This is a genomic window from Salinibacterium sp. ZJ450 (assembly GCF_011751885.2).
Lineage (GTDB): Bacteria > Actinomycetota > Actinomycetes > Actinomycetales > Microbacteriaceae > Ruicaihuangia.
This window is the reverse complement of sequence record NZ_CP061771.1, coordinates 3413855-3471525: the sequence shown is the minus strand read 5'-3', so window position 1 is coordinate 3471525 and position 57671 is coordinate 3413855. Positions and strand designations below refer to the sequence as shown.

At 68.1% G+C, this 57671-nt stretch carries 45 protein-coding genes (2 of these 45 running past the window's edge); 29 read left to right on the top strand and 16 right to left on the bottom strand.

Going from position 1 to position 57671, the window contains the following annotated elements:
• Nucleotides 1–35: the end of a polysaccharide pyruvyl transferase family protein gene (locus HCT51_RS16825; RefSeq protein ID WP_166880216.1), read on the top strand. The gene continues 970 nt to the left of window position 1, outside the view; 35 of the gene's 1005 nt are visible here — the last part of the coding sequence; its start codon lies off the left edge, out of view; it ends in the stop codon at nt 33–35.
• 278 nt (nt 36–313) lie between these two features.
• Here the strand turns inward: HCT51_RS16825 and HCT51_RS16820 are convergent, their stop codons facing one another.
• From HCT51_RS16820 to HCT51_RS16805, 4 genes are all read right to left on the bottom strand, one after another.
• The gene (locus tag HCT51_RS16820) at nt 314–1708 is read right to left on the bottom strand and encodes a sugar transferase (RefSeq protein ID WP_224760557.1); all 1395 of its coding nucleotides are present in this window, start codon (nt 1706–1708) and stop codon (nt 314–316) included.
• Nucleotides 1709–1922: 214 nt separating this feature from the next.
• Nucleotides 1923–2069, bottom strand: coding sequence for a hypothetical protein (locus HCT51_RS16815; RefSeq protein ID WP_166880214.1), 147 nt, complete (start codon nt 2067–2069; stop codon nt 1923–1925).
• A 162-nt stretch (nt 2070–2231) separates the two neighbouring features.
• Nucleotides 2232–3416, bottom strand: a complete 1185-nt coding sequence (locus tag HCT51_RS16810; RefSeq protein ID WP_224760494.1) for an IS30 family transposase — start codon at nt 3414–3416, stop codon at nt 2232–2234.
• A 79-nt stretch (nt 3417–3495) separates the two neighbouring features.
• A complete protein-coding gene (locus tag HCT51_RS16805) occupies nt 3496–4149 on the bottom strand; it encodes a CPBP family intramembrane glutamic endopeptidase (protein WP_166874672.1) in 654 nt (217 codons plus the stop codon).
• An 88-nt stretch (nt 4150–4237) separates the two neighbouring features.
• Between HCT51_RS16805 and HCT51_RS16800 the strand changes: the two genes are divergently transcribed.
• From HCT51_RS16800 to HCT51_RS16780, 5 genes are all read left to right on the top strand, one after another.
• On the top strand, nt 4238–5677 hold the full coding sequence (locus tag HCT51_RS16800; protein WP_166874676.1) for a tyrosine-protein kinase domain-containing protein: 1440 nt from the start codon (nt 4238–4240) through the stop codon (nt 5675–5677).
• Nucleotides 5674–6306: an arsenate reductase/protein-tyrosine-phosphatase family protein gene (locus HCT51_RS16795; protein WP_166874679.1), complete on the top strand. Its 633-nt coding sequence runs from the start codon at nt 5674–5676 to the stop codon at nt 6304–6306. Before HCT51_RS16800 ends, HCT51_RS16795 begins: the two co-directional genes overlap by 4 nt.
• Nucleotides 6306–7298: a hypothetical protein gene (locus tag HCT51_RS16790; RefSeq protein WP_166874682.1), complete on the top strand. Its 993-nt coding sequence runs from the start codon at nt 6306–6308 to the stop codon at nt 7296–7298. Before HCT51_RS16795 ends, HCT51_RS16790 begins: the two co-directional genes overlap by 1 nt.
• Nucleotides 7289–9121 (top strand): DUF4012 domain-containing protein, encoded by a 1833-nt coding sequence (locus HCT51_RS16785; RefSeq protein ID WP_166874685.1) that lies wholly within the window; start codon nt 7289–7291, stop codon nt 9119–9121. Before HCT51_RS16790 ends, HCT51_RS16785 begins: the two co-directional genes overlap by 10 nt.
• Before the next feature lie 65 nt (nt 9122–9186).
• The gene (locus HCT51_RS16780; protein WP_166874688.1) at nt 9187–9711 is read left to right on the top strand and encodes a sortase; all 525 of its coding nucleotides are present in this window, start codon (nt 9187–9189) and stop codon (nt 9709–9711) included.
• Nucleotides 9712–9809: 98 nt separating this feature from the next.
• On the opposite strand, the gene HCT51_RS16775 is transcribed toward HCT51_RS16780, so the two are convergent.
• Entirely contained in the window at nt 9810–10043 is a 234-nt protein-coding gene (locus HCT51_RS16775; protein ID WP_166874692.1) for a hypothetical protein, read from the bottom strand.
• A 196-nt stretch (nt 10044–10239) separates the two neighbouring features.
• Between HCT51_RS16775 and HCT51_RS16770 the strand changes: the two genes are divergently transcribed.
• Both HCT51_RS16770 and HCT51_RS16765 read left to right on the top strand, forming a co-directional pair.
• The gene (locus tag HCT51_RS16770; RefSeq protein WP_166874696.1) at nt 10240–11490 is read left to right on the top strand and encodes an NAD(P)/FAD-dependent oxidoreductase; all 1251 of its coding nucleotides are present in this window, start codon (nt 10240–10242) and stop codon (nt 11488–11490) included.
• 108 nt (nt 11491–11598) lie between these two features.
• Complete coding sequence (locus tag HCT51_RS16765) at nt 11599–14742, top strand: lamin tail domain-containing protein (RefSeq protein WP_166874699.1); 3144 nt, start codon at nt 11599–11601, stop codon at nt 14740–14742.
• Nucleotides 14743–14804: 62 nt separating this feature from the next.
• Here HCT51_RS16765 and HCT51_RS16760 read toward each other — a convergent pair whose 3' ends face one another.
• The 6 genes from HCT51_RS16760 to HCT51_RS16735 all read right to left on the bottom strand — a co-directional run bounded on the left by HCT51_RS16760 (nt 14805) and on the right by HCT51_RS16735 (nt 22055).
• Nucleotides 14805–16139, bottom strand: a complete 1335-nt coding sequence (locus HCT51_RS16760) for an enolase C-terminal domain-like protein (RefSeq protein WP_166874702.1) — start codon at nt 16137–16139, stop codon at nt 14805–14807.
• A gap of 32 nt (nt 16140–16171) precedes the next feature.
• Complete coding sequence (locus HCT51_RS16755) at nt 16172–17776, bottom strand: aldehyde dehydrogenase (NADP(+)) (protein WP_166874705.1); 1605 nt, start codon at nt 17774–17776, stop codon at nt 16172–16174.
• Between the two features lie 22 nt (nt 17777–17798).
• Nucleotides 17799–18743, bottom strand: a complete 945-nt coding sequence (gene kdgD / locus HCT51_RS16750) for a 5-dehydro-4-deoxyglucarate dehydratase (protein ID WP_166874708.1) — start codon at nt 18741–18743, stop codon at nt 17799–17801.
• A gap of 102 nt (nt 18744–18845) precedes the next feature.
• Nucleotides 18846–20429 carry a tripartite tricarboxylate transporter permease gene (locus HCT51_RS16745; protein WP_166874711.1) on the bottom strand — a complete coding sequence of 528 codons (1584 nt, stop codon included), beginning with the start codon at nt 20427–20429 and terminating at the stop codon, nt 18846–18848.
• Between the two features lie 10 nt (nt 20430–20439).
• Nucleotides 20440–21045 (bottom strand): tripartite tricarboxylate transporter TctB family protein, encoded by a 606-nt coding sequence (locus HCT51_RS16740; protein ID WP_224760556.1) that lies wholly within the window; start codon nt 21043–21045, stop codon nt 20440–20442.
• Nucleotides 21042–22055: a tripartite tricarboxylate transporter substrate binding protein gene (locus HCT51_RS16735; protein WP_166874713.1), complete on the bottom strand. Its 1014-nt coding sequence runs from the start codon at nt 22053–22055 to the stop codon at nt 21042–21044. Before HCT51_RS16735 ends, HCT51_RS16740 begins: the two co-directional genes overlap by 4 nt.
• A gap of 184 nt (nt 22056–22239) precedes the next feature.
• Between HCT51_RS16735 and HCT51_RS16730 the strand changes: the two genes are divergently transcribed.
• Nucleotides 22240–23118, top strand: coding sequence for a LysR family transcriptional regulator (locus HCT51_RS16730; RefSeq protein WP_166874716.1), 879 nt, complete (start codon nt 22240–22242; stop codon nt 23116–23118).
• A 29-nt stretch (nt 23119–23147) separates the two neighbouring features.
• On the opposite strand, the gene HCT51_RS16725 is transcribed toward HCT51_RS16730, so the two are convergent.
• Both HCT51_RS16725 and HCT51_RS16720 read right to left on the bottom strand, forming a co-directional pair.
• Nucleotides 23148–25235, bottom strand: a complete 2088-nt coding sequence (locus HCT51_RS16725) for an amylo-alpha-1,6-glucosidase (protein WP_166874718.1) — start codon at nt 25233–25235, stop codon at nt 23148–23150.
• A complete protein-coding gene (locus HCT51_RS16720; RefSeq protein WP_166874722.1) occupies nt 25235–25660 on the bottom strand; it encodes an SCP2 sterol-binding domain-containing protein in 426 nt (141 codons plus the stop codon). Before HCT51_RS16720 ends, HCT51_RS16725 begins: the two co-directional genes overlap by 1 nt.
• Before the next feature lie 231 nt (nt 25661–25891).
• On the opposite strand from HCT51_RS16720, the gene HCT51_RS16715 reads away from it, so the two are divergent.
• Nucleotides 25892–27310: a dihydrolipoyl dehydrogenase family protein gene (locus HCT51_RS16715; protein WP_166874725.1), complete on the top strand. Its 1419-nt coding sequence runs from the start codon at nt 25892–25894 to the stop codon at nt 27308–27310.
• Between the two features lie 173 nt (nt 27311–27483).
• The gene (locus tag HCT51_RS16710) at nt 27484–27609 is read left to right on the top strand and encodes a TetR family transcriptional regulator C-terminal domain-containing protein (RefSeq protein ID WP_224760555.1); all 126 of its coding nucleotides are present in this window, start codon (nt 27484–27486) and stop codon (nt 27607–27609) included.
• Nucleotides 27610–28010: 401 nt separating this feature from the next.
• Here HCT51_RS16710 and HCT51_RS16705 read toward each other — a convergent pair whose 3' ends face one another.
• Nucleotides 28011–28928, bottom strand: a complete 918-nt coding sequence (locus tag HCT51_RS16705) for an EamA family transporter (protein ID WP_166874728.1) — start codon at nt 28926–28928, stop codon at nt 28011–28013.
• A gap of 165 nt (nt 28929–29093) precedes the next feature.
• Between HCT51_RS16705 and HCT51_RS16700 the strand changes: the two genes are divergently transcribed.
• Nucleotides 29094–33107: an ExeM/NucH family extracellular endonuclease gene (locus HCT51_RS16700; protein WP_224760554.1), complete on the top strand. Its 4014-nt coding sequence runs from the start codon at nt 29094–29096 to the stop codon at nt 33105–33107.
• An 83-nt stretch (nt 33108–33190) separates the two neighbouring features.
• Here HCT51_RS16700 and HCT51_RS16695 read toward each other — a convergent pair whose 3' ends face one another.
• Nucleotides 33191–33553: a carboxymuconolactone decarboxylase family protein gene (locus HCT51_RS16695; protein WP_166874734.1), complete on the bottom strand. Its 363-nt coding sequence runs from the start codon at nt 33551–33553 to the stop codon at nt 33191–33193.
• 578 nt (nt 33554–34131) lie between these two features.
• On the opposite strand from HCT51_RS16695, the gene cysK reads away from it, so the two are divergent.
• From cysK to HCT51_RS16655, 8 genes are all read left to right on the top strand, one after another.
• Nucleotides 34132–35070, top strand: coding sequence for a cysteine synthase A (cysK, locus tag HCT51_RS16690; protein ID WP_166874737.1), 939 nt, complete (start codon nt 34132–34134; stop codon nt 35068–35070).
• Nucleotides 35071–35607 carry a serine O-acetyltransferase EpsC gene (epsC, locus tag HCT51_RS16685; protein ID WP_166874740.1) on the top strand — a complete coding sequence of 179 codons (537 nt, stop codon included), beginning with the start codon at nt 35071–35073 and terminating at the stop codon, nt 35605–35607.
• Nucleotides 35608–35892: 285 nt separating this feature from the next.
• Entirely contained in the window at nt 35893–38118 is a 2226-nt protein-coding gene (locus HCT51_RS16680) for a S9 family peptidase (RefSeq protein WP_224760553.1), read from the top strand.
• 132 nt (nt 38119–38250) lie between these two features.
• Nucleotides 38251–39771: an HNH endonuclease signature motif containing protein gene (locus HCT51_RS16675; RefSeq protein ID WP_166874743.1), complete on the top strand. Its 1521-nt coding sequence runs from the start codon at nt 38251–38253 to the stop codon at nt 39769–39771.
• Entirely contained in the window at nt 39768–40031 is a 264-nt protein-coding gene (locus HCT51_RS16670; protein WP_166874749.1) for a hypothetical protein, read from the top strand. Before HCT51_RS16675 ends, HCT51_RS16670 begins: the two co-directional genes overlap by 4 nt.
• Nucleotides 40028–41842 (top strand): DNA helicase RecQ, encoded by a 1815-nt coding sequence (gene recQ / locus HCT51_RS16665; protein WP_166874754.1) that lies wholly within the window; start codon nt 40028–40030, stop codon nt 41840–41842. The genes HCT51_RS16670 and recQ overlap by 4 nt, the downstream gene beginning before the upstream one ends.
• 238 nt (nt 41843–42080) lie before the next feature.
• Entirely contained in the window at nt 42081–42608 is a 528-nt protein-coding gene (locus tag HCT51_RS16660; protein WP_166875756.1) for a GNAT family N-acetyltransferase, read from the top strand.
• A gap of 25 nt (nt 42609–42633) precedes the next feature.
• Nucleotides 42634–43371, top strand: coding sequence for a lysophospholipid acyltransferase family protein (locus tag HCT51_RS16655; protein WP_166874759.1), 738 nt, complete (start codon nt 42634–42636; stop codon nt 43369–43371).
• Between the two features lie 386 nt (nt 43372–43757).
• Here HCT51_RS16655 and HCT51_RS16650 read toward each other — a convergent pair whose 3' ends face one another.
• Nucleotides 43758–44642, bottom strand: a complete 885-nt coding sequence (locus HCT51_RS16650; RefSeq protein ID WP_166874764.1) for a hypothetical protein — start codon at nt 44640–44642, stop codon at nt 43758–43760.
• 240 nt (nt 44643–44882) lie between these two features.
• On the opposite strand from HCT51_RS16650, the gene ypfJ reads away from it, so the two are divergent.
• From ypfJ to HCT51_RS16605, 9 genes are all read left to right on the top strand, one after another.
• Nucleotides 44883–45761: a KPN_02809 family neutral zinc metallopeptidase gene (ypfJ, locus tag HCT51_RS16645; protein WP_166874770.1), complete on the top strand. Its 879-nt coding sequence runs from the start codon at nt 44883–44885 to the stop codon at nt 45759–45761.
• A gap of 78 nt (nt 45762–45839) precedes the next feature.
• A complete protein-coding gene (locus tag HCT51_RS16640; protein ID WP_166874773.1) occupies nt 45840–46004 on the top strand; it encodes a phage holin family protein in 165 nt (54 codons plus the stop codon).
• A gap of 249 nt (nt 46005–46253) precedes the next feature.
• Nucleotides 46254–51923 carry a DUF4082 domain-containing protein gene (locus tag HCT51_RS16635; RefSeq protein ID WP_166874777.1) on the top strand — a complete coding sequence of 1890 codons (5670 nt, stop codon included), beginning with the start codon at nt 46254–46256 and terminating at the stop codon, nt 51921–51923.
• A gap of 44 nt (nt 51924–51967) precedes the next feature.
• Entirely contained in the window at nt 51968–53032 is a 1065-nt protein-coding gene (locus HCT51_RS16630) for a Gfo/Idh/MocA family protein (RefSeq protein WP_166874781.1), read from the top strand.
• Entirely contained in the window at nt 53029–54021 is a 993-nt protein-coding gene (locus tag HCT51_RS16625; RefSeq protein ID WP_166874785.1) for an SDR family NAD(P)-dependent oxidoreductase, read from the top strand. The genes HCT51_RS16630 and HCT51_RS16625 overlap by 4 nt, the downstream gene beginning before the upstream one ends.
• The gene (locus tag HCT51_RS16620) at nt 54018–55178 is read left to right on the top strand and encodes a DegT/DnrJ/EryC1/StrS family aminotransferase (RefSeq protein ID WP_224760552.1); all 1161 of its coding nucleotides are present in this window, start codon (nt 54018–54020) and stop codon (nt 55176–55178) included. The genes HCT51_RS16625 and HCT51_RS16620 overlap by 4 nt, the downstream gene beginning before the upstream one ends.
• Nucleotides 55171–55812, top strand: coding sequence for a NeuD/PglB/VioB family sugar acetyltransferase (locus tag HCT51_RS16615; RefSeq protein WP_166874789.1), 642 nt, complete (start codon nt 55171–55173; stop codon nt 55810–55812). The genes HCT51_RS16620 and HCT51_RS16615 overlap by 8 nt, the downstream gene beginning before the upstream one ends.
• On the top strand, nt 55809–56909 hold the full coding sequence (locus HCT51_RS16610) for a DegT/DnrJ/EryC1/StrS family aminotransferase (RefSeq protein WP_166874793.1): 1101 nt from the start codon (nt 55809–55811) through the stop codon (nt 56907–56909). The genes HCT51_RS16615 and HCT51_RS16610 overlap by 4 nt, the downstream gene beginning before the upstream one ends.
• A 1-nt stretch (nt 56910) precedes the next feature.
• A protein-coding gene (locus HCT51_RS16605; RefSeq protein WP_166874796.1) for a glycosyltransferase family 2 protein crosses the window boundary here: on the top strand, nt 56911–57671 show its 5' portion. 337 nt of this gene lie beyond the right edge of the window; 761 of the gene's 1098 nt are visible here — the first part of the coding sequence; it begins with the start codon at nt 56911–56913; its stop codon lies beyond the right edge, outside the window.

The window sequence follows — 57671 nt, the reverse complement described above, 5'->3', positions numbered from 1 at the left end:
CGGCACTACAACTCGCATACGAACATCTCCGCTGACAGAATCGCGCGGTCGGCCTTCATCGCCGAATGTCGATGTCGTAATGCGCGTATGGGCAGCGCTGCAGGTGGGAACGACCTCGATCTGTGCATTGGCATGGCCAGGACTAGATAGCCAACACATTCGCAGTGGCATCGAGGGCTGAGCGCTCCACCCCGCAGAATGCTTTCTCCGCTTCGTTTGCTAGTCGGGCGGTTTATTTATGCGTCGACACACCTCTTCCGAAGAAACACCGCAATCTGCACAGCGAGATTCGATGGAGCTTGCATATATGCCGTTAGTAGGCGCCATCTGGATCGAGAACGGCTTTCACTGTGCGCCAAAGGATGACCAGGTCTCCAGTGATGGACCAATTCTCTACGTAGTACAAATCGAGGCGCACAGAATCCTCCCACGACAAGTTAGAACGTCCGTTTACTTGCCACAGCCCGGTTATCCCCGGTTTGACCAAGAATCGGCGATGCATGCTGTCCTCGTATAGCTGGACTTCGCGCTCCAACGGTGGACGCGGGCCAACAAGCGACATGCTTCCCGCGAACACGTTGAGCAGCTGCGGGAGTTCATCAAGACTGAAGCGCCGCAAGATTCGACCGAGCGGCGTGACGCGCGGGTCGTCCTTCATTTTGAACAGCACACGATTGCCTTCGGCGCGGTCCAAGCCTTGCAACTCGCCAAGTCGTTCCTCAGCATTCGCTACCATCGACCGGAATTTCAGCAAATTGAAGACGCTTCCGTTCAGGCCAATGCGGGGTTGGCGAAACAGGACCGGTCCCGGTGAGCTGAGCCGAACTCCGACGGCGATGGCCGCCAGAACTGGCGAGAGAAGAACAATCAGGAGACTTGACCCGGCCAAGTCAAACGCGCGCTTGGTAAATTGTTTGCGTCCCTCGTAGCGCGGAATCTCGACATGGATGAGGGGAAGGCCCGCGACTGGTCGGGTGTGGATCCGTGGTCCACCGATGTCCGTGAGTCCAGGCGCGACGACCAGATGCTGTCGGCCTGGTTCTAACTGCCAGCTAAGTTCTTTGATCCCGCGCGGCGTGAGTTCTTCCGAACTCGTGATCGCGACAGTGTCTGCGCCGCTGGTTTCGAGCGACTCCATCGCTGAGGAGATAGGGCCGAGCACTGGCACATTCGTTCCGGCGAGGTGCCGCGAACCCGACGGGACACAGGCGCCCACAACTCGATAACCTGCCGCCGGGAATCGCGTCAACTCGCGAGCGATATGTGTTGCCGTGAGTTCCGATCCGACGAGAAGTACTTTCGTGCTGTACCGACCTTTGGAGCGCTGGACGATAAGCCATTGGCGCCACAGCCAGCGGGTGAAGCACAGCACAACAATGCCGATGGGGAATGCAAGCAGGATGTAGCCGCGAGCAAGGTCGAGCTTGATGAGGAACGCGATGATTGCAACCAAGCCGAACAGCTGCATGCTCGCTCGTGCGATTAGCGCGTACTCGGTGGAACCCGTGCCGATGATGCGAAAACCCCGTGTGCCGAACGCCTGAAGCGCGAGCATCCACGCGACGACAAGGCCAAGAGAAATGGCGGTGTAGTTGATCGCTAGGTGCGTGCGGTCGCCGGTGAAGGCCGCGTCGGCGGTCTCAAAACCGAACCACAGCAGCTGCACGCCGAAGACCACCCAGATGACCGCCAGCAAGTCGGTGAGCAACAGACGGCTAGCGTAGACATCCCGCCAGTCACGTGATTGCGCAGTGGATTCTGCTTGCTCTGCCGTCGCTGAAGATGGGTGACTCACGGGGACCTCGGGGTAACGTCCTGCAAATATGACAGGGACTCAACGTCCCCGAGTTACATGCTACGCCGTGAAAGGAAACGATTCTCACCTGTGAGGTGCCCGGGTTTTCCGGGGCACGCGTTTGGGATTAGCTGTGTCGGCGGCGCTCGTACGGGATGCGGTCGGCGAAGACCCGTTTGTAGACGGCTGAGCCGACGAGTAGGCCCACGGTCAGTACGAGGCTTCCGATCATGATCGCAATTGCGGCGACGGTCCAAGGGTCGATCGTGGGCACTGTTTCCTCCGGGGTCATCATCAAGGGGCTTTCCAGTCCGTTTGGTGTGCTTGCGCCCGGGTAACGCTTGCTTTCAGCCACTATCGGTAAGAGCTGAGGATATGTAAGTAAGTGTACCGAGAAAGTTGGTGAGGGGTTTCGAGACGCTCGCTGGCGGCGGATTCACGCGGTCAGTGCATCACCGGTTGGTTTCGATGGGTTCGAGAGTAGCCTGTCGAGGACTTCGGCGGGGGTGTGCCAGCCGTGGCGTTTGCGGGGTCGGGCGTTGAGTTCGGCGGCGACGTTCTCGAGGATGCCGGGGCCGTGGACGGAGAGGTCGGTGCTCTTCGGGAAGTATTGGCGCAGCAGCCCGTTGGTGTTCTCGTTCGAGCCGCGCTGCCAGGGTGAGTGCGGGTCGCAGAAGTAGATGTCCATGCTGGTGGCCAGGCTGATCTCCTGGTGCCGGGCCATCTCCGAGCCCTGGTCCCAGGTCAGCGACCGGCGCAGCTGTTCGGGCAGGGACTGCATGGCGGGGATCATCGCGTCGGCGACGGTGCGGGCGGTGTGATCGCCGGGCAGGTGCAGCAGCATCACGAACCCGGTGCTGCGTTCCACCAGGGTGCCGATCGCGCTGTTCGAGGCGGTCGAGCCGATGATCAAATCGCCCTCCCAGTGCCCCGGGACGGCGCGGTCTTCCACCTCGGCGGGGCGTTCGCTGATCATCACCATGTCCTTGATCGGCCCGCCGCGGCTGCCGGAGTCGTGCGGTTTGCGCAACGCCCGACCGGTGCGCAACGCCAACGCCAGCTCGGCGCGCAGGGCGCCGCGGCCCTGGACGTAGATGGTTTGGTAGATCGTCTCGTGGGACACGTGCATCTCCGGGTCATCGGGGAACTCCAGCCGCAACCGGCCGGCGATCTGTTCCGGGCTGTAACGCTTGCGCAGCAACGCCCGAACCTTCCGACGCAAGGGTAACCGGGTCAGCTTCCGCGGCTTCGGCCGCCGGCCACGCCGGTCGGTCAGCGACTGGGCAACGGTGGCCCGGTAGCCCTGACCGGTCCGGTTCCGGGCCAGTTCCCGGGAGATCGTCGACGGGTCACGGCCCAACACGGCCGCGATCTCCCGGCCGCTCTGCCCAGCGGCGTTCCGGACCGCGATCTCCTCCCGCTCCTGGAACGTCAGCCGGGCACGGGGCACTGGCGCTGTCCGCGCCGATTCGGGGATCACCCCGCCAGCCTCCCGGAACCAGCGGTATCCGGTCGGCCGGGACACGCCGACGCCGAGCGCCGCATTGGTCACCGACAGCCCGGACCGCACCCCTTTCCAGAACAAGCTCCGCACCTGAAACGGGTAGCCGGGACGAGCCATCACAACACCTCACAAGTTCGAGGTGATGCACTGACCGCTTGAGCTCAAGGGCGCTCGCTCCTCAACCAGCGAAACCGGGTCACGCGAGTGTTAGGAAGACTCCGGCTGCGTTGAAAGTTGCGTGCGCGACTATGGCTGCGCCCAGACGGTTGGTGCCTGCTGCTAAGGCTCCCAATGCGAGGCCCACCAGGAACGTGGTTAGTGCCGCCGGGATGGAGTAGCCCGTGACGCTGTGCAGCAGCGCGAAGCACACCGCGCTCACAGTGACTGCCACCGGCGTCGCGAGGCGGTTTAGGGAGCGCTGCAGCAGGCCTCGGAAGAAGAGTTCCTCGACGACGGGGGCGATCAGAATCGGGGCGATTAGAACTGCGAACAGCCACCAGCCGTCGTAGACGACCGGGCCAAGGGTTGGCGCGCCCGTCGTTACCTTGCCGTACGCGATCCAGTCAATTACGAAAGCTGCGGTGCGCAGACCTAGACCGACCACCAGGCCGATCAAAACGTCGAGGGCCGTGATGCGCAGACCGAGGTCAAGGGCTAGCGAGCCGCTTCCTCTCGCATGCACGGCGAGGAGCACCGCTCCCAGCAGGGGCAGCCAGACGGCTGCGTATGACAGCGGCGTCGCCCACGGCTCGACCAACGGCAGGGTCGGCATCAGGAGGAGCAACGCGGCGGCGAGGAGCAGGCCGGCCGCGGCATCCGGTAGCCCCCATCGGGCGCGCTGTCGGCTCATGGCGACAGGTTATCGCTCGTTATGTATGACAACATGTTCTGGGCCGGTGGTGAGTGTCTATCGGCATTAGGGGAAAGGGGCGCCTCGGGTGGAGTTGCGCGATTACATACGGATTCTGCGCAAGAGCTGGATCCTGATCGTGCTGCTGACCCTGGTGGGCGTCGGCGCCGCTGCCACGGTCTCGCTGATCCAGACCCCCAAATACAGCGCCACCTCCAAGGTGTTCGTCTCCACGCAGCCGGGCGGCAGCGTATCCGACCTCGCGCAGGGCAACTCGTTCACCGTGCAGCGGGTCAATACCTACTCCGACCTGGTGGCTACCCCGATCGTGCTGCTGCCCGTGATCGCCGAACTCGGCCTCGAGATCTCGGAAGGCCAGCTCGGCGAGGCCATTACCGCGTCAGCTCCTCTTAATACGTCGATCATCGAGATCGCCGTCACCAACTCCGACCCCGTGCTGGCCGCCGACATCGCCAACGCGACTTCGCAGAGCCTTACCAACGTGGTTGACCAGATTGAAAAGCCGCTCGAGGACGACGCGGTCTCGCCGGTGAAGCTCACCCTGGTGCAGCAGGCCACCGTGCCGGCGCTGCCGGTGAGCCCCAACGTGCCGCTGAACATTGCTCTCGGACTGCTCGTCGGCCTCGCGCTCGGCGTGGGACTTGCCGTGCTGCGCGAGGTGCTCGACACCCGCATCCGCAACGAGCGCGACGTCGAGGCGATCACTGACACCGCCATCATCGGCGGCATCGTCTACGACCCGAAGGCCAAAGACCGGCCGCTCATCGTGCACGACGACCCGCGCAGCCCGCGCTCCGAATCGTTCCGCACGTTGCGCACCAACCTGCAGTTCCTCGATGTGGGCCGCGGCGGCCACAGCTTCGTGATCACCTCGTCGGTGCAGAGCGAGGGCAAGAGCACCACCGCGGCCAACCTGGCCATCGCGCTCGCCGACTCCGGCACCAAGGTGCTGCTGGTCGACGCCGACCTGCGCCGCCCCAAGGTCGACGCCTACATGGGGCTCGAGGGCGCGGTCGGTATCACTGACGTGCTCATCGGACGCGCCGAGCTCGCCGACGTGGTGCAGCCTTGGGGCCGCAGCCGCCTGTCGGTGCTGCCCGCCGGCAAGATCCCGCCGAACCCCAGCGAACTGCTCGGCTCGGCCACCATGGCCCGCCTTATCAGCACCCTCGACGCGCAGTACGACGTCGTGATCTTCGACGCCCCGCCGCTGCTGCCGGTGACGGATGCCGCCATCCTGGCCAAGCTCGTCGGCGGCGCGATCGTCGTGGTCGCCGCCGGCCGCACCCACAAGAACCAGCTGACCGGTGCGCTGGCCGCGCTCGAGACCGTGGGCGCCGGCGTCTCCGGACTTGTGCTCACCATGCTGCCCACCAAGGGCCCCGACGCCTACGGCTACGGCAACTACGGCTACGGATACGGCTACCTCGACGACTCCGTCGATGCCACTACCACGACACGCAAGGTGGCGAAGGCCAGGGTGCGGAGAGCCGGGGTCAAGCTGTGACCGGCGTCGGTTCGCCCGAACCGGCCCAGTTCTCGATCCTCACCGTCTGCACCGGAAATGTCTGCCGGTCGCCGCTCGCCGAGCAGCTGCTGCGCGCCGGCCTGCAGGAATGGCCCCAGGTCGCCGTCGCCAGCGCCGGCCTCGCCGCGCTGATCGATCGGCCAATGCCGGAACCTGCGCTCGCGCTGTCCACCGCACTCGGCGGAATCGGCGGCGCCGAGCACCGCGCCCGCCAGCTCGATGAAGGACTCGTGCGAAACGCCAACCTGGTGTTCGCCATGGCGCGCGAACACCGCCGCGGCACCGTCGAACTGCTGCCGCGCGCCAGCCGCGTCACCTTCACGGTGCGCGAGTTCGCCCGGCTCGCCGAGGGACTCACCGTTGCCGACCTGACGGATGTCGCGGCCCTGCCGCTCGACGACGTGGCGGGCCGCTTCGCCGAACTGGTGCGCGTGGTGGCCTCCCGTCGCGGCATGGTCGAGGGTGCGCGGCATCCGGAAGACGACGACGTCATCGACCCATACCGGCAGAGCGACGAGGTGTACCAGCGCTCGGCCGACCAGCTGGTTCCCGCCGTCGGTGTGGTGCTGCGCACGCTGCGACTCGCTGCCACGGTAACGGTCGCGTAATGGCTCGGCGGCGACCTCGGGAAGTCGGCAGCATGCGGCTGTGGGCGATCGGCGGTTTGGTTGCGTTTTTGATAGCGGATGTCGCGTTGGTGGGGTTTGCTCTGTCGGCGAACCAGCCCGCCACCGAGTCCGCCGCAGCCGTGCGGCCGCAAGGGCCAGCCGACTCGGCGGACCCGGCCGCGAAACCTTCGACGTCGCCGACGCCCAGCGCCGAGCCCGCTGCAGACGCCGACGCCGACGCCGACTCCGTTGCCGCAATCACCCCCACCCGGGTGCTCGCCGCCCTGAACGAGGACGTTGCCTGGCGTGTCACCAGCGGCGCCTGCCCCGACGCGGTCGCATCGCCGGAGCTCACCCGCGACGGCGGCGGCAGCTGGGAGAGCACCAATGCCAGCAGACCCACCGGCGTCACCGCGGTGCAGCGCGGCATCGTCAGCAGCGCGCAGGTGGCCTCGTTCATCGGGCTGTCGGACGACGACTGCACTCCCCAGTACGTGCGCACCTTCGTGGCCGGAGACAACTACGGCAGCTACCCCGAGCAGCTGCAGGGCGCCTGGTTCCTGAACCCCGCCGACCCCAGCTACCTGCACACGCCCGGCGCCGACCGCACCGCGCCGTGCGACGCCGCCGTGCAGGTAGCGCCGCGCGACGGCGACAACGCCGCACTTCTTTGCGGCGACAACGCCGTGCACCTCACCGCCGACGGCGGAGAGACCTGGACCGTCGCGGCATCCGTCGGCAGCGCCGTGAGTGTGACCGCGTCGGCCGATGGCTACCTCGCCGCCGCCGTGGGCGAGGAAGACTGCGCCGGCGTGCAATTGCACAGCTTGACCGCTACCGGCGAGGCCTCGGTGAGCGGCTGCTTGCTTCTCGGGGCGGACCCGGCGACCCTGGCCGGCGCCGTTGCGCTGGCCGTCGGCGACGGCACGCTCTGGGTCTGGGCGGGTGACAGCTTCGGCCGCTCCAGCGATGGCGGGGCGACATGGCTCTAGCGCAGCAACATTCCGGTGGCTCGCGGCACCGGGTGCCGCGCCGTTCTGGTCGGCGGATCGTGTGGTTCAGCGTCGCGGGTCTCGCGGTGCTGCTCATCGCCGCCGTGGCTTGGGTTGGAGTGCGCGGCCTGCTTGCCAAGGATGAGCTGGAGGCCGCCGTGCCGCTGGCCTCGTCGATCCCGGAGCAGATTATCGGCGGGGATCCCGTCACCGCCGGGCACACCTCCGAGAAACTTTCCGGGCACGCGGCATCCGCCGTCTCGCTCACCGGCGACCCAGTCTGGCGCGCCGCCGAGTTGCTGCCCTGGGTGGGCGGCAACCTCACCGCCGTGCGCGAAGTCGCGGGCATCGTCGACCAGCTCGCCACCGATGCCATCGACCCGCTCGTTTCGATGGCCGGCTCGATCGGCGTCGACCAGTTCAAACCGGTGGACGGCGCCATCGCGCTGCAGCCGCTGCTCGACGCGCAACCGGCCGTGTCGCAGGCGGATGTCGCGGTGAAGGCGGCGCTGCAGCGCACCCGCAGCATCGACACAGACGGCACGGTCGACGTGGTGTCCGCCGCGGTCGTGGAACTCGAGGGCGTGGTCGGCGAGGCGGAGTCCGTGACCGACGCGATCAACCGCGCGGTTACCCTGCTGCCGGCGGCGCTCGGAGCCGACGGGCCGCGCAACTACCTGATGCTGTTCCAGAACCCGGCAGAGCCGCGCTCCGGCGGCGGCATCCCGGGCGCGCTCGCGATGCTGCACACCGAGGGCGGCGCGATCGAGCTGACCGAGCAGGCCTCGTCGAGCGACTTCCCGCACTTCGACGAGCCGGTGCTGCCGCTGCCGATCGAGACCGAGGGGCTTTACGGCTCGATCGTCGGGGAGTACATCCAGAACGTGACGCTCACCCCGCACTTCGCGATGTCCGGCGCTCTCGCACAGGAGATGTGGCGGCTGCAGTACGGCACCACCGTCGACGGGGTGATCTCGGTGGACCCGGTCGCGCTCAGCTACCTGCTGCGCGCCACCGGACCGATCACCCTGGCCACCGGCGACGTGCTCACCAGCGACAACGCTGTGCAACTGCTGCTCAGCGACGTGTACGCGCGCTACGAAGACCCGGCGATGCAGGACTTGTTCTTCGCCGCCGCCGCTGCCGCAGTGTTCGACACGGTGGCGTCGGGGCAGGGCGACCCGGTGAAGCTGATCTCGGCGCTGGCGCAGGCGGGGCAGGAGCGGCGGCTGCTGGTCTGGAGCTCGGCGCCCGAGGAGCAGGCAGTGCTCGAGGGCACGACGCTCGCGGGTGAGCTGCCGGTATCCGGCGACGCCGGTGCTTCCGACGCCACCTCCGAGTGGTTCGGCGTCTACCTCAATGACGCCACTGGCTCGAAGATGGGCATGCACCTCGACGTGCAGCTGGGCGCCGGGCAGGTCACCTGCCGCCAGGACGGCCGGCCACACTATGCGATCGATGTGACGCTGACGAATACGGCACCAGCGGATGCCGCCACCTCGCTGCCGGAGTACGTGACGGGTGGGGGCTGGTTCGGGGTGACGCCGGGCCACATCAAGTCGCTGGTGGCGGTGTACGGGCCCACCGATTCCCAGAACCTGGGACTGTTCGTGAACGGGGTAACCGCTGAGGCGCACCCCACTACCGACGACGGTCACCCGGTGACCCTCAAAGAGGTGGAGCTGGTTCCTGGTGAGAGCGTGACGCTGCGCGCGATGTTCCTTGGAGCGGCCGAGTTCGACGGCGACATCTGGATCGACGCGACGCCGTTTGTTAACCGAAACCTCACACAAGAGCTGGCAATCACCTGTGAAGTGCCCTAGGCTGAGTGAGTATCTTTTACTAATCGGCCGTGTCGGCTGAGAAATACTTTCGGGGGAACCACCAGATGATGAAGAAAACACTCGCTACCGCTGCGCTTGCGCTGCTTGCCGTCCTTGCTGTGCCGACCGCTGCTAGCGCTGCGTACGTTCCGGCCGCAGACGTCGTCGTCGCCGACAACACCGTCGTTGCCGGAGCTGCCACCAACGTTGGCATCGCGGCTGGCTCGTTCACTCCTGCAGAGCCCGTGACCTTCTCGGTCACCGGTGAGGGAAGCGCCACGCTGGCCATCCTCCGCGCCGCCACCGTTTCTCTGACCAAGGCCGCCGCAGCTGACGGCTCGACCTCGGTGAAGGTCACCCTGCCGGCCAACGCCAGCGGCACCTACACCCTCACCGCAACCGGTGGCACCTCGGGCAACGTGGCAACCGCCGCCATCACCGCGGTCGCCGCTGACGGCAGCGCCACTGCGCTGCCGCGCACCGGTGGAGAGATCCCCTTCGCCGTGATCTGGATCGCAGCTGGCGCCGTCGCGCTCGGTGTCGTGCTCGTCGCAGTGCTCACGCTGCGTCGCCGCAACCAGACTGCGTAAGTAGCCGAAGCCTTTCGGTCAACAACCGACACGCTCGAAAGAACCCCCGCACCGGAAGGTGCGGGGGTTCTTCGTTGTGCGGACGAAGACGGCGGGCGCTATCGGCGCTCGAGTCGCCCGTGTGTCAGCGAGATCTCGCGCAGCTTCCAGCGCCACTTGCCCTCGACCATGGTGTAGCCGCCCTCGGCCAGGTTGGCCAGCAGGCTCGAGGTCAACACGGGGTGGGAGTGTGACGGCGTCCATCCGACATCCGCTCGGTACACGCGGGTGAGTCGTGGCTTGGCACGGGCGCTGCCAAAGCGGGCGAAAACAAGGTCGGGAACGTTTGACACGTCAATCTCCGTGGGGTTTCGGGTGGAGTGCGTGATTCGCGAGTGATGCGGGTGGGATGCGGGTAGCAGAAGTGAATCACGTTCGGGGTTACGGGCTGAGCATACTTCACCGGTGGGTGCGCTCGCGTGAATTCTCCGTAACGGGGAGCGGACCTACACCTTCCGAGCCGCAACCGCCCGGAGTATGGTGCCAAAGATGGAGCAGACATATGAAGTTGTCATTGTCGGCGGGGGATTTGCTGGGGTCGCGGCGGCCAAGGAATTAGGCCACAAAGGAGTGGCGGTGCTGCTGATCGACCAGAACAATTACCACCAGTTCCAGCCCCTGCTGTATCAGGTCTCCACGGCGCAGATCGGCATCACGGATGTCACGCGACCTCTGCGCGGCATCTTTCGCCGGAATAAGAGGGTGCGGGTGATCACAGCGATCGCGACATCCGTTGACGCCACTGCTCGTACCGTGACCACCGCGGATGGCAACACCTACCGGGGCCGGATCCTGGTGCTGGCCACCGGGGCGGTGCCGAACTTCTTCAACACGCCGGGCGCCGAAGAGAAAACGTTCCCGCTGTACTCGGCGAATGACGCCACCCGGCTCGGCACCCGGCTGGTCGAACTGCTGGACGAGACCGATAGCCGCCCGAACAACGGCGGGGTGAACGTGGTCGTGGTCGGGGGCGGACCCACGGGGGTGGAGACCGCGGGGGCCCTCGCCGAGATGTTCAAGTACGTGGTGCCGGAGTACTTCTCGCACTCGTCCGCGTCGAAGTGCAGCGTGCACCTGGTCGACATGGTGCCCACGGTGCTGAACACCTTCTCGGAGAAGTCGCAGAAGTACGCGCGCAGCCGGCTGGCCAAGATGGGCGCGAAACTGAAGCTAGGGTTGGGTGTGACCGAGGTTCGGGATGACGGGGTCACCCTTGCCGATGGCACGGTGCTGCCGAGCCAGCTGGTGATCTGGGCCGGCGGGCTGAAGGCCGGGCCGATCATCGACGAATCGGGCCTGCCGCAGGGGCGCGGTGGCCGGATCGACACTAACCCCGACCTGACCGCGCCCGGCTTCGACGGCATCTACGTGCTCGGCGACGCGGCCAACACCACCGACCGCACCGGGGCCAAGCTGCCGCAGCTCGGCTCGGTGGCGCAGCAGTCGGGCAAGTGGGCGGCCCGCAACATCTATGCCGATCTCACCGGCGGCGCCCGGGAGCCGTTCAAGTACGTGGACAAGGGCTACATGGCGATGGTCGGCCGGGGCGCCGCCGTCGCCGAGCTCGGCAAGAAGCACACCCAACTGCAGGGACCGTTCGCGTTCATCGCCTGGCTGGCCGTGCACGTGGTGCTGCTGTCCGGCAACCGGCAGCGGATCCGTGCGCTGTTCTCCTGGTTCGAGAACTACCTGTCGCACACCCGGTCGCACGTGGCGCCGGCGCAGGCGAAGGCCGGGTAGGGGTAACTTCTGCAGTTGGGGTCCCGTTCATTCGAGGGTCATCTTCCGCTGGCATCGTGCTGAGTTCAGCTCGACTGTCCGGAGTTCCGGATGCCCGAAAGGCCCCACGTGACCCTCACTTCCCGTCTCCATTGTCGGGGAGCGCTTGCCACGCTCGCCGCTCTCGCCACAACCATCCCGCTGCTGGCCGCCGTGCCGGCGCTCGCCGCCGAGCCACCGACAACCCCCGTCCTGCCGACCGTCTCGATCAATGAGGTCGAGTCCGACGGCGATCCCGACTGGATCGAGCTGGTCAACACCGGCGCAGCTCCGGTCGACATCTCGGGCTGGGCCGTGAAGGACGACAAGGACGAGCGCACGAGCACCATCCCGGCCGACACGGTTCTTGCCCCCGACGGCTACTACGTGATCGAGGAGCCGGTGATCGACTTCGGTCTCGGCAAGGAGGACACCGCCCGCGTCTTCCTGGCCGACGGCGTCACCCTCGTCGACTCCTTCGCCTGGACCGGCCACGCGGTCACCAGCTACGGCCGCTGCGACGACGGCACCGGCACGTTCGGGCTGACCGCGGTCGAAACCAAGGGTCTGGCGAATGACTGCGAGATTCCGGCATCCGCTGCTCTGCTGATCAACGAGGTGGAGTCCAACGGCGATGCGGCTGGCGACTGGGTCGAGCTGGTCAACACGTCGTTCCTGCCCGTGGATGCCTCGAACCTCGTGCTGCGCGACAACAAGGACGCGAGTTCCCTTGTGATCCCCGCCGGCACATCGATCGCCGCCGGCGGCTTGTTCAGTATCCTCACCGAGCCGGCGTTCGGGCTCGGCGGCGAGGACTCGGTCCGCCTGTTCGACACCGACGGTGTGACGATCATCGACCAGCACAGCTGGGCCACACACGCCACCACCAGCTACGGCCGCTGCCCCGGCATCGACGGCTTCACCGAGACCAGCGCGGTCACCCGCGACGCGGTCAACGAATGCGCCGCACCGACCGGCGCCGACATCATCATCAACGAGGTGGAGTCCAACGGCGGCACCCCCGGCGACTGGATCGAGCTGGTCAACCCCACCGCCGCCGCGGTCGACCTCAGCGGTTGGATCGTGCGCGACAACGACGACACCCGTGGCGCTACGCTGCCGGACGGTTCGGTGATCGCCGCCGGCGGTTACTTCGTGGTCGAAGAAGCGACGCTCGGCTTCGGCCTCGGCAAAGCCGACATGGCGCGCCTCTACCTCTCCGACGGGGTCACCCTGATCGCCTCCGCCGAGTGGGCCGACCACGCCGCCACGACCTTCGGCCGCTGCGCCGACATCACCGGCGACTTCGTCACCACGACATCCAGCACCAAGGGCGCCCCGAACGACTGCGGTCTGCCGGTGCGCATCAACGAGGTCGAGTCAAGCGGCGACGCCGACGACTGGGTCGAGCTGGTCAACAACGGTGCCGGCGCTGCGGATGTCGCGGGCTACGTGTTCAAGGATTCCGACGACACCCACGCCTACGTTCTTCCCGCTGGCACGACGATCGCCGCGGGAGGACACCTGCTGATCACCGAGGCTGCCTTCAGCTTCGGGCTGGGCAAGGGTGACTCGGCGCGACTGTTCGCACCCGACGGCAGCCTCGTCGACTCCTACGCCTGGGCCGCGCACTCCACCACCACCTACGGTCGCTGCGCCGACGGCACCGGAGCGTTCGCGGACACCCGCGAGCCCACCCCCGGCGCCGTCAACGCCTGCGTCGGTGATGTGATCACGTCGGCTTGGCCGGGATCAGCGGATGTCGCGACCGCCGACCTGCTCGACACCTTCGACGGCAACATGAGCGGTCTCGTGTTCGAGCCTGCCTCGAGCGGCTCCGCCGGCTCTGACGTGCTGTGGGCCGTGCGCAACGGGGTGGGCACGCTGTTCCGCCTCGTTCAGGACGGCGGCCAGTGGGTTCCCGACTCCGGGGCTGAGTTCGGTGGCAACTGGTTAACGGGCAAGGTTCTGCACTACGCAGACGGCACCGGTGACGTTGACGCTGAGGGTGTGACGGTCACGGCCGCAGGCGCGGCCGGCGGCGTGTACGTCGCTTCCGAGCGCGACAACGACGGGAGCGGCAGCCGCCCGTCGGTGCTGCGTTACGAGCTGGGCGCGTCTGCAACCTCGTTGTCTGCGGTGACCGAGTGGAACCTCGTCGCCGACCTGCCCGCGCTCGGCTCGAACGCTGGGCTCGAGGGCATCGCCTGGATTCCGGATGCCGACGTGGTTGCCGCTGGTCTTGTGGACCAGGCGACCGGCGTCGCATACGACCCGGCCGCCTACCCGGCTCACGGCGGAGGCCTGTTCTTCGTGGGCGTCGAGGCAAATGGCATGGTCTACGGCTACGCCCTGATGGATGACGGCAGCTACCAGAGGGTGACCGAGTTCGCCAGCGGCTTCCCCGGAGTGATGGAAGTCACCTTCGACGCCGAGCGCGACCAGCTGTGGGTTGTCTGCGACGACACCTGCGACGGCCGCACCTCGGTGTTCGAGGTCGCCGCGTCCGGTCTGTTCGAGTCGATTACCGTGTACGAGCGGCCCGCGAACATGCCGAACCTCAACAACGAGGGATTCGCGATTGCTCCGCAGGCGAGCTGTGTGGCTGGTTCGAAGCAGGTTGTGTACGCGGATGACAACAACACGGACGGGCACGCGCTGCGGGTAGGCACCATCGACTGTGTCGAGTCGACGAATCCGACCGACCCGACGGACCCGACGAACCCAACTGTCCCGACCGATCCGGCTGACCCGACTGACCCGACCATCCCGGGCCTGCCTGCACCCGGCCTGCCGGGAACGCCCGCCGCACCCGCAGCACCCAACCCGAACGAGCTGACCTCAGCCACGCGAGGCGCTATCTCGGTCCCCGACCTGCTGCACATTGGAGGCACGGTCACCATCACCGTCGGTAAGGAACTCGCCGGTCAGCGCGTAGACCTCTGGCTCTTCTCGACGCCGACCCACCTGGGTCAGGAGATCGTGAACGCGGCAGGGCAGGTCTCGGTCCGCATCCCCACTAGTGTCTCCGCCGGAGAACACCACCTCGCAGTGGTGGATGCCAACGGTCAGGTCATCGCGTGGGCTCCGGTCACCGTTGCGGCGGCGGCGTCGCCAGCCGTGCTGCCGCGCACCGGTGGTGAGCCGCTCGGCTTCCTCGTCGGAGCCAGCGGCATGCTGCTCGCGGGTGGGCTGCTCATGATGCTGCGGCGGCGGGCTGCCACTGACGGGTAAACGCGACACCGCGCCGTCCGGCTATGCCGGGCGGCGCGGTGTCGCGTTCGGAGTGGCTCGCGTTACACCCGGTCCAGGCACGGCCGCTTGCGGTCGAACTCCCAGTCAGACACCAGGTACTGCATCGCCACGGCATCGTCGCGGGCGCCGAGGCCCTCGCGCAGGTACAGCTCGTGCGCTGCGGCCAGTTCTTCGTCGTCGATCGTCACACCGAGGCCCGGAACGGTCGGAACCGCGATCTGGCCGTCCACGATCTGCAGCGGGTCGGTGGTGAGGCGCTGGCCGTCCTGCCAGATCCAGTGCGTGTCGATCGCGGTGATGTTGCCGGGAGCGGCCGCGGCCACGTGGGTGAACATCGCCAGCGAGATGTCGAAGTGGTTGTTGGAGTGCGACCCCCAGCGCAGACCCCAGGCTTCGCACATCTGCGCCACGCGCACCGAACCCTGCATGGTCCAGAAGTGCGGGTCGGCCAGCGGGATGTCGACGGCGTTTGAGCGGATGGTGTGGCCCATTTCCCGCCAGTCGGTCGCGATCATGTTCGTCGCCGTGGGCAGGCCGGTCGCGCGCTTGAACTCGGCCATGACCTCCCGGCCGGAGTAGCCGCCCTCTGAACCGACGGGGTCTTCGGCGTAGGCGAGCACGCCGCTGAGGGCACGTCCCACCTCGATCGCCTCCTCCAGTAGCCAGGCCCCGTTGGGGTCGAGGGTCACTCGCGCTTCGGGGAAACGCTCGGCCAGCGCCTTGATGGCCTCGACCTCTTCCCAGGCGGGCAGCACGCCGCCCTTGAGCTTGAAGTCGCGGAAACCGTACCGCTCGTACGCTGCCTCGGCCTGTCGCACAACGGACTCGGGAGTGAGAGCTTCTTCGCGGCGCACCCGCCCCCAGGCATCCGTGTCGTCATCGTCGGAGATGTAGGCGAGGTCGGTCTTGTTCTTGTCGCCGACAAAGAAGAGGTAGCCGAGCGTGTCGACGCTCGTGCGCTGCTGGCCCTCGCCGAGCAGCGCCGCCACGGGCACCTCAAGGTGCTTGCCGAGCAGGTCGAGCAGCGCGGCTTCGAGCGCGGTCACCACGTGGATGGTGGTGCGCAGGTCGAAGGTCTGCTGGCCACGGCCGGCCGCGTCCCGGCTGGAGAATTGGCTGCGCACCTGTCGTAGGGTGTCGAGGTAGTTGCCCAGCGACGTTCCCTCGACCAGGGGGCGGGAGTCTTCGAGGGTCTGTCGGATGGCTTCACCGCCGGGCACCTCGCCGACTCCGGTGTTGCCCGAGGTGTCGGTGAGACGAACGATGTTGCGGGTGAAGTACGGGCCATGGGCGCCGCTCAGGTTCAGCAGCATGCTGTCGCGTCCGGCGACCGGGATAACCTCGACCGCGCTGATGGTGGGCGTGCGTGTGCTCATCGATCGTCCTTCTCTGTTCATTCGTGCGCTGGTCATGCGTGGCGGAGCCGGCCGTCGTGTTTGCGCCAGATGCCCAGGGGGTTCTCGTCCTGCAACTCAGCGGGAAGCAGCGCCGCCGGCGCGTTCTGGTAGCTGACCGGCCGCAGGAAGCGGTCGATGGCCAGGGTGCCGACGGATGTCGTGGCACCGTTGGATGTCGCGGGGAACGGGCCTCCGTGCACCATGGCGTGCCCGACCTCGACCCCGGTGGGCCAGCCGTTGAACAGCACTCGGCCGGCCTTCAGCTCGGCCGTCTCGAGCAGTTCTGCCGCTCCCGGTTCGGCGCCGTCGGAGTGGATCGTGACGGTCAGCTGGCCTTCGAGCCGCTCCAGGATCTCGACCATCTGGGCGCTGTCGCGCACCGTGATCACGATGCTGCCCGGGCCGAACATTTCGGCCTGCAGGCGGTCGTCGGCGAGGAACGTGGCGGCGTCGGTGACGTAGAGCTGCGGGATGCTGCAGGCCGCGATGTCGCCGCGGTCGGCTGCCTCAGCCACGAGTGCCACGCCCGGGTGGCGCTTGACCGCATCGGCCCCGGCGTTGAAGGCCGCGGCGATGCCAGTGGAGAGCATGGGCGAGTTCTCGACGCCCGAGATGGCGGTCGCCGCGGCCGCGATGAACTCGGATGCCGCGTCACCCTCGGGTACGAAGACCAGGCCAGGGCTGGTGCAGAGCTGCCCGACGCCGGTGGTCACCGAGCCGACCCAGCCGGCGCCGAGGGCGCCCGCGCCGGCAGCCAACGCGCCGGGCAGGATGAAGACCGGATTGATGCTGCTCATCTCGGCGTACACCGGGATGGGCTCCGGGCGGTTCGCGGCGGCCTCGACCAGCGCGAGTCCGGCGGTGCGTGAGCCGGTGAACCCGACCGCCTTGACGCGGGGATCGCGTACCAGCGCGATGCCGGCGCTGGAGCCGCTGCCGAACAGCAACGAGAAGACTCCCTCGTGCAGCCCGTGCTCGGCGACCGCGGCACGGATGGCGCGGCCGACGAGCTCGGAGGTTCCCGGGTGCGAACTGTGCGCCTTGACGATGACCGGAGAACCGGATGCCAGCGCCGACGCGGTGTCGCCTCCGGCGACGGAGAAGGCCAGCGGAAAGTTGCTGGCGCCGAACACGGCGACCGGCCCCAGCGGGACCTTGCGCAGGCGGATGTCCACTCGCGGTAGCGGCTGCCGATCCGGCTGCGCCGGGTCGATGCGCGCCTCGTGCCAGTTACCTTCGCGCAGCACGGCCGCGAACAGGCGCAGCTGGTTGACGGTGCGGGCGGTCTCGCCCACGACGCGGCCGCGGACGATGCCGGTTTCGGCGATCACCCGATCGGTGAGCACGTCGCCGAGGGCGGCGATGTTGTCGGCGATCGACTCGAGGAACCGGGCGCGCTGCTCCGGCGTGGTCTGCCGGTAGCTGCGGAACGCTTCGGCGGCGAGCGACGCGGCACTGTCAACCTCGGCCGCGCCGATCAGCGGGTAACCGGGCTGCAGGGTTTCGCCGGTGCGGGGGTCGACGCCGTGGATCACGGCACCGCTGCCCTGCACGTCCGAGCTGCCGAGGAGCGAGGCCCCTGTGAGGGGAACTGTCGCTGTCGTGGCATCCGTCATTGGTTGCTCCTTCGTTGGCACGCTACGACGCTACCCGGGCTGACGACATGCCGGCGGACACGGTGCTGACCAAGGCATCGAGCTCAGCCTGCTCGCCGACGGTGAGGTTGGTCAGTGGCGGGCGGACCGGGCCGCCGCTCCGGCCGGCGGATTCGAGGCCGGCCTTGACGATGGATACGCCATAGCCGGGCTGGTTGTCGCGGATGGCGATGTAGGGGAGCACGAAGTCGCGCAGGCCCCGGTAGACGGTGTCATGGTCGCGGGCCCGGACGGCCGCGTAGAAGTCGAGCGCGAACTGCGGGACGAAGTTGAACATGGCCGAGGAGTAGGTCGACACTCCGAGCTCGAGGTACGGCAGGGCGAAGGTCTCGGCGGTGGGGAGACCACCGATGTACAGCAGTCGATCGCCCAGCTTCGTGAAGACGCGGGTCATCAGCTCGATGTCGCCGACGCCGTCCTTGTAGCCGATCAGGTTGGGCAGCTCGGCCGCGAGGCGCGCCACGGTCTCGGCCCGGTACACCGCGTTGGCGCGGCTGTAGATGATGATGCCGAGATCAGTGGACTGCGCGACGGCCTTCACATACTCGTAGAGGCCCTCCTGGCTGGCCTCGGTGAGGTACGGGGGAAGCAGCAGGACGCCGTCGGCGCCTGCCTGCTCGGCACCGCGGATGAGCTCGATGGCGTCCTTGATGTTGCGACCGGCCGGCGCGAGTACCGGCGTCTCGGCTGCGGTCGACTCGACCGTGGCGCGCAGCACCTGCAGCACCTCACTGTTCTGCAGGGAGAAGAACTCCCCGGTGCCGCCGGCGGCGAAGAGGCCGGCGACGGGGAAGCTGTCGAGGTATTCGACGTGGGCACGGAACGCCTTCTCGTCGAACGACAGGTCTGCGGTGAAGTGGGTCACCGGGAACGACAGTAGGCCATTGCCGAGTGCTGCGGGCAGCTCCTGGGCTGAAAACTTCGCCATTGTGGGCTTCTCCTTTGAGGTGGTTTCGTCGAGTTTAGGATCGGGCATCTATGCCCGTCCAACACTAAAAGGGCATCGACTGATGCAGTCAGAGCATCGTGTTTAGCGAGGGATGTTTGCCGGCTCTGTGGGCTCGGCGGGGGCTGCGTCGTCGCCAGCGGTGACAGTCTCGTCGCCGGCATCCGTCCGCTTGGAAAGGTTTCGGCGGCGTCGCTTCCACAGCTTCTTGAGTGCGGGCAGGATCGCGATCAACACGAAGGCCGCCAGCAGCACTCCGGAAATCGGTCGGGTAAAGAATTCGGTGACATCGCCGCCGAAGATGCGCAGCGACTGCCGGAGGGAGCCTTCGAGCAGCGAGCCGAGCACGTAGGCCAGCACCAGCGGGCCCGCCTCGAACCCGAACTTCTTCATCAGGTACCCGACGGCGCCGAAGAAGATCACCAGCGCCATGTCGAACATGCTGTTGTTGATCGTGTACACGCCGAGCAGGGTGATCAGCACCGTGATCGGGGCCAGGATGCCGGGCCGGATGCGGAGGATCTTCACGAAGATGCCGACCAGCGGGATGCTCATGATGAGCAGCAGAATGTTGCCGATGTACATCGAGTTGATGACGCCCCAGAACAGATCGGGGTGTTGGTCAACCAGCTGTGGACCGGGCGTCACACCCTGGATCAGCAGCGCGCCGAACATGATCGCCATGGTGGCGTTGGCGGGGATGCCCAGGGTCAGCAGGGGGATGAACGAGGAGGTCGCCGCGGCGTTGTTGGCCGACTCGGGAGCGGCCACACCTTCCACCGCGCCACGCCCGAAGCGCTCGGGCTGCTTGGCCCGTCGCTTCTCGACGGCGTACGCGACCAGGGAGGACAGCACGGCGCCGCCGCCGGGGAGGATGCCGAGCACGAAGCCGATGACCGAACCGCGGCCGATGGCGCCGGAGGACTGCTTGAGGTCCTTGCGCGACGGCCAGACATTGGCCACCTTGACGGGAGCGGTGACCGCTTTGTGTCGCTGTTCCAGGTTGTACAGGATCTCGCCGAGTCCGAAGATTCCCATCGCGATCGGCACGAAGTCGAGGCCGTCGGCCAGGGACAGGTTGTCGAAGGTGAACCGCGAGGCGCCGGTGAACATGTCGCGCCCGACCGTGGCCAGCAGCAGGCCGACAGTGGCGGCGATGAGGGCCTTCAGTTTGTCGCCGTTGCTGACGGTGGCCACCAGCAGAATGCCGAGGAGGGCCAGGGCGGTGTATTCGGGTGGGCCGAAGTCCAGGGCGAATCCCGCCACGATCGGGGCGAGCACGGTCAGGGCGAGGATCGATACTGTCCCGCCGATGAACGAGCCGATTGCGGCGATGCCGAGCGCGGTGCCCGCCTTTCCCTGTTTGGCCAGGGCGTGGCCGTCGAAGACCGTGACGACGGATGACGCTTCACCGGGTAGCCGGAGCAGCACAGAGGTGACCGTGCCGCCGTACTGCGCGCCGTAGAAGATGCCGGCCAGCATGATGATGGCGGTGACCGGCTCGACCCCGTAGGTGAGCGGCAGCAGGATCGCGATCGTCGCTGCCGGGCCGAGGCCGGGCAGCACGCCGATCAGCATGCCGATGATGACGCCGATGAGGCAGTAGAGCAGGTTTTCGGGCTGCAGCACCACGCCGAAACCGTTGATGATCGGACCGAGGAAGTCCATGGTCAATTCCCTAGAACAGGTGCGGCAGTGAAACGCCGAGCAGCAGAACGAATATGCCGTAGAAGGCGGCGACGATGACCACGCTCAGGATCGTTGACATCTTCCAGGATTCCTTGCCGAGGAACCGCAGCCAGATGAACGTGAGCAGCAGCGAGGGGATCTCGAACCCCACCACCGGGATGAACATCACCAGGGCGATCAGGCTGACCAGTCCGCCGAGGACGGCCCAACTCTGGTGGGAGAACTTCTCGGCGTCGGTGACGCCGCGTCCGAACACGGCGAGGGCGACAGCGAGCAGAACCAGGATGACGCACACGATGAACGGCCACATGCCGGCGTGCGGGTCGGATGGGGTGCCGAGCCCCATAGCGAGCGAGCCGACGATGCCGGCGATCCCGATCGCGCCGACCACAACGGCGGCGGCGACGTTGGCAGCGGGGCCCGCAGCGGGCGGCTTGTCCGCCTCCCACTCGGCCACGAGTTGCTCGATGCCCGCGGCATCCGGCGTCGCGACATCCGGCGTCACGGTATTCGGTGTCCCAGCGTTGACCCGAGGGCCGGGGGCGGCGAGATCGCTGCCCCCGGCACCGGTTCCCTCACCGTGAGGTGAGGTCAATTGCCGCCACCCATCGAGATGTCGTACTCCTCGGTGAGTGACTTGTAGTTCTTGGCCGCGGCGGTCCAGCTGCTGACGACCTTGTCGGCGTCGAGCTCAGCCGGGGTGAACAGCCCCTGCTTGTTGAAGTCCTGGTACGAGTCCGTGGCGAAGCCCTCCGCGAACGCCTCGCGGAGCTTCTTCAGAATGGGCTCCGGGGTGCCCTTCGGGGCGCCGATCGCGCGGAACTGCGAGACGATGACGTCGTAGCCTTCCTCGGTCGCGGTGGGTACATCCTTGAGATACTGGTTGCGCTCGGCCGAGAAGACGACGATCGGGGTGACCTTGCCGGCCTCGATCTGCGGCATGGCTTCACCGAGCTGCACCACGGTCAGGTCGACCTGGTTGCCGAGCAGCGCCACGAGGGCAGGCGATCCGCCGTCGAACGGAATGTCGGTGCCCTCGATGCCCGCAGCCTTGAACACCAGCGACTGGGCGAGCTGGCTGCCGGTTCCGACGCCGGTGGTGCCGAAGTTGAATGCCTTGCCGGCGTTCTTCAGGTCGTCGATGCTCTGGTAGCCGGAGTCCACGTTGGCCAGCAGCACGTAGTCATCCTGCGAAATTCCGGCGACCACCTCGACGTCATCCAGCGAGACCGCTTCGGACTCGGGCACGGCAAGCGGCGTGATCGCGAACAGCGACGCGTTGAGCAGGATGAGCGTCTGGCCGTCCGGCTTGGCGGAGGCGACTTCCAGCGTTGCCAGGGCGCCGTTAGCGCCCGGCTTGTTGACGACCGGGACGGCCACGCCGAGAGCGTCGGAGGCGTGCTCCGCCACGGCGCGGGCAATGAGGTCTGAGCTGCCCCCGGCCGACTGGCCGACCGTCAGGGTGACCGGACCGGTGGGGTACGAGTCGCCTTCGGCGGGTTCGCTGGCCGTTGTGACATTTCCACACCCGGTGAGGGCGAGAGCCAGGCTGAGGGCGAGGCCGGTGCCGGCGAGTGCGCCCCGGCGTCGAGTCGTAGCTTTCACTGTGGAATTCTCCTTTGAATTGCAGCCGAGTGTAAGGGTGGGTGGTCGTCCCTGTGGGCGACGCCGTCCCGTGCTGTTCTGGCAGCCTAGGGTGCGGCATTGATGCCCGTCTAACTCCGATGCGGCATCAAACGATACCCTCAGAGCATCGAACTCGGCGTGACCCACTTAGGAGAGCCTCACAATGTTCACCTTCGATCAGCTGCAGGCATTTGTTGCGGTCGCCCAGGAACTCCATTTCGGGCGTGCTGCCGAACGCCTGAATATGACCCAGCCTCCACTCAGCCGCCAGATCCAGTCGCTCGAGCGTCAGCTCGAAGCCCAGCTTTTCGATCGCAGCACCCGTTCTGTGCGGTTGACGGCCGCGGGCCGCGCCTTCCTGGTCGAAGCGCAGCGAATCCTGGCGCTGGCCCAGACCGCGTCGGACAGCGCACGGCGGGCGGCCTCCGGGGTCTCAGGCAGTGTGCACATCGGCTTCACCTCGGTCGTCGGTCACGCGCACCTGTCCGCCATCCTCCGCAGTGCGGCAGAGCGCCTTCCCGACGTTGAACTGGTGCTCCACGAGATGGTCACCGCGGCCCAGTTGGACGGGCTAGCCATCGGAGCGATCGATTTGGGGCTTGGCCGTCCGTCACTCGGAGACCCTGAACTGTCGTATCGCGAGCTACCGCGTGAGCGGCTGGTGCTTGCCGTGCCGGCCGATTCACCGCTGCCCGGAGCGCGAGGGATCTCCATGTCCGATCTGGATCAGCTGAACTTCATCATGTACAACCCGGAAGAGTCACGGTACTTCTACGACCACCTCACCTGGATCTTCAGCGTGCACGGGGTCAAGCCGACCTATGTCCAGCGCATCGCCCAGGTGCACACCATGATGGGACTGGTCGAGGCCGGTATCGGAGCCGCCCTCGTTCCCGACTCCACCCGGGGCTGGGCTCCCTCCGGAGTGCGCCTAATCGACATCGCGGACCTGGGCAACTTCCCGATCGCGTCCCACCTCGTCTGGCGGCGGGACTCGACGAACCCCGCGCTCGGCAGCCTGCTCGAGGTTCTCGGGCGGTGACATCCGTCCGCGACATCCGCTCGCTGTATTCAGCCGGCTTCGCCGGTCGTGCGTGACGTGTCGACTCGGCCGCGTCCGAACGCGTCGATTCGGCCCCAGCGGCCCGGGATGTCGAGCAGTTCGAGCCGGCCGATCGTGGTGGGCAGGGCCGGATCGACCACCAGGTGGTCGCCCATCGGCTCGAGGCCGAGCATCGTGCGCAGAAGCAGCAGCGGGGCACCGGTCGACCATGCCTGCGGACTGCACGCCGTCGGGTACTGCACCGGGTACTTCGTCATCGACCTCGGGTAGCCGCCGAAGGCTTCGGGGAGGCGTCCGTCGAAGAAGTGGGACGCTTCCAGGATGCCGGCGGCCACCACCGCTGCCTCGTCTTTGTAGCCGTAGCGGCGGAGTCCCCAGGCGATGAAGGAGCTGTCGAACGGCCAGATGGTGCCGTTGTGGTAGCCGATCGGGTTGTAGCGGGCCTCGCCGACGGCCAGGGTGCGAATGCCCCATCCGGAGAACAGCCGGTCGCCCATCAGGTGCCCGACCACGGCCGCGGCCTTGTCGTCGTCGACGATGCCGCTCCACAGCAGGTGGCCGTTGTTCGAGGTGAGTGAGTCGACCTGGCGGCCGTCGGACTCCAGGGCGATCGCGAAGTACTCGCCGTCGGCGACCCAGAAGTCGCGGTTGAAGCGCTGCTTCAGGTCTGCGGCCTCTTGTTCGAGCCGGTCGGCGTATGCGGGGTCGCCCCACACTTCGCGGGCCAGCCGCGCGCCGCGCATCTTGGCGTCGTAGGCGTAGCCCTGCAGCTCGCAGGTGGCCCGCGGGAAGCCGGGCAGCGTGCCGTCGCGGTAGGAGATGGAATCCCAGGAGTCCTTCCAGCACTGGTTCTCGAGGCCGGTCTCGGCGTTGCGCCGCTCGTAGGAGATGTAGCCGTTGCCCTGCAGGTCGCCGTATGCGCCGATCCAGTGCAGCGCCGCGCGCGCCTCCTGCTCGAGCTCGCGCACCAGCTGGGTGTCGCCGGTCCAGCGCTCGTATTCGTCGAGCAGCACCACGTACAGGGGGGTGGCGTCGGCCGAGCCGAAGTACGGGGAGTGCGGGCGCTCCTCGAACGCGGTCAGCTCGCCGAAGCGCAGCTCGTGCAGGATCCGTCCGGGGTTCTCGTCGCGGAAGTCGTCGACCCTGGTGCCCTGGCGCAACCCCAACTCGCGCAGGGTCGTCGCCGCCAACTCCGAGGTGAACGGTAGCGCCTGCAGGCTGGTGAAGATACTGTCCCGCCCGAACATCGTCATGAACCACGGCAGCCCGGCGGCCGGCAGGGCGTGCGGCCCGGCGGTCAACGGCGAGAAGCGGAGCGCCGCCAGGTCGACCAGGCTGCGACGGTAGGTGGCGGGCAGCGTCTCCCAGTCGCATTCCAGCCGGGGTGCCTCGTCGAGCCAGCGGGTGAGGTCGGCGGCCATGTCCATGATGGGCCGCTTCACCTGCTCAGCCAGTGACCGGATGTCGCCGACATCCGCCCCCGTCATGGTCGGCAGCTCGTGACCAAGCGTCTCGACGCTCACATCGAGCTCGGTCTGCCAGGTCTCGTGGGGACCGATCGTCACCGTGAAGGTCAGCCCGTTCTCGTCGAACTCGCACGGCTGCGACGCGGAGATGGCCGTCGCCCGCTCGTAGGCGTCGCGCCGGTAGTCGAACCGCAGGGCGCCGTCACCCACCAACCGGGTGTACGTACCCTTCTTCTTCAGCGCGTCCTTCACCTCGAACAGGTCGGCGAAGTCGCTGTCGGCCTCGATCCGCACGGTGAGAGTTACCGGCTTGTCGTCGTGGTTCAGAATGGAGAGGTCTTCGGTGAAGCCGTTGCCGACGGCGCGCTTGCGGATCACCGACATCGTTGAGTTGACGTAGACGCTGCCCACCCCGGGCACGAGGAAGAACCGGGCCTCGTAATACTGCAGGTCGTCGGTCGACAGCGAGGTCAGGCGATCGCCGTTCAGGGTGAGCACCCACTTCGACAGGAACCGGGTGTCGAACGAGAACAGTCCGGTCGGATCGGTCGAGGAGGCATCGACGTCGCCCACGTCGTCGCTGACGACAAACGTGTTGCCGTGGAGGATCTTCACCATTCCGTCGCTCATCAGTGGCTCCTTGTGGCTGCGGTCGGGTCGTATCCGGGGGGCGGCGCCGGGAAGATTCGTTGGATCGCGACCATCAGCTGCAGGTCGCCGTTGGCTTCCAGCGCCCCGCGGATCACCGCGGCGTTGGCGTTCGCGCGGCCGCTGACGAGGTTCTCGAAGACGGAGCGGCGGCCGCGGATTGTGCAGTCGGCTTGGGCGCCGGCGAGGGCGCCGGCGTCGCGGGTCACCGTGAGCTGGCCTTGGCGGGTCTCGACCGTCCACGAATCCGCGTGGGGGGCGCTGCCGTCGGCGGGCGGGTCGTCGATGACGTCGAAGCGGATGCGTCCGGAGATCTTGCGCAGCAGGGGCTCGTCGCCGCCGCGCCCGAGTTCGTCGAAGAAGTCGGCCACGGGGTGGGCTGTCTGGGACTGTTGGGGGTCTGTCACTCGCTCAGGATGCTGGGCGTCGAGCGCCGGTGCATCACCCCATCGGGGTGATCCGGCGGGCTGTTGCGGCACGCGTTTCTGCGGTGCGGGCAGCCCCACCGGCCGCAGAACCTGGGCGCAGCGACATCCGCTGTCCTATGAATTAACCGATAAACCGCCCTGATCGGGGTAAATAGCGGAAGGATGCTGCCAGACCGTGGTCGTCGGCGACCGCGGGTGCGGAGGTGCCGGATGGAACCCGAAGAGTTCGACCTGCTCGTCGTCGGTGGCGGCAAGGCGGGCAAGACGCTCGCCATGGATCGCGCCAAGGCCGGCCAGCACGTCGCGATGATCGAGCGCGCGATGATCGGCGGTTCGTGCATCAATGTGGCGTGCATCCCGACGAAGGCGTTCGTCACCAGCGCGCGCGTGCTGGCGATGGTGCAGCGGGCCGGGGAGTACGGCATCACCGGGGTGGGCGACGCGGTGATGGATGGCGCGCTGCTGCATTCGCACAAGGATTCGGTGGTGGCCGCGATGGTGGCCAGCAACCACAAACAGTTCATCGCGTCGGGGATGGACTTCATTCTGGGGGAGGCGCAGTTCGTCGGTCCGCGGACGGTGCACGTGCTACAGCACGGCGGCGGCGCTCGCACGCTGCGCGGCAAGGAGGTGGTGGTGGATGTCGGCACCGAACCGCTGCTGCCGGCGATCGAGGGCGTCACCGCCGACTCGGTTCAGACCAGCGACACGATGCTGATGCTGGAGGCCATCCCGCCCCGCTTCATCGTGGTCGGCGGCGGGTACGTCGGGGTCGAGTACGCGGCGGTGCTGCAGGCCATCGGCAGTCAGGTGACGCTGCTGGATGGTGGGTCGCAGTTGTTGGGACGGGAGGATCCGGATGTCGCGGACGCGGTGCTTTCCGCGCTGACGTCGCTCGGGGTTGAGGTGCGGCTCGGAGTGGAGCTGTCGGCGGTGTCGCGGGCCACCGGTGCGGCGCGGGCGCCGGAGCCGGGCAGGTCGACGTCGCCGGTCACCGCGCAGCTGTCGGACGGGTCTCAGCTCAGCGCCGACGACCTGCTGATGGCGGTCGGGCGGCGGCCGGCGACCGCCGGCCTCGGCCTCGAGCTGGCGGGCGTCAAGATGGACGCCCGCGGCTACATCGAGGTCGACGACGAGCTGCGCACCTCGGCGCCGCATGTCTGGGCGGCCGGGGATGTGGCGGGGACCCCGCAGTTCACGCACGCGTCGCTCGATGACTACCGGGTGTTGAAGGACAACCTCGCCGGCGCGCATCGCAGCACCCGGGACCGGGTCATCCCGTACGTCGTGTTCATGACCCCGGAGCTGGCGCGGGTGGGGCTCACCGAGCGGGAGGCCCGGGAGGCGGGTCACGATGTGCGGATCGCGCGGATGCCGGCATCCGTTGTTCCTCGAAATCGGACCGCCGGTCAGCTGGAGGGTACCTGGAAGGCCGTGGTCGACCGGTCGTCGGGGCTGATTCTCGGGGCGGCGCTGCTCGGCTCGGAGACCAGCGAGGTGATCACCACGGTGCAGCTGGCGATGCAGGCCGGGCTGCCGCACACCGCACTGCGGGACATGATCATCACGCACCCGACGGTGACGGAGGGGCTGAACATGTTGTTCTCGGGGGAGTACCTCGAGGAGTAGAGGTCGCAGTTGCTTCGCCACTCGCGATCCCGAACCATGCGGGGTGTCTCACACCATGCGGAGCTACATAGCCCCGCGCGGTGTGAGAAACCCCGCACTGTTGCCTGAGAGGGCTTAGCCCTCGGGGTCAGCGCCGCGCGCGCCTGCACGATCGGTCGGATCTCGTTCCCGAAATGGTCACCGACCTGTTGCTTGGCCCGATCTACTATCGCTTCTTCCTGAGCGGCTCGCCGATGGATGGCGGGTTCGGACGGCGCCTCGTCACCACTCTGATGCCCGCTTTCGCGGCTCATTCGTGAGTGGCGGTGGTGGGGCGGCCGGTCTGGCGGGGACGAGCATCGGTCGAGGGGGCGCCGAGGCGGCGAGTGAGGGCTGGAAGACGGTTGCGATTCGGGTGTGTCACGCGCGGGTGACATTGCGAGTTGAGGGCTGGAAACGGTTGCGATTCGGGCGTGTCACGCGCGGGTGACATAGCGCGTTGAGGGTTGGAAACGGTTGCGATTCGGGCCTGTCACGCGCGGGTGACATTCGCGTTTGCAGGCTCCCGCGCGGAGGGGTCAGCGCATGAGGCCCGCTGGCGCACGAGGCCGGTCAGCACGAGAGGCCGGGCAGCGCACGAGGCCGGGCGAGTGCACGAGGCGCGCCGGCACCCCCTACGTCAGCGCGAGTATCCCCCCTACGCCAGCGCCAGCATCCCCACCTACGCCAGCGCCAGCATCCCCGCCGCCGCCAGGGCCAGCGCCAGCCCCACCCACTGAACCGGCGCGATCCGCTCACGCAGCACGATCGCGGCCAGCAGGATCGTGCCCGCCGGGTACATCGCGGTCAGCACACTCATCACGGTGAGCTCGCCGAGCCGCAGCCCGAGCAGCAGCAGGGTGTTCGCGAAGGCGTCCACGACACCGCAGGCGATCGCGAACTTGAGTCCGGGCAGCCAGCCGCTCCAGCGATCGTCGGCGCTGCGGGACTGGCCGAGTTCGCCGGTCCATCCCGCGGCAACCGAGGCTGGCACCCGACCGCGCATCACCAGAAGCGCCGCCACGCCGACGGCGGCGAACATCGTGGCCCCGTTCACCAGACGGTTCACGACGAGCGGCACCAACCCCGAGTCATCCGGAGTCTGATCAATGATGATCAGAAACGCACCAATCAAAGTTCCGGATGCCACGGCCATCAGCACTCCGCGCAGCGACGGCCGCACCGCCCCCTTCTCGGGAACGAACCCCACTAATACGACCGCGACCAGCGCGAGGGCGAGCGCCCAGTAGCCGATCGGGCGGAGGGCGGCGCCCTGCGCGAGTCCCCAGGTCATCGGCACGACCGCCGAGATGACGGCGGTCAGCGGCGAAAGGATGCTCATCGAACCGATGGCCAGGCACGCGTAGAGCAGCGCGATCGCCACGGCGCCGGTCAGGCCGGAGAGGGCGCCAAGGACGACGGCCTCCACCGACCAGGCTCCGCCGACGAACGGCAGCGCGATGAGCAGCGCGACGAAGCCGGTGGTCCCGGCGATCGCCGTCACCCGCAGCGCGCTGATCCGGCGCGCGCCGAGGCCGCCGAGGAAGTCGGCGGCGCCGAAGATCAGGGCGCCGGTCAGGCCGATCACGGTCGCGAGCATGGGTTCCACGCTAGTGGCGGGTGCGGAATGTGACGAACGGCCGATCCCCCCGCTCTGGTCAAAAGTCTGACGTAACCCCTATGCTCTGGATCACCCCCACTCAGGGGCCACCCGATGTGGGGTTGTCCGGCGTGTTTCGTACCTTCGAAGGAGAAGCTGAAAACGATGTCAAGGGCTGAAACCGGGACGCGCGCCAGGCGCCGTCTGATCTCGATCGCGGCGGTCGCCGCCACCACGCTGGGCCTGTCGGCCCTCACCGCGCCGGCCGCGTTCGCCGCCGACGTCACGCACACCATCGCCGAGGTGCAGGGCACCGGGGCGACCACCCCGATCGCCGGCACCACGGTCACCGTCGAGGCGGTCGTCACCGCCGACTACCGCGGCGTGAGCGGATACCGCGGCATCGTGGTGCAGAGCGAGGGCGCAGACATCAGCCCCGCGACATCCGACGCCCTCTTCGTCTTCCTCGGCAATCAAACCGCGCCCGGTATTGCGATCGGCGACCGGGTCAAGGTCACCGGTGTCGCGGGCGAGAACTTCAACCAGACGCAGATTAACGCCAGCAGCGCCGCCACGAACATCGAGCTGGTGCAGGCCGGCGTCGGCGTGCCCGCGGCCACCGCGCTTGCCGACAGCGTGGTCGGTGACGCCCGCGAACCGTTCGAAAACATGCTGGTCGCCCCGAGCGGCGACTACCGCGTCACATCCAGCCACAACCTGTTCAGCTTTGGTGAGCTGTGGCTCGACCCGGGCGAGCAGCCGGTGAAGAGCACCGAGACCACGGATGCCGGCCCAGCGGCCGACGCCATCGCGGCCGCCAACCGGGCCAGCCGCATCCTGCTCGACGACGGCTACAGCATCCGCGTCGACAGCGCGGGGCATGTCGGAACCCAGCCGTATTTCTCCGCCGACACCGTGGTGCGCAACGGCGACCGGGTGGTCTTCCCGGCGAACCCGTACATCCTGGCGTGGGGCTTCAACGAATGGCGGCTGCAGCCGACGGTGGCGATCACCGACGCCAGCCCGGCCGGGTTCAAACCGACGTTCGAGACGCTGAACGCGCGTCCGGATGTCGCACCCGCGGTTGGCGGAGACTTCAGCGTCGCCGCGTTCAACGTCTTCAACTACTTCACCACCCTGACCAGCCAGAATCCCGAGGCTCGCGGGGCGGACACGGCCGCGGACTTCGCCATTCAGAAGTCGAAGATCGTGGCCGCGATCAACGGGCTCGGAGCCGACGTGGTCGCGTTGCAGGAGATCGAGAACTCGGTCAAGCTCGGGGAGACCGTCGACGAGGCGCTTGCCGACCTGATGGCCGGCCTGAACGCCGCCGCCGGCGCGGGTACCTGGGATTACGTGCGCACCCCGGCCGCGTTGCAGGATGCCGCGATCACCGACTTCATCACCAGCGCGATCATCTTCAAGCCCGCCGCGGTCACCCCGGTCGGCGACGCGTTGACGCAGATCGACGAGACCGTCTGGGACATCGCCCGGGAGCCGCTCGCGCAGGCATTCCGCGCGAACCAGACCGGCAAGGTGTTCAGCGTTGTCGCGAACCACTTCAAGTCGAAGACGCCGCCGACCGGCGGTGGTGCGGAACCGGCCGATGGCCAGGGCTTCTTCAACGCGGAGCGGGTCGAGCAGGCGACCAGCAGCCTGCTGGCGTTCGTGAACGGCGTGGTGGTGCCGGCCAGCGGCAGCGCCGACGTGTTCCTGATCGGTGACTTCAACGCCTACGCCGAGGAAGACCCGGCGCAGGTGCTGACCGACGCCGGCTTTGTGGACCTGGTGCCCGAGAAGACCGACGGCCAGTACACCTATACCTTCAACGGCGAGTTGGGCTCGCTTGACCACGTGTTCGCGAGTGCTTCGGTCGCGACATCCGTCACCGGAGTCGGCGTCTGGACCATCAACTCGCCGGAATGGGGTGACCGTGGCTACGAGTTCGACGCCGCCGAGGCGGGCACCGTGTTCCGCTCCAGCGACCACGACCCGATCAAGGTGGGCGTCAGCGCCGAGGTCGCGCCGGTGGAGATCGAGATCCTCACCGTGAACGACTTCCACGGGCGACTGGAGGCGGCCACCGGCACGCCGCCGATCCCGGGCGCCGCGCAGATGGGCGGCATGGTCGACTTCTGGGAGGCCGCGAACCCGAACACCACGTTCGTCGGGGCCGGCGACATGATCGGCGCGTCCACCTTCACGTCGTTCATCCAGCAGGATCAGCCCACCATTGACGCCCTGAACGCCATGGGCTTCGACGGCTCGTCGTTCGGCAACCATGAGTTCGACCAGGGCCGCGCCGACGTGGATGACCGCATCCTCGAGGCTGCCGACTGGCCGTACCTCGCCGCCAACCTGTACGACCGGGCGACCGGCCAGCCGGCGTATGAGGAGTACTTCCTGCAGTCGTTCGAGGGCGTCACCGTCGGCTTCATCGGCGCCGTCACCGAGGCGCTGCCGGAGCTGGTCAGCCCCGCCGGCATCGCGTCGCTCGAGGTGCGCTCGATCGTCTCCGAGGTCAACCGGGTCGCGGACTACCTGACCGACGGCGACGCCGCGAACGGCGAGGCCGACGTGCTGGTGCTGCTGGTGCACGAGGGTGCGGCGACGCCGGCCCTCGCCAGCTCAACGGATGACTCGGCCTTCGGGCAGATCGTGCTCGGCGTGCATCCGGAGATCGCGGCGATCATGTCGGGTCACACCCACCTGGCCTACGACCACGAGGTGACCGTGCCCGGGATGGACCGGCCGCGGCTGGTGCTCTCGGCCGGCCAGTACGGCTCGTTCTACGGCCACCTCGACCTGTCGGTCGACCCGGTGACCAAGGAGATCGTTAACTTCTCGGCCGAGGTGCTTCCGTTGTCGGGGTTCACCCCCGACGCGGAGGTGGCGCAGATCGTGGCGGCCGCGGTGGCGGTTTCCCGGGAGCTCGGCTCGGTGTCGGTCGGTCAGATCACCGACAGCCTGCGCCGGGCGGTGCAGAACCCGATCCCGCCGTCGCCGACGCTGCCGGCCGGCAACCCGTTCCCCGAGAACCGGGGCGGTGAGTCGACGCTCGGCAACTTCGTGGCCGACGTGCAGCTCTGGACGGCCGAGGAACTCGGCGCCGACATCGCGCTGATGAACCCGGGCGGGTTGCGGGCAGACCTGGTCTACGCGTCATCCGGAACCGGCGATCCCGACGGCAACGTCACCTATGCCGAAGCCGCCAACGTGCAACCGTTCGCGAACACCCTGACCACGCTGACGCTCACCGGCGCCCAGCTAAAGCAGGTGCTCGAGGAGCAGTGGCAGCCGGCGGGGGCGCAGCGTCCGTTCCTGAAGCTGGGGGTGTCGGAGGGTCTCGAGTACACCTACGACCCGACGGCTGCGGCCGGATCACGGATCACCGCGATCTACCTGAACGACCAGCTGGTCGCGGCGGCCGACACCTTCACGGTGGTGGCGAACTCGTTCCTCGCGGCGGGTGGAGACAACTTCTTCACCCTGGCGCAGGGCACCGACCGGGCCGACAGCGGACGCATCGACCTGCAGAGCATGGTCGACTACTTCAAGGCCAACCCGGTGGCGAGCCCGTCGTTCGCGCAGCGGTCGGTTGGCGTGCACGTGTCGGCGCCGGATGCCGATGGCTACAACGCCGGCGACCAGGTCACCGTCGACCTGTCCTCGCTGCTGATGAGCCGCGGCGGACCGACCACCGGCACCGTCGAGGTGCTGGCCGGCGGCACGGTGCTCGGCTCGGCGCAGATCGACGGCAGCATCGTCGACACCACCGACGAGCAGGGGCGGGCCTCGGTCACCATCACGATCCCGGCGTCCACGGTGCCCGGAACGCTGGTGCTGACGGTGCGGGTCGCCGCCACCGGAACCTCGATCGACGTGCCGCTCACGATCATCTCGAACCTCGAGGATGTCGCGAACACCAAGGCGCCGAAGATCACCGGCAGCGCCCAGGTCGGCAAGACGCTGGGCGTGAACGCGGGCAACTGGAGCGTGAAGAAGCCAGTGTTCAGCTACCAGTGGCTGCGCGACGGCCAGCCGATCGACGGCGCGACCGGTGCCAGCTATCGGGTCACCGCCGCGGACTCCGGCAGAGCGCTCAGTGTGGTGGTGACGGCCGCGGCGAGCGGGTTCGACGCCGGGACGGCCACCGCGACGGCGGTGAGCGTGCGGTAGCGCCAGCCGCGCTCGAAGAGACAGATGAGCCCGGCCGGGAGGCCGGGCTCATCCTGTTGTGTGTGGTCTGGCTTCTGCTGTGATCAGTGCTGGTGCGCTCCCGCGTCGGCGAGTTCGCCCGCGCCGGAGAGCTTGAAGGCGAGGCGTCCGTGGGCGTATCCGCCTCCGGCGCGGATCGCGGTGGCGACCCAGGCGCTCTCGGCGAGTTCGCCCTCGGTGGCGCCGGCCTTCACCGCGTTCTTGCTGTGGGCGTCGATACAGTACGCGCACTGCGTGGTGATGGCCACCGCCAGGGCGATCAGCTCCCGGAACTTCAGCGGGATCTCGCGCCCCTCCTCGGCGAACACCGCGTTATCGAATGCGGCGAATGCGGCAAGGATGTCGGGAGTCTCCTTCTTATAGACGCTGGTGAACTTCTTGTCGGTGGTGTCGTAGTACTCGCTCATGCTGGCCACCGTACCGAATCAAATATGACTTGAGGCGGGTGTGACCGTCTCGGGTGCGGTGTCTGTTGCGGGGTGCCCGCGGTTGCGCGTTGCGGGTGCTGCGGGTGCGGGTGCGACGGGCGCGGGGTGCGGGCTGCTGGCGTGGGCGTGGGCGTGGGTTGCGTGGTCGTGCGCGCGCCGGGCCACGTGATGCTGTCGCGCGGGTCCTAGAGAGCTTTCCGAACCGCGCGGGGTTTCTCACACGATGCGGGGCTATGTAGCGTCGCGCTGTGTGAGAAACGCCGCATGGTCCAGATGCCGGTCAGGCGGATGCCGGGCAGCGAACGCCCGCCCGGTGCCTGTGGTCCCGCGGCCGCTGCGGCGGCATCCGTCAGTGCCGTCCGTCCGCGGCATCCGCCGGCGTCCCATGAATTCCCCGCCCCACAAAACGACTCGGCGCGCCAGTTATAGCGGGGGCGCCGAGTCGGTTAGGGGTGTTGCGAGCAGGCATGGTCTGCGCGGCATCACCGATTCGCATCGCGTAACGCGGCGACTGGTGCCGGTACGTTTAGTAGAGCCATCCAGTCACAGGAGAAACCATGACCCGCCGCGTCTATTCCTCGATCACCGACGTTGTCGGACACACCCCGCTCGTGCAGCTGAACCGTGTCACCGCGGGCGCAGGCGCCACGGTGCTCGCCAAGCTGGAGTTCTACAACCCCTCGGCGAGCGTGAAAGACCGCATCGGCGTGGCGATCGTCGACGCGGCCGAGCAGTCCGGCGCGCTGAAGCCCGGCGGCACGATCGTGGAAGGCACCAGCGGCAACACCGGTATCGCGTTGGCCATGGTGGGCGCGGCACGTGGGTACCGCGTCATCCTGACCATGCCCGAGACGATGAGCACGGAACGCAAGATGCTGCTGCGCGCGTACGGTGCCGAGGTCGTGCTCACCACCGGTGCGGACGGCATGCGCGGGGCGGTGGCGAAGGCCGAGGAGATCGTGGCGGCGACGCCGGGTGCGGTGCTGGCCCAGCAGTTCGCGAACGAGGCGAACCCGGCGATCCACCGCTCGACCACCGGTGAGGAGATCTGGGCGGACACCGAGGGCGACGTCGACATCCTCGTCGCGGGAGTCGGCACCGGCGGCACTATCACCGGCGCCGGGCAGCTGCTCAAGGAGCGCAAGCCGGGGCTGCAGGTGGTCGCGGTCGAGCCCGAGGAATCGCCGATCCTGAACGGCGGCCAGCCCGGCCCGCACAAGATCCAGGGCATCGGGGCAAACTTCGTTCCCGACATCCTCGACACCACGGTCTACGACGAGGTCATCGACGTCAACATCACCCAGTCGGTCGAGACCGCCCGCCGGCTCGCCGCCGAGGAGGGCATCCTCGCCGGCATTTCGTCGGGTGCCGCCGTGTACGCCGCCCTTCAGTTGGCGAACCGTCCGGAGAACGCCGGCAAGACCATCGTCGTGATCATCCCGAGCTTCGGGGAACGGTACCTGTCGACGGTGCTGTACGAGAACCTGCGGGACTAGGTGTCGGTTCGCGACGACATCCGCGCCGCGCAACGCAACGACCCGGCCGCGCGCGGCGCCTTCGAGGTGTGGCTGACGTACTCGGGCCTGCACGCGGTGTGGGGATATCGCCTGGCGCACCGGCTGTGGAGGGGCGGATGGCGCTTTCTGGCCCGCGTGGTGTCGCAGGGGACTCGGTTCCTGACCGGGGTGGAGATCCATCCCGGGGCGACGATCGGGCGACGCCTGTTCATTGACCACGGCATGGGCGTGGTCATCGGCGAGACCGCGGTGATCGGCGACGACGTGCTGATGTACCACGGGGTCACGCTGGGCGGTAAAGGCAACGAGGTGGGCCAGCGGCATCCGCGGATCGGCGATCGCGTGGTGCTCGGCGCCGGCTCCACGGTGCTCGGCGGCGTCACGATCGGCGCCGACAGTGTCGTGGCGGCCGCGGCGGTCGTGCTGAAGTCCGCGCCGCCGGGGTCGCTGCTTGCGGGGGTGCCGGCGAAGTTCCGGCCGCGCGACGGCGGCGGGTTCGGCCCGGCTACGGAATAGGGCGGCTGTCGCCCGCATCACGTTCGTTCGTAAGGACCTCCGGCGCCACGCCGACTTGCACGGCCAGGATTAGCGGCGTGTCGACCGCAAGTCCTCCGCCACGTACAAGTAGGTGGCGCAGGAGCGCGACTCGGCGCCCGGACGAGGTGACGCAGACGTAGCGGCGCCTCTCGACGCGGGCGGGGATCGCTTGCGAGTCGGAGCGTGGATCGGTTCGCGGTCAGAGCGTGGATCGGTTCGCGCAGGCCCGGGCGTGTCCCGGCGCACCCGTCATAGGCTGACGCAATGACCAGCACAGCGCCGTACGGATCATGGACGTCCCCGATCGAGGCCTCCGAGCTCGTGGCGAGCGGACATCCGCTCTCCGGCGGCGCGTACGTCGGCGACGAGATCTGGTGGCTCGAGGCGCGACCGACCGAGGGTGGCCGGCTCGCGGTGCGCCGCATGCAGGATGGCGAACCGGTCGACGTGCTGCCCACGCCGTGGAATGCCCGCACCCGCGTGCATGAGTACGGCGGCGGCGCGTGGACGGTGACGGATGCCGGTGCGCTCGTGTTCGCGGAATTCTCCGACCAGCGCCTCTACCGCCTCGACCCCGGCGCCACCGACCCGGTGCCGCTCAGCCCGGTCGATCAGGGCATGCGCTTTGCCGAACTCACCGTGCACGGCGACGAGGTGATCGCGGTGCGCGAGACCCACCGCGACGGCCGGATCTCGCGGGACATCGTGGCCGTGCCGCTCGACGGGAGCGCCGCGGGCGGGGCCGACGACGTGTCTACCGCCACTGTGGCAACCGATGCTGCCTCGACCGGAGCCGCGCCCGCCGAGACCGCTACGCCCGCCGAGACCGCTACGCCCGCCGAGACCGCTACGCCCGCCGAGACCGCTACGCCCGCCGAGACCGCTACGCCCGCCGAGACCGCTACGCCCGCCGAGACCGCTACGCCCGCCGACACCGCTACGCCCGCCGTGCCCGCACCATCCGCCCCAACCGAACCCCGCGGCATCCGTTCAATCGTGGCCGGTTCCCGCTTTCTTGCCTATCCGCGCATCTCGCCGGACGGCACCCGGATCGCGTGGATCGCCTGGAACCATCCGCAGATGCCGTGGGACGGCACCGAGCTGCGGGTCGGCGACCTCGAGGGCGGTGTCGTCACGAGCTGGCGGATCCTGATCGGCGGACCCACCGAGTCCGTGCTGCAACCGGAATGGGCCGGCAACGACGCGCTGTACGCGATCAGCGACCGCACCGGCTGGTGGAACCTGTACCGGCTCGACCGCGGCGGACTCACGCGCGCGCTGCACCCGGTGGACGCCGACTTCGCCGGCGCCCTGTGGCAACTCGGCATGCGCTGGTACCAGCCGCTCGACGACGGCACGCTGCTCACGGTGCGCACGCGCGGCACCGACACGCTCGGCATCCTCGATCCGGCCAGCGGCACGCTCACCGACATCGACTTGCCGCTCACGTCGATCGTGCTCGGCGATGTCGCGGGCGACCGGGCGCTGCTGATCGGCGGCGGGACCCAGCACACGGCCGGACTGCGCGAACTGCGGGGGCTGGGCGAGTGGGCCGAGCCGGCCCCGTTGCCCGAGCCAGCCGAGCCAGCCGAGCCGCGCGAGCAGCGCGCCCAGCGAGGTGCGGCCACGCTCCGCGACATCCGTCTGTCCGTCGATACGATTCCGGATGTCGCGTACCTGCCGGAAGCGCGCACGGTGCAGTTCGGCGGGGTGCACGCGGTGGTCTACGCGCCGCGCAATCCGGAGTTTCAGGCGCCCGCCGGGGAGTTGCCGCCGTATGTGGCGTTCGTGCACGGAGGGCCGACCTCGCACGTGATGCCCATGCTGAACGTTCCGTACGCGTACTTCACCTCGCGCGGCATCGGCGTGATCGACGTGAATTACGGCGGATCCACCGGCTATGGCCGCGCCTATCGGGAGCGGCTGAAGGGGCAGTGGGGCGTGGTCGACGTCGACGACACGGTGCGCGCGGTGCGGGGACTGGCGGATGCCGCGCTCGCCGACCCCAAGCGACTGGCGATTCGCGGAGGCTCGGCTGGTGGGCTGACGGTGTTGGCGGCGCTGACCTCGTCCGACGTGTTCGCCTGCGGTACCTCTTACTTCGGTGTCGCTGACCTGACCGCGCTCGCCGAGGACATGCACGACTTCGAATCGCGCTACCTGGACGGGCTGGTCGGGCCGCTGCCGGAGTCGGCGCTGCTCTACCAGCAGCGGGCGCCGCTCAACCGGGTGGACGCGCTGTCGTGTCCGGTGCTGCTGCTGCACGGGACCGATGACACGATCGTCGCGCCGGAGCAGGCGAAGCGGTTCCGTGATGCGTTGGTGGCCAACGGCATCCCGCACGCGCACGTGGAGTACGTGGGGGAGTCGCACGGCTTCGTGCGGGCGCAAACGATCATCCACGCGGCGCAGGCCGAGTTGTCGTTTTACGGGCAGGTGATGGGGTTCGAGCCGCCCGGGACTCCGGTGCTGCCGCTGTGGCGGGGGTGAGGCAGGGAGCTGGGTTCGGTCGTGGGCCGACTGCGTCCAACCCGCCTCGCGCGTCTTCTCCTCCACAAGAAGAACTTTCACAACTTACCAAATTCAGTAGAACATACCTTCGAATCCTGCGAAAATGGGTGCATGCCCCAGACCACGCTCCCCGACCTGCAAGCGCTCACCGCCGCCCTCGCGGCGGTCGGCGCGCTGTCGGTGGAGCAGGCCACCCTGGCCGCGCTGTCCGATGACCGGTTGCTGGACTGGCAGGCCGGCTACGCCGAGCTGACCCGCTCGGTGCAGGTCCGCAGCGCCGCGGTGGTCGGCGAGATCGCCCGCCGCTCGGCACCGGAACTCGGCCACGACGGGCTGGCGCAACGCACCGGGCACCGCACTCCGGAGAAGTTCGTGGCCGCCACCACCGGGGTGACCGAGGCCGAGGCCAGAACCCTGGTCAGCGTCGGCGCGATCATGGTGAACGCGGCCGAGACGGATGCCGGCGACCCCACCACGGAGCGGTCGTTCAAGCAGTCCCGGCCCTGGCTGGACGAGGTCGGCCGGGCGGTGGCCCGCGACGAGCTGTCGGTGGCGAAGGCCGAGGCGATCCGCAACGGCCTGGGCGACCTGCCGGCCGAGCAGCGCGGCGCCGACTCCCACACTGCTGCTGCCGGCACCGACCACGACACCGCTGCCGGCGCTGCTGGCGCGGGCGCGGGCGCTGCTGCCGGCGGAGGCGGGGTGACGGTGGCCGATCTGGCCGGGGCGGTGCTGCGGTTACTCGCCGAGGCCCCGGAGCTGTCCGCCGACCGGCTCTACCGGCGGGCCCGGGAGCTCCGCGACGAACTGGACGCGGCCGGCATCCTGGACCGGGAACGGGCGCTGCACCAGGCGCGCAGCATCCGCCGCTACCGGCAACCGGACGGGATGACCCGCTACGTGATCACCGCCGACCCGGAGAACGCCGAGCTGATCGATGAAACCATCGACGCCCTCACCTCACCCAAACGCGGCGGCCCCCGGTTCGTGACCCCGGCCGAGCTGGCCCGGGCCGAGGCCATCGAATCCGACCCGCGCTCCCCGGAACAGCTCGCCTTCGACGGCTTCCTCGCCCTGCTCCAGCTGGGCATCGACGCCGACCCCGGACAGATCTGCGGCAGCCGCAAACCCGCCGTCCGCCTGCTGGTCGCCGAAACCGAACTGCACAAGCCCGACGGCCGCGGCTGGATCGAGGGACAAAAGGTGCCGGTGTCGATGCAGACCATCACCCGGGCCATGTGCGAGGCCGGAGTCGTGCCGATCAGCTTCGGCGACGACGGCCAATCGCTCCGCCTCGGCCGCGAACAACGCCTGTTCAACCCGAAACAACGACTGGTCCTCGCCGCCCGAGACGGCGGCTGCATGTGGCCGGACTGTGACCGCCCCGCCTCCTGGTGCGAAGCACACCACATCGACGAATGGGACCGCGACCACGGGCTGACCGATATCGACAACGGCATCCTGCTCTGCCGACATCACCACCTGCTGCTCCACGACCACGGCTGGAGCATCACCCGCGCCCACGGACAGTACTGGCTGATCCCACCCGCCGCGGTCGACCCGCAACAAAAACCCCGACCCATGCCCTCCCGCAGCCAAGCACTCGCCGACCTACAACAACGCCCCGCATGAGAACCCCGCCGACCAACCAGCCCACCGCGGCCGCGGCGTCGATATTACGCATCCACGCCGCGCTTGCCGTCCATGTCTCGCGTGTCGTCGTCGTCGTCCTTGCCGTCCTTGTCCCGCTTGTCGCACTTGTTTTGCTTGCTGCCAAGCGCCGGTCATCCACCCTCGCCGGAAAGAGCCCGTCGTCCACACTGGTCGACAGCCCCCGGTCGTCCATCGCTGACAGTTCGCGTCAGACGCCGCGGCTACCCTTGATCGCATGACTCCCGCCCTCTCCGTACTCGAGACCACGTTCGGGTACGACTCGTTCCGCGGGCAGCAAGAAGAGATCGTGCAGCACGTGATCGCCGGCGGCGACGCCCTGGTGCTGATGCCCACCGGCGGCGGAAAGTCGCTGTGTTACCAGATTCCCGCGCTCGTCCGGGAGGGAACCGGCGTTGTCGTCTCACCGCTGATCGCCCTCATGCAAGACCAGGTTGACGCCCTCTCTGCGGTGGGTGCCCGCGCGGCGTTCCTCAACTCGACTCAGTCCTTCGAGGAGCGCGCCCGGGTCGAGGCCGCCTTCGTCGCCGGCGAACTCGACCTGCTCTACCTCGCACCAGAGCGCCTCAAGCTGGAGTCGACCGCCGCGCTGCTCGAACGAGGAACGGTCGCCCTGTTCGCCATCGACGAAGCGCACTGCGTGGCGCAGTGGGGCCACGACTTCCGGCCCGACTACCTCACCCTGTCGATGCTGCATGAGCGCTGGCCGAACGTACCGCGCATCGCCCTCACCGCCACCGCCACCGAGGCCACCCACCGCGAGATCACCACCCGACTCGACCTCGGCGCTGCCCGTCACTTCGTGTCGAGCTTCGACCGCCCGAACATCCAGTACCGCATCGCTCCCAAGCAGCAGCCGCAGAAACAGTTGCTCGACCTGATCCGCACCGAACACCCCGGCGACGCGGGCATCGTCTACTGCCTGTCGCGCGCGTCGGTGGAGAAGACCGCCGCGTTCCTTGCCGAGAACGGCGTGCCCGCCCTGCCGTACCACGCGGGCCTCCCGGCCGAGGTGCGCGCCGCGAACCAGTCCCGGTTCCTCCGCGACGACGGCCTCGTGATGGTGGCGACCATCGCGTTCGGCATGGGCATCGATAAGCCCGATGTGCGCTTCGTCGCCCACCTCGACCTGCCGAAGAGCGTCGAGGGCTACTACCAAGAAACCGGCCGCGCCGGCCGTGATGGACTGCCCTCCACCGCGTGGCTCGCCTACGGGCTACAGGATGTCGTGCAGCAACGCCGCATGATCGCCGACAATGACGGCGATGCCGAGCACCGCCGCAAACTCAGCCAGCACCTCGACGCCATGCTCGCGCTCTGCGAGACCATCGAATGCCGCCGAGTGCAGCTGCTCAAATACTTCGGTGAGGAATCGACACCGTGCGGCAACTGCGATACCTGCCTGCAACCGGTCGAAGGCTGGGACGGCACCGTCCCGGCTCAGAAGCTGCTCTCCACGGTCGTACGGCTGAAGCGGGAACGCGGCCAGCAGTTTGGCGCCGGCCACATCATTGACATCCTGCTGGGCAAGCAGACCGAACGGATGTCGCAGCAGGGGCACGACGCGCTCACCACGTTCGGCATCGGAACCGACCTGTCCGAGGCGGAGTGGCGCGGCGTGGTGCGCCAGCTGCTCGCGCAGGGGCTGCTGTCCGTGTCCGCCGACGGCTACGGCACCCTGGTCATCACCGAGGCGAGCGGCCAGGTGCTGAGCGGCGGCCGGGAGGTGCGCCTGCGCAAGGAAGCACCCCGCAACGGATCAGCCCGGCGGGCGAGCGGCGGCTCCCGGCGGTCAGCTCCGGTCGACCTGCCGGTATCAGCCACTGACCTGTTCGAACAACTGCGCGCCTGGCGGGCTGGGGTTGCCCGGGAGCAGGGTGTGCCGGCGTACGTGGTGTTCGGCGACGCGACCCTGCGCGGTATCGCGGTGACCCGGCCGAGTTCGCTCGAGGAGCTGTCCACGATCAGCGGCGTCGGCGAGAAGAAGCTCGAGACCTACGGTGACGCGGTGCTCGGCGTGGTGGCAGGGTAAGCGGCTCACAACGTGTGGGGCGCGGCGGAGTCGGTCTGGATGGGTGATAGTCGCGCGTGGCGTGGCGTGGCGTGGCGTGGCGTGGCGTGGCATGGCGAGGCGGTCCGGACAGGTTGCCGGTCAACGCGAGGGGCAGTTCGGACAGGCTACTGGCCAGGTGGTGCGGAGCAGTACGGACGGGGTGCCGGTCCCGCGAGGCGGGGTCGGTCCGGACAAGTGGTGATGCGCTGTGACTGACATGCTGCGTACCGAGCGACTACTGCTGCGAGGGTGGACACCTGCAGATCTGGCACCGTTCGCCGCAATGAACGCTGATCCCGAGGTCATGGAGCATTTCCCTGCTGTGCTGACCGCCGATCAGAGTGACGTCCTAGCCGAACGGATTGCGCAGCACTTCGACCGCGAAGGGTTCGGACTCTGGGCCGTAGAACGGGAGGGTACCTTTGTCGGATTCACCGGGCTGAGCCGCGTCCCGTTCGAGGCGCCATTCACTCCGGCGGTGGAGGTCGGCTGGCGTCTTGCCCGGGCCGCATGGGGCCACGGCTACGCGACCGAAGCGGCCCGCGCCGCAGTGCGGTTCGCCTTCGACACACTGCACCTCGACGAGATCGTGTCGTTCACTGCGCCGGCAAACGAGCGTTCCCGCGCGGTGATGCGGCGGCTCGGAATGACGCACAACCCCGCCGACGACTTCGACCACCCAAACCTCGCGCCGGGTCATCCGTTGCAGAAGCACGTCCTCTACCGGCTGCAACGGGAGCTTTAAACATGCCGTATATGCGCCGCACGGAATGGAAAGCGGCCTAAAGTGGTGGACCGTGCTCAAATTCTTTGCGCGCCTCTTGGCCGCCCCCCTTGCTCGGTTGATCTTCCGACCGCGCATCATCGGCCGATCCAACGTCCCTCAGCGCGGCCCCGTACTGCTCGCCAGCAATCACCTCTCGTTCATCGACAGCATCGTGATCACGCTGGTTGCCCCGCGATCGGTGTCGTTTCTTGCCAAGGCCGATTACTTCTCCGGAACCGGCTTCAAGGGCTGGCTGTCTCGCAGCTTCTTCACCAGCATCGGCGCGGTACCGGTGGTGCGCGGTGCCGGTCAGGCCGCCCAGGAATCGCTCGACGCCGGCCTCGGGATCCTCAACGACGGCAACGCGTTCGCGATCTACCCGGAGGGAACCCGATCGCTCGATGCGCGGCTGTACCGCGGCCGCACCGGCGTGGCGTGGCTCGCGCTGACCGCCAAGGTGCCTGTGGTGCCGGTTGCGCTCAGCGGCACCGAACGTCTGCAGCCCGTCGGGTCACGACGCATCCATCTACACCGCATCACGGTGGAGTTTGGCGCCCCTCTCGACCTGAGCCGTCATGGCGAAGCAAAGTCGGGTCGGGCGCGACGGCACGCCACCGACGAAGTGATGGCCGCGATCGGCCGGATGTCGGACCAGGAGCTTGCGAACATGTACAACGAGCCCCCCGCCGAGACCATTGGCGAACGAGTGCGCCGAGTGTTCCGCAGCCCGGCTTCCCTATAGGCCTAGATTCCCTATAGGCGAAAGCAGTGCCCGGTGAGAGCCGGTGTCGGCGCCGGTGCTCGAGCATTTCCGCGAGTCGAGCCTCGCGCGACTCGAGCGCCTTCGCGGGTCGAGCCCCTCGCCGGTAAAGCAGCCTCACGGGTCATACCGCGCCCCCTCGGGGCGATTGTGTGGGCAGGTTGGCACATTGGCCCGGCGCTAAGCGCTGATTTGCGCGCACAAACGGCTCGTCGGGAACCACGGGAGGCCGAGCTGACGAAGATCTTCCGATCAGCGAATGTTAGCGGCCAGACTGCCCGAGGCGGCCACGTAACTGCCCGCGTTATTGGCGGATGCGCCGCCCAAGGAACCACCCGGCACGCGTCGGGGACAACCGGCACAACCGGCTACGGCGCGCTGGTGATCTCGCTGTACAGGTAGTCGATGTCCTCCGGACCGACCGTCGTGCTCTTGAACATCCGTCGGTCGGGACGGGGCATCTTCACCGACGGCCAGATGCGCCCACCTGCCAGCCGGTCTTCGACGAGGGTGGCGAACGTGCCGTGGTGCAGAAGCAGATGACGAGCGAGCGAGCCGAAGGACCCGCGAAACAAGGCTGGGTTGCTGATGTACTGGATTGACGCGAGCAGCGGGAGGCCTTTGATACGACGCCTCCGCCACACGACGTAGCACGACTGGTCGCCGCGGACCAGCACCAGGTGCCGGGCCCACCGACACTCGGCGTGATCCGCGAAGTAGGTGCGAACGTGCCCCGTGAGAGTCGACGCGATCACCACTGGGTCGTCGCTGACCCGTGCGCGCGCTAGCCAGAACCACGGCACGTTGGGGACTGCGGCAGTGGCGGTGTCGAGGTACGTGAAGCCAAGTCGCAGGTTGAGTTTCTGCACCAGGTCGATCGGAGTGAGGTCAGTGAAGGTAACGTCCTTCTGGCCGAGGACAGCACGGACCATCCGCATACTGTGTGACCGGTACTCGGGGGTCGTGAACCAGACCGCAAGATTGCAGAAGCGCTCTAGGCGGCCGTTGATGACACGGGTCGAGTAGATCGCCGGGTACGCACCGACTACCCGTCCCTGGGCGCGCAGCAGGAATCCATGGTTGGGAGCAGTGCTACCAGACAGGTTTACCGTGGTGCGCCAGGCGTCTGCCCACTGGTCCGCGGGCGTGGCTGGCGGGAAGTGCTCACCGAGGAACAGCGCAACCTCGGGAAGGTCCCGGTCGGTGATGGGATGCACCGATACCAGCGGAGACGGTCCGTTTTCCTGATCCATGGCCCGATCCTATTCACCAATGCCATTTGCGGTGGTGATCGGCGGGTCAGTTGTAGTGCAGGCAGGGTTTCCTGACGGGGTGACAATCGAGGTGGGTACTTCGGCCGGTTCTCCTGGCCACCACCGGGCATTTCTGCTGGCCGCCCATGGGCAGTTCTCGTTGGCCGTTGACAAGGGAGGACTACGCGATCCCCCCAAACGACTCTCAACTGACCCCCAATAAGGGGGTAACGTCTCCTCATGACGTTCAACGATGGCGCCCGCAGTGGCGGACCCCGTGCCAGCCGCCGGGGCCGCAACGCCGGTATCGCGGTCGGCGGAGGCGGAATCGCCGTGGTCGCGCTCGTGCTGATCTCGCAGCTGTTTGGCGTCGACCTGTCCGGACTTCTCGGCGGCGGCACCGGAACGGACCAGGGTGCTCCCGGCAACGACACCCCGGTGGCGAACTGCGAGACCGGCGCCGACGCCAACGAGAACCTCGACTGCCGCCTCGATTTCACCGCGCAGTCGCTCGACGCCTACTGGGAAGGCCAACTCGGCGCCGAGTACACGCTGCCCGCGTTCGTGCTGTTTCAAGAAGCGGTCGGCACCGGATGCGGCAACGCCACCAGCGCCGTTGGACCGTTCTATTGCCCGCCCGACGCGACCGTGTACATCGACACGGCGTTCTACGACGACTTGCGCACCCGGTTCGGCGCCCAGGGCGGACCGCTTGCCGAAGAGTATGTGGTCGCCCACGAGTGGGGCCACCACATCCAGAACATCACCGGCATCATGAACCAGGTGCAGCGCGGCGACACCGGTCCGACATCCGATGCCGTCCGCCTCGAACTGCAGGCCGACTGCTTTGCCGGCGCCTGGGCGGGAGCCGCCTCGACCGTGCCGGACGAATCCGGTACGCCGTTCCTCGAGCCGGTCACCGACGCGCAGGTCGCCGACGCCCTGAACGCCGCCGAGGTGATCGGCGACGACCGCATCCAGGAATCGACGCAGGGTCAGGTGAACCCCGAGACCTGGACGCACGGGTCGAGCGAGTCCCGGCAGCGCTGGTTCCTCGCCGGGCTGAACGGCGGAGCGAACGCCTGCGACACCTTCGCGGTGCCGGGCGAGCAGCTATAGCGCGAGCATCCACGAGCGAGCAGCTGAGCCGCGCAGTTGCAGCTAGCCGCAACACGCCCGACCCGATAACGTTCGAGCATGGATCAACTGTTCGACCTGATTGGCGGAATCCTGCCCGGGCTGGTGCTTTGGGCGATCGGTGCCGCGCTGGGCGTGCTGGTGTTCTATCACGTGGTCCGCGCCGCAGTGCGTCGAGCGCTCCGCCAGCACCAGGAGTGGCTCGAGGAACGCGGCCTGCGCTGAGCGCGTCCCGAAAACCCCTGAGCAGAGCTCGAGAACGCATATCACGTCTGACCTATTGACGCCAAGCCGACACGCTGGCTAATGTGACAGTCACCCGTTTACCCGGTGTTGCCCGACGCCCGACATGACGCACGCTGACGATCTGATCCCTGACGTCTGCGCTGCGTAACACCCCACTGTTAGTCACGGCTCTCACCACAGCAATCCCTTGCTGTTGTTTCCCTGTAACCCGAATGCAGGTGCACTTTAGTGAATGCTTTAGCGACGGCTTTTTCCGAGCCGACCGGCCCCACCCCACGCCTCCGCGGCGGCCTGCTGCGCGCCGCGCTATCGCTCGGCGTCGCCCTCGCGCTCACCGCCGCGGGCCTGGCCGGTGTGGTGCCGAGCGCTGCCGCGGCCGAGCCGTGTGGGCCGGGATCGAACGCCATTGCCTGCGAAAACAGCAAGCCGGGCACACCGCCGGAAGTCTGGGACATCAGTGGAGCCGGTGACCCCAGCATCCAGGGCTTCGCCACCGACATCAGTGTGAACATCGGCAGCCGCATCGACTTCAAGATCGACACGGATGCCGCGAACTACTCGATCCGCATCTTCCGCACCGGCTGGTACCAGGGCGACGGCGCCCGCCTGATCGACACCGTGCAGCCCTCCGCCACGCTGCCGCAGAATCAGCCAGAGTGCATCAGTGACCTCAGCACTGAGCTGTACGACTGCGGCACGTGGGGCGTCTCGGCGTCTTGGAACGTGCCCGTGGCTGCCGTCTCCGGGGTGTACATCGCACTGCTCAAGCGACTGGACACCGGTGGGGAGAGTCATGTCACCTTCATCGTGCGCGATGACTCGAGCACCAGCGACATCCTGTTCCAAACGTCCGACACCACCTGGCACGCCTACAACTCGTATGGCGGATCGGACTTCTACCAGGGCGGCGCCAACGGCCGCGCCCACAAGATCAGCTACAACCGGCCTTTCGCGACCCGGGAAGGCACCACGTCCCGCGACTTCTACTTCTCAAGCGAATACGCCCAGGTGCGCTTTCTCGAACGCAACGGCTACGACGTCAGCTACGCCAGCGGCATCGACAGTGACCGGTTCGGATCGCACCTGCTGAACCACCGCGTGTTCCTGTCCGTCGGCCACGACGAGTACTGGTCCGGCGCACAACGCACGAACATCGAGGCCGCTCGTGATGCCGGCGTGAACATGCAGTTCCTCAGCGGAAACGAAGGCTACTGGCGCACTCGCTACGAGCCGGCCGCATCGGACGACGCCACCGCCTATCGCACGCTCGTTTCCTACAAGGAAACCTGGGGCAACGCCAAGATCGACCCGGCCGCTGCTGAGTGGACCGGGACCTGGCGCGACCCGCGGTTCGCCGCCCAGTCCACCGGCGCCGGGCTTCCCGAGAACGCGGTCTCCGGCACCATGTTCCAATCCAACCGCAGCGCTCTCCCGGTGACCGTATCGAGTGCCGAAGGCAAGCTGCGACTCTGGCGCAACACGTCACTCACCGCTCTCAGCCCCGGTGCCTCGGCCGAACTCGCGCCACTCACCGTCGGCTACGAATCCAACGAGGACGTCGACAACGGCTTTAGACCGGACGGCATGATCCGGATGTCGACGACGACCGGGCCCTCCGATGAATACCTCAGCGACTACGGCAACACCATCGTCACCGACCGCGCCACCACCCACCACGTCACCCTGTACCAGGCAGCGAGCGGCGCCCTGGTGTTCTCCGCCGCCAGCATTCAGTGGGCCTGGGGACTCGACAACACCCACGACGGAGTCGGCGGTGCCGTCGACAGCCGGATGCAGCAGGCCCAGGTCAACCTGCTGGCCGACATGGGCGCGCAACCGGCCACCCTGATGGCCGAGCTGGTCCCGGCCACCCAGAGCACCGACACCGTCGCGCCCACGGTAACCGTGACGTCGCCCGCCGCGAACTCCTCGATCGGCAACGGAACCCTCGTGACCGTCAGCGGAACCGCGACCGACGTCGGCGGACGCGTCGCCGGCGTTGAGGTCTCCACCGACGGCGGCGTGCGCTGGCACCCGGCGACCGGCACCGACCAGTGGAACTACACCTACCCACAAACCGGCCAGGGCACCCAGAGCATCCGCGTGCGGGCGATCGACGACAGCGGCAACTTCCCGACCCTGACAGCAGACGTACCGGTCACCGTCACGGGACCGTCCAGCGTGTTCGGTGACGCCGTCCCCGACCAGGTCGACTCCGACGACGGCTCTGCCGTCGAACTCGGGCTGCGCTTCACCCCCACCGTCAACGGCTTCGCCACCGGAGTGCGCTTCTTCAAGAGCGCTGCGAACACCGGTGTGCACACCGGGTCGCTCTGGGATGCCGCGGGCACCAGGCTGGCAACCCTCGGGTTCTCCGGGGAGAGCCCCTCCGGCTGGCAGACCGCGTACTTCGACGCCGCTGTCGCCCTGATCGCGGGCGAGAGCTATGTCGTTTCGTACACGGCACCGCGCGGGCATTATGCGGTTGAGTCGTACTACTGGCCGTATTCCGCGGTCGCAAGCCCGCCGCTTTCTGTGCCGAGCGGATTCGGCGCGCTTCCGGCCGGTCTATACGGTGACCCCGGGCAGTTCCCGGCCGAGAGCTTCCAAGACAGCAACTACTTCGTCGATGTGGTCTTCGACCTGGTCAACACCACCCCGCTGGTGGCCACCAGTCATTGGCCCGCACCCGGCGCTACCGGCGCCTCGGTGGACACCACGATCAGCGCGCGCCTCTCGAATGATGTGGACGCGGCATCCGTCGGCCTGACCGTGCGCAACATCGCCGGCGGCGCCGTCGACGGTGTGCTCAGCTACGACCCGGCAACGCGCACCGTGCTCTTCGACCCGACCGCGCCGCTGGCCCCGACCACCAGCTACTCGGTCAGTCTCAGCGCCACCAGCAGCACTGGCGGGCCCCTGAGCGCGGGCGGCGCCTGGACCTTCACCACCGCGGACGCCGACACCGAGGCGGTCTGCCCGTGCACCATCTTCCCGCCGGAGACCGTCCCGCAGGTGCTCGAAGTGATGGACAGCGGAGCGGTCACCGTCGGAGTGCGATTCACCCCGACCACCTCCGGCGCGATCGCCGGCATCCGGTTCTACAAGGGCCCGTCGAACGGCGGAACCCACGTCGGATCGCTGTGGACCGGTGCGGGCTCGCCGCTCGGGCTGACCACGTTCGTGAACGAGACCGCTTCCGGCTGGCAGACCGTGTACTTCAGCCAGCCGATCACCGTGCAGGCCGGTTCCGAATATGTCGCCGCGTACCGCACCACCGCCGGAACATACTCCGCCACCGTCGGCGGCTTCAGCAGCGGGTTCAGCCGAGGGCCGCTCACCGTTCCAGCCGGGGGCGGCGCATACACCTACTCGACCGGGTTCCCTGGCTCGTCGTCCAGCAGCAATTACCTAGTCGACGTGGTCTTCGTCACCGACGCCACCGGGTCAAGTCCGCTCTCCGTGACCTCCAGCAACCCCACGGCTGGGCAGACGGATGTCGCGACCTCGGCGACCGTGTCGGCAGTCGTGTCCAACAGCAACCCCGACAGCGTGCCGGTGATCGGGCTGACCACCGCCACAGGCCCCGTCGCGGGCAGCGTGACCTGGGATGCCAGCACCGCGACAGTGACATTCACCCCGAGCGCGCCGCTCGCCGCGGCCACGCAGTACTCCGCCATCGTGTCGTCCGGCGGAACCGTGCTCGTCGGCGGCAGCTGGAACTTCACCACCGCCGACCAGTCCGTGTTCGACGGCGAGTTCACCCTGCTCGGCAGCGAGACCCCGCAGGTGCTGGCCGACAGCGACGCCGATGCGGTCGAGCTCGGGATGGCGTTCACCGTGTCGCAGCCAGGTGCGGTCACCGGCATCCGTTTCTACAAGGGTGCAGGCAACACCGGAACGCACCGCGGCAGCCTGTGGTCGGCAAGCGGCGAACGGCTCGCCACGGTCACGTTCGCCGGCGAGTCGTCGTCGGGATGGCAGACGGCACGATTCGCGACCCCGTACCCGCTGACGCCAGGGCAGGAGTACGTGGTGTCCTATTTCGCGCCGCGCGGCCATTATGCTGTCACCTCCGACTACTTCAGCACGCTCCGCCGGTCCGGCCCGATCACCGCCGACGTGGGAGCCAACGGCCGCTTCCTCTACACGACCGGTGGCGGGTTCCCCACGGGGACTTGGAAGGCGTCCAACTACTTCGTCGACGTGCTGTTCGCCACCGGAACCGTGACGCCGCCGGCGCCGGTGACCCTGCAGGCGACGAATCCCGCCAGCGGGCAGACGGATGTCGCGACATCCGCCGTCATCAGCGCCGAACTGTCGGCGAACCCCACCCAGGGCGCGCCCGCGCTCGAGGTGACCGGCCCGGCCGGTCCCGTCGCGGGCAGCAGCAGCTACGACAGCAGCACCCGCACGGTCAGCTTCACCCCGGACGCCGAGCTCGACCGGATCACCCAGTACACGGCCACCGTGTCGATCGGCGGCGCGCCTTTGGCCGACGGCAGCTGGTCGTTCACGACCGTGCCGCCACCGCCGCTGAGCGGGGAGTTCACGCTGCTCGACTCGGCAACTCCCGCGGTGACCGCGGTCACGGATGACAACAGCGCGGTCGAGTTGGGCATGGCGTTCTCGGTTACACAGCCCGGCGCGGTCACCGCGATCCGGTTCTACAAGGGCACCGGCAACGGCGGCAGCCACGTTGGGACCCTGTGGTCGGCAACCGGCACAGCCCTGGGAACGGTGGCGTTCACCGCAGAGACCGCGGCCGGCTGGCAGACCGCAGCCCTCGCCAGTCCGGTGAGCCTCACACCCGGCGAGACCTACGTGGTGTCGTACCTTGCGCCCCAGGGGCGCTACGCCGCCGACGCCGGCTACTTCGCGGTACCGCGATCGAACGGACCGCTGATCGCCGACAGCACGAACGGCCGGTACCGCTACGGCAGCCCGGGAGGCTTCCCGGCGGACACCTGGAACGCCACCAGCTATGGCGTCGACGTGGTGTTCGTCACCAGCGACCTGCTCACCGCCCCCGAGCCCACCCCGGCGCCCGACCCAACGCCCGCTCCTGACCCCACCCCCACGCCCGACCCGGATCCCACCCCCACCCCGGAGCCGGAACCCGCCCCGGCGACCGCCGTCAGCACCGTCAGCCCCGCACCGAACAGCACTGACGTTGCACCCACGACATCGGTCACCGCCCAGGTGACAAATGCCGGCACCGCGACCCCGGTGCTCGGCCTCACCGGACCGAGCGGCGCGGTGCCCGGCACCTCGACGTTCGACCCAGCAACCGGAACGCTGACCTTCGTGCCGACGGCACCCCTGCCCTGGGCGACAAAGGTCAACGCGGTGGTCGCGCTGGAGGCCAGCGGTGCCCCGCTGCCCGGCGGAACGTGGGACTTCACCACCGCGGAGGAGCCAGCGGTACTCGCCGCCGTCTCGATCTTCGGCGACGCGGTGCCGGCCGTCGACGCGTGGGACGACACATCCTCGGTGCAGGTGGGCGTGCGCTTCACCGCGTCCGAGTCTGGACTGGTCACCGGCATCCGCTTCTATAAAGGCGCGGCCAACACCGGAACTCACACCGGCTACCTGTGGAGCGCGACCGGTGAACGGCTCGCCGAGATTTCGTTCCTGGATGAGACGGCCAGCGGCTGGCAGCAGGCCACCCTGTCGACACCGGTGCCGATGGACCCCGGGATCGAGTTCCGCGCCAGCCTGCACAGCACCACCGGCCGCTACGCCGTCGACCTCGACGGCCTGCGCGGTTCGGTGACCAACGGCCCGCTGTCGACCGTCGCCTCCGGCGGCGTCTACCGCTACGGGCCCATCGACTATCCCGACAGCGTCTCAGACCACAACTTCTGGGTCGACGTGCTGTTCACACCGAACGGCTGACCGCCCACACGCGCACCTGCCAGAACCACGGAATTGGGGGAACAATGCAGGAACGACTACGCATCGCCATCATTGGCGCTGGCTACTGGGGGCCCAACCTCGCCCGAAATTTCCACGCCAGCCCCGACTGGGAACTCGCCGCCATCTGCGACCTCGACGGTGAGCGGGCCAGGCGGGTGGCTGACCAGGTCGGCAACGTCGCCGTGGTCACCGACCTGAATGACGTGCTGACGGATGCCGCGATCCACGCGGTCGCGATCGCCACGCCCGCCCGCACCCACCATGCCATCGCGCTCGCCGCCCTGCGCGCCGGCAAGCACGTGGTGGTCGAGAAGCCGCTCGCCGACACCCGCGAGCACGGTGACGCCATGGTGCGGGAGGCCACCGAGCGCGGACTGGTGCTGATGGCCGACCACACCTATTGCTACACGCCAGCGGTGCAGCGGATTCGGGAGCTGGTCGAGGAGGGGGCGCTCGGCGACATCCTGTTCATCGACTCCGTGCGCATCAACCTGGGACTGATCCAACCCGACGTCGACGTGTTCTGGGACCTCGCGCCCCACGACCTGTCGATCATCGACTTCATCCTGCCGGGCGGACTGCGGCCCCGGTCGGTGTCAGCCCAGGGCGCCGACCCGCTCGGCGCGGGCAAGGCCTGCGTCGGGTACCTCACGATCCCGTTCGGCGCGGGGGCTATCGCCCACGTGCATGTCAACTGGCTGAGCCCCACCAAGATCCGCCGGATGGTCATCGGTGGCACCAAGCAGACTCTGGTCTGGGATGACCTGAACCCGCAGCAGCGGCTCAGCATCTACGACCGCGGCGTCGACATCGAACGGCAATCGGCGACCAGCGTCGAGCGCAAGGCATCCACCGTGTCGTACCGGCTCGGCGACACCTGGTCGCCGGCACTGCCGGAGCACGAGGCGTTGGCGCTGATGGCCACCGAATTCGCGGCGGCGATCCGCGAGGAGCGGGCCCCGCGCACCGACGGCCGGGCCGCGATGCGGGTGCTGTCGGTGCTGGATGCCGCGGCCGTCAGCCTGCGCGCGGCAGGTGCCGCCGTCCCCATTGAAGAGGATCTTCCCGACCTGGAGGTAGTGGCATGAGCACGATCGAAGGAGCCACCGTGCTCGTCACCGGCGGTGCCGGCACCATCGGATCGGCAATCGTCGACCAGCTGCTCGACGCGGGAGCCGCCCACATCGACGTGTTGGACAACCTGGTGCGCGGCCGGGTGGCGAACCTCGAACCGGCGCTGCAGAGCGGCCGGGTCACGCTCATCGAAGGCGACCTGCGCGATCGCGACGCCGTCAACGAGGTCACTAGGGGCAAGGATCTGGTGTTCCACCAGGCCGCCATCCGCATCACCCAGTGCGCCGAAGACCCCCGCCTGGCGCTCGAGGTGCTCGTCGACGGCACTTTTAACGTTCTGGAAGCGGCCGTGAACCACTCGGTCGGCAAGGTGATCGCGGCATCCAGCGCCTCGGTGTACGGCCTGGCCGACCAATTCCCCACCGGCGAGGGCCACCATCACCACAACAACGACACCTTCTACGGGGCGGCGAAATCCTTCAACGAGGGGATGCTGCGCAGCTTCCGGGCCATGTACGGCCTCGACTTCGTGCTGCTGCGCTACTTCAACGTGTATGGGCCCCGGATGGACGTGCACGGCGTGTACACCGAGGTGCTGGTGCGCTGGATGGAGCGCATCGCCGACGGGATGCCGCCACTCATCTTCGGCGACGGCGCGCAGACGATGGACTTCGTCTTCACCCGCGACATCGCCAGGGCCAACCTGCTCGCCGCAGCCAGTGACGTGGCTGAGGGCGTGTACAACGTCGCCAGCGGAACCGAGACCAGCCTGCTCGAACTGGCCGAAGCGCTGCTCGCGGCGATGGACTCCGACCTGTCGGTGACGCACGGCCCCGAGCGCGCGGTGAACGGCGTGGTTCGACGGCTCGCCGACACCACTGCCGCCCGCCGCGACCTCGGATTCACCGCCGAGGTGGGGCTCGAAGACGGCCTTCGCCAACTCGTGGAGTGGTGGCATCCGCTTCGCGAAGAAATCGCGGCCGGACGGACGGTGCCAGCATGAACGGGGACGATCGCATCAGCGTGATGAAGCCGTGGCTCGGCGAGGAGGAGATCGCCGCGGTCACCGCGGTGATCCAGAGCGGCTGGGTGGCGCAGGGCCCGCAGGTTGCCCGCTTCGAGCAACTGTTCGCCGAGGCGATGCAGGCCGAGCACGCCATTGCCACCTCCAACTGCACCACGGCGCTGCACCTGGCGCTGGTAGTTGCCGGCATCCAGCCCGGCGACGAGGTCATCGTTCCTTCCTTTTCGTTCATCGCCACCGCGAACGCGCCGAGCTATGTCGGGGCGCTCGCCGTGTTCGCCGACGTCGACGCGCAGACCGGCAACGTCACCGCCGAAACCATCGCCCCGCTGCTCACCGAGCGCACCCGCGCCGTGATCATCGTCGACCAGGGCGGGATGCCGGTGCACCTCACGTCAATCCGGGCACTGTGCGATCCGCTCGGCATCACCGTGATTGAGGATGCCGCGTGCGGCGCCGGCTCCCGGTATCTGGGTCGCCCGGTCGGGGCGTCCGCGGAGCTGGTGGCCTGGTCGTTCCACCCGCGCAAGCTGCTCACCACTGGGGAAGGCGGCATGCTCACCACCTCGCGCGCCGACTGGGCGGCCCGAGCCCGTCGCCTGCGCGAGCACGCGATGAGCAGCTCGGCCGCCGAACGGCACCTCGCGCTGGTCGCGCCGGAGGAACACTACGACGAGATCGGCTTCAACTACCGGATGACCGACCTGCAGGCCGCCGTCGGCATCGTGCAACTCGACAAGCTGCCGACTCTGGTTCGGCGGCGGCGGGAACTCGCCGCGACCTACACCGACGCGTTGCAGCACGTTCCGGGGTTGCGGGCGGTCGTCGATCCCGACTGGGGCACTAGCAACTTCCAGTCGATGTGGGTCGAGATCTGCGAGGAGTACCCGCTCGACCGGGAGGCGCTGCTGCAGCACCTGGCCGAAGCTGGCATCTCGGCCCGCCGCGGCATCATGTCCGCGCACCTGCAGCGGGCGTACGCCAGCGGCACGTCGATTCGGGTGCCGCTGCCGGTGTCCGAGCGGCTGACCCGCGGCACGCTGATCCTGCCGCTGTATCACCAGCTGGACGAGACGCAGCAGGCCACCGTGATCGACGCCCTGCTCGCCCCAGTCGTGGCGGTCGGTCATGGCTGACGTGCTGCTGGTCGCCGCGAGCGGCCTGGCGAGGGAGGCACTCTCGGTGCTGCGTCGTTCCGGCCAGCACACCGTGGTCGGGTTCCTCGACGACGACGCGTCCAAGTGGGGCAAGAGCCTCGACGGCGTGCCGGTCGTCGGCGGAATCGATGATGCGAGCAACCACCCCCAGTCGAGCCTGCTGATCTGCGCCGGGCGCGGCATCGTGCGCGCGGCGATCGCGGCCCGCCTTGCCGAGCGGGGCCGCACCAAGGACGACTACGTCACGGTGATCGATCCGAGCGTGCTGCTGCCGTCGGACTGTACGGTCGGCGAGGGCAGCATCCTGCTCGCCGGTGTCGTTCTGACCACCAACGTGGAACTCGGCAGGCACGTTGTCGTCATGCCGCACGTCACGCTGACTCACGACGACCTCGTCGAATCCTTCGCCACGCTCTGCGCGGGCGTGGCGCTCGGGGGACACGCCTGGATCGGGGAGGGCGCGTACCTCGGCATGAACGCGAGCGTGCGGGAGGGCATCCGGGTCGGCCGGCACTCGGTGCTCGGCATGGGCGCGGCGCTGACCCAGGATCTGCCGTCGGGAGAAACGTGGGTGGGAGTTCCCGCCCGTCAGCTGGAGGTTTCGCGAGCATGAGGGTTCCGTTCGTAGATCTGGTGTCGCAGCAAGCCGAGATCGCCGACGAGGTGCTTCCGGTGTGGGAGCGCCTGTTCGCCACGGCCGGCTTCATCGGCGGTGAGCAGGTCGACGCGTTCGAACGCGAGTATGCCGAGTTCGCCGGCGTGCGCTACTGCGTCGGCGTCGGCAACGGCACCGACGCGCTGGAGTTGGCGTTCCGGGCGGCAGGGGTCGGCCAGGGCGACGAGGTCATCGTTCCGGTGAACACGTTCATCGCGACGGCGGAGGCGGTCTCCCGGATCGGCGCCGTGCCGGTATTCGTCGACGTGGACCCCGATCAGCTGCTGATCGACCCGGCCGCTGTCGAGGCGACGATCACCCCGCGGACGCGGGCAATCGCCCCGGTGCACCTGTACGGCCAGACCGCCCCGATGGAGGCGCTCGCCGCACTCGCCGAACGGCACGGGCTCGCCATCGTCGAAGATGCCGCGCAGTCGCAGGGGGCGTCATCCGCCGTCGGCCGCGCCGGCGCACTTGGCCACGTCGCTGCGACGAGCTTCTATCCGGGCAAGAACCTCGGCGCCGCCGGCGATGCCGGCGCGGTGCTCACCGACGACCCCGCCGTCGCGGAGTTCGTGCGCAACCTCGGCGCCCACGGCAGCTCGGTGAAATACGTGCACGACCGGGTGGGTGTGAACTCGCGCCTCGACGCCGTGCAGGCCGCGGTGCTGCGGGCGAAGCTACGCCGCCTCGGCACCTGGAACACCGCGCGCCGCGCCGCCGCCGCCCACTACGCCGAGCTGCTCGCCGACGTGCCGGGCGTTCGGGTGCCCACCGTCCGACCCGGCAACGAGGATGTCTGGCATCTCTACGTCGTGCAGGTCGACGAGCGCGACCGGGTGCACGCCGACCTCGGCAGCGCGGGAATCGGCGCCGCCATCCACTACCCGACCCCGTTGCACCTCACCGCCGCGTATGCCGATCTCGGCTATCGGAACGGGGAGTTTCCCGTCGCGGAGGCGGCGGCCGGCCGCATCCTCTCGCTGCCGATGTTCCCGCACCTGACGGCCGAGCATCAGTCCGATGTCGTCGACGCGCTTCGGAGGACTGTCTGACATGTCGAACTCGCAGACGGTGACCGCCGAGCCTCGACCCGAGGTGAGCGAGCTGCCCATCGTGTCGGTAGTGATCCCCTGCTACAACTATGGGCGATTCCTCGCCACGTGCGTGCGCAGCGTCGTGAGCCAACAGGGAGTGCGCACACGCGTACTCATCATCGATGACGCCTCGCACGACGATTCTGCCCTGATTGCCGTGGAGCTCGCGGTGCAGTATCCGAACGTCGAGGTGGTCGTGCACCCGCAGAACAAGGGCCATATTGCGACCTACAACGAAGGCCTGCTGGAGTGGGCTTCCGGAGACTACGTCACGCTGTTGTCGGCTGATGACGAACTGCCGGCCGGTTCGCTGGAGCGCTCGGTGCGGCTGATGGAGGCGAACCCCGGGGTCGGCATGGTCTACGGCGGCATCGAGGAGTTCGGTGAGGGCGCGTCGCCCTCAAGCCCGGCGCCGCGCCGTCGCCCCACGGCGATCGTGTACTCCGGCCGAAAGTGGTTGCGCAAACGGTGCCGGGAAGCCGTGAATGTGGTGCCCACCCCCGGAACCGTGTTGCGGACTCAGGTGCAGCGCGCGGCAGGGGGCTACGACCCGCTGCTGACGCACGCCGGCGACTTCGACATGTGGTTGCGGGTCGCGCTGGTCGCCGACATCGGGTATGTCGGCGGGCATCCCCAGGGACGCTATCGGATTCACGGCTCGAGCATGAGCCAGGGCGTCTACCAGGAGTCGTGGGCGGACGTCCGCCAACGCAAGCTGGT

Bases quoted from the DNA above. Each gene is read 5' to 3' on its own strand.
- HCT51_RS16700 (WP_224760554.1), top strand. From the start codon at position 29,094: ATGTCAAGGGCTGAAACCGGGACGCGCGCCAGGCGCCGTCTGATCTCG.
- HCT51_RS16615 (WP_166874789.1), top strand. From the start codon at position 55,171: ATGGCTGACGTGCTGCTGGTCGCCGCGAGCGGCCTGGCGAGGGAGGCA.
- HCT51_RS16610 (WP_166874793.1), top strand. From the start codon at position 55,809: ATGAGGGTTCCGTTCGTAGATCTGGTGTCGCAGCAAGCCGAGATCGCC.
- HCT51_RS16655 (WP_166874759.1), top strand. From the start codon at position 42,634: ATGGAAAGCGGCCTAAAGTGGTGGACCGTGCTCAAATTCTTTGCGCGC.
- HCT51_RS16680 (WP_224760553.1), top strand. From the start codon at position 35,893: ATGACCAGCACAGCGCCGTACGGATCATGGACGTCCCCGATCGAGGCC.
- HCT51_RS16770 (WP_166874696.1), top strand. From the start codon at position 10,240: ATGGAGCAGACATATGAAGTTGTCATTGTCGGCGGGGGATTTGCTGGG.
- HCT51_RS16695 (WP_166874734.1), bottom strand. From the start codon at position 33,553: ATGAGCGAGTACTACGACACCACCGACAAGAAGTTCACCAGCGTCTAT.
- HCT51_RS16670 (WP_166874749.1), top strand. From the start codon at position 39,768: ATGAGAACCCCGCCGACCAACCAGCCCACCGCGGCCGCGGCGTCGATA.
- HCT51_RS16785 (WP_166874685.1), top strand. From the start codon at position 7,289: ATGGCTCTAGCGCAGCAACATTCCGGTGGCTCGCGGCACCGGGTGCCG.
- HCT51_RS16810 (WP_224760494.1), bottom strand. From the start codon at position 3,416: ATGGCTCGTCCCGGCTACCCGTTTCAGGTGCGGAGCTTGTTCTGGAAA.
- HCT51_RS16650 (WP_166874764.1), bottom strand. From the start codon at position 44,642: ATGGATCAGGAAAACGGACCGTCTCCGCTGGTATCGGTGCATCCCATC.
- HCT51_RS16805 (WP_166874672.1), bottom strand. From the start codon at position 4,149: ATGAGCCGACAGCGCGCCCGATGGGGGCTACCGGATGCCGCGGCCGGC.
- HCT51_RS16675 (WP_166874743.1), top strand. From the start codon at position 38,251: ATGCCCCAGACCACGCTCCCCGACCTGCAAGCGCTCACCGCCGCCCTC.
- recQ (WP_166874754.1), top strand. From the start codon at position 40,028: ATGACTCCCGCCCTCTCCGTACTCGAGACCACGTTCGGGTACGACTCG.
- HCT51_RS16760 (WP_166874702.1), bottom strand. From the start codon at position 16,139: ATGAGCACACGCACGCCCACCATCAGCGCGGTCGAGGTTATCCCGGTC.
- HCT51_RS16715 (WP_166874725.1), top strand. From the start codon at position 25,892: ATGGAACCCGAAGAGTTCGACCTGCTCGTCGTCGGTGGCGGCAAGGCG.
- cysK (WP_166874737.1), top strand. From the start codon at position 34,132: ATGACCCGCCGCGTCTATTCCTCGATCACCGACGTTGTCGGACACACC.
- HCT51_RS16630 (WP_166874781.1), top strand. From the start codon at position 51,968: ATGCAGGAACGACTACGCATCGCCATCATTGGCGCTGGCTACTGGGGG.
- HCT51_RS16780 (WP_166874688.1), top strand. From the start codon at position 9,187: ATGATGAAGAAAACACTCGCTACCGCTGCGCTTGCGCTGCTTGCCGTC.
- HCT51_RS16755 (WP_166874705.1), bottom strand. From the start codon at position 17,776: ATGACGGATGCCACGACAGCGACAGTTCCCCTCACAGGGGCCTCGCTC.
- HCT51_RS16640 (WP_166874773.1), top strand. From the start codon at position 45,840: ATGGATCAACTGTTCGACCTGATTGGCGGAATCCTGCCCGGGCTGGTG.
- HCT51_RS16710 (WP_224760555.1), top strand. From the start codon at position 27,484: ATGGTCACCGACCTGTTGCTTGGCCCGATCTACTATCGCTTCTTCCTG.
- HCT51_RS16790 (WP_166874682.1), top strand. From the start codon at position 6,306: ATGGCTCGGCGGCGACCTCGGGAAGTCGGCAGCATGCGGCTGTGGGCG.
- kdgD (WP_166874708.1), bottom strand. From the start codon at position 18,743: ATGGCGAAGTTTTCAGCCCAGGAGCTGCCCGCAGCACTCGGCAATGGC.
- HCT51_RS16705 (WP_166874728.1), bottom strand. From the start codon at position 28,928: ATGCTCGCGACCGTGATCGGCCTGACCGGCGCCCTGATCTTCGGCGCC.
- ypfJ (WP_166874770.1), top strand. From the start codon at position 44,883: ATGACGTTCAACGATGGCGCCCGCAGTGGCGGACCCCGTGCCAGCCGC.
- HCT51_RS16620 (WP_224760552.1), top strand. From the start codon at position 54,018: ATGAACGGGGACGATCGCATCAGCGTGATGAAGCCGTGGCTCGGCGAG.
- HCT51_RS16725 (WP_166874718.1), bottom strand. From the start codon at position 25,235: ATGAGCGACGGAATGGTGAAGATCCTCCACGGCAACACGTTTGTCGTC.
- HCT51_RS16625 (WP_166874785.1), top strand. From the start codon at position 53,029: ATGAGCACGATCGAAGGAGCCACCGTGCTCGTCACCGGCGGTGCCGGC.
- HCT51_RS16745 (WP_166874711.1), bottom strand. From the start codon at position 20,429: ATGGACTTCCTCGGTCCGATCATCAACGGTTTCGGCGTGGTGCTGCAG.
- HCT51_RS16730 (WP_166874716.1), top strand. From the start codon at position 22,240: ATGTTCACCTTCGATCAGCTGCAGGCATTTGTTGCGGTCGCCCAGGAA.
- HCT51_RS16660 (WP_166875756.1), top strand. From the start codon at position 42,081: ATGCTGCGTACCGAGCGACTACTGCTGCGAGGGTGGACACCTGCAGAT.